The following is a 57,671-nucleotide window of genomic DNA, read 5'->3' on the forward strand; positions in this document are numbered from 1 at the left end:
CCGGACGATCGTCCGGGGCGGCACACGTGCGAGTTTCGGCGGCGTGGGTGTCAGGCGCCGCGGCGCTTGGCCTTGAGCAGGTCCAGGCGCTCCTTGAGCAGGTCCTCGAGTTCCTCGATGGAGCGACGCTCGAGCAGCATGTCCCAGTGGGTGCGCGGCGGCTTGACCTTCTTCGGCTCCGGTGCGGCGCCCTCGACGAGGGTGCCCTCGAGTCCGTTCTTGCAGATCCAGGTGCCGGGGATCTCCGCGTCGTCCGCGAACGGCACGTCGTATTCCTCGCCGTTGTCGCAGCGGTAGCGCGCGATTCGCCGCGGCGCCAGATCGTGGTCGCGGTCGGTTTCGTAGCTCACCGCCCCGAGTCGGCTGCCTCGCAGTACACGATCTGCCATGGTGGTGTCCTTCCTTGTGTGCTCCGCCCGGGTGACGATGCCGTGCGGCATCGACGCCGAGCTCGACGTCCACTGTGCTCAACGTCGGCGGAGCCGATTCCGTTCCCGCGGCCCACCGAGGAGCCGAAGGGCAAGTCTACCGACCCGCCGCACCGCCACGCGCACGGTGCCCGCACCGGCCGCGCATCCGCTGTTCCCACCGCCCCGCCGGGGGTGCGGGCGGGCAGTACAGTGACGCTCGTGACCGGACGTGACACGCGAGCGAGCACGTGCCTGTGGTGCGGGCGCCCGGTACCGGAGATCGGCACCGGCCGGCGACGCCGGTACTGCCGCCAGTCGTGCCGGCAGCGCGCCTACGAGCAGCGCAGCAGCGCCCGCCGCGCCGGGCTGCCCGAGGATTCCGTGGTGCTCACCGCCGCCGAGGTCGAGGCACTCGCCGACCGCGCCTTCCGGGTGCGCTGCGCCGCCGAGGACGTCGCCACCGCGGTCGCCGAGGGCGCCGCGGCCGACGAGCTGACCGCCCTGTGCGCGGAGCTGCTCGATCTGGCCCGCGACGCCGAACGACTGCGCTGACAGCACACCAGCCGACAGCAGCCGATCGGGGAGTAACGGGCCTCAGGCGAAGAAGCCGCCCATGGTGTAGATCACCTGGCAGAACGCGCCGTTGGCGTACTGCAGCGAGCCGAACAGGGCGCCGAGCACCGCGCCGGGACCGCTGTCGATCACCGTCGACTGCAGCCCGCCGCCGTTGTCGTCGAGGGTGGCGACCCCGGCCCGGATGTTCTCCATGTTGATCCACACGAACTTCAGGTCCGAGGCGGTCACCGGCGCGCCGGCGGTGGGTTCGACGAACACCTCGATCGAGCCGAACGGCACCTGACCGTGCGGGCCGGGATGCACCCAGGCGGTGGTCATCGCGAACGGCACGACACCGCCGCCGCAGCCCGGGCCGACGGTGGGCGCGGGCGCCGAGAACGGCTGCGGGATGTTCTTCGGTGGCGGCGCGAACGGATTCGCCGAGCCGGAGTCGGCGACGAGCCGTTCGAGCGCGGCGAGGGTCTCGGGGGAGTCGGCGACCTCCGCGCGCAACTGGTCGAGCGGCACCCCCGGCGGGGTGGTGTCGGCGGCGGCCTGGGCGGGGGCGGAGAGCAGGGCGGCGGCGAGCAGGGCGGTGACGAGCGGGGCGGATCGGCGACGCAACATCTCGGGCTCCTTCGAATCGGGTCGAGCAGGCGGGACGAGACGATCCGGTCGCGATCCGGTCACGCACCGGTCGCGGCACGGAGGCACGAAGGTGACGGCCGCTTCGAGAATAAGGACACCTATCCGGTTTCGGGGCGTTTCCGGCGAGCCCGATCCTGCTTCGACGCCGACCTCATTCGTCACTCCGGTCACGAACAGGGCATTCCTCCCGGCCGTCGGGAAAACGTTATCGAAACGCGACTGATCCCCTGCGGGGGAACGATTTCCGAGGTCACCCGTGGTTCCGTACCGGTCCTGCCGCGGCACGGGCACGGCCTGTGGGGCGCATCGGCCGGTGGGGGTGCGGTCGTCGCCGCAATCCGGTCGTACCGGTCGCACAGGTGGTCTAGCTTGTTGTGTGGTCCCGGTCACACGGGATCACACGATCGAACGGGGGTCCGATCGCGGCGCCGCACGCCCAGCGGCACCGGGGTCGGCCCCTGCACGCGATGTCGGGGGACACACGCCGATCACGGCCAACAACATCGCTTTCGGAGGGGACATGTCGCTGCGACACCGTCGTCCGCAGATACCGGCCGGCGCTTTCCCGTTGTCGTCCGCGCAACGGGCCATCTGGTTCGCGCAGCAGCTCGCACCCGAGGTACCCGTGTGCATCGCGCAGTATGTGGATCTGCGCGGCGCCCCGGACCTGGATCTGCTGCGTCGCTGCGGATATCGCGCCGGCGCCGAGTTCCAGTCCGCCTATCTGCGGGTCGTCGACGTCGACGGCGAACCCGTCCAGTACGTCGACCCCACCGTCGAGGACCGCAACGAGATCCGGCTGCTCGACTTCCGCGGCGCACCCGATCCGATGGCGGCGGCGCACGAGTGGATGACCGCCGACTACGCCACCCCGGTGGATCTGGCGAACGACCTGCTGGTGAACATGACGATCCTGCAGGTCGCCGACGACCGGTTCCTCTGGTACGCCCGCATCCACCACGTCGCCCTCGACGGATTCGCGGCGATGACCATGGTCAACCGCATCGCCGCGCTGTACACCGCGGCGATCGAAGGCCGCGAGGCGGAGCCGTCCAAGGCCGCCGACCTGCGCGCCCTGTACGACTGGGACCGCGACTACCGCACCTCCGAGCGCTACCGCACCGACCGCGACTACTGGATCGAGCGGGTCGCCGGACTCGAGGACGGCTCGACCCTCGCGCAACGCGACGCCCCCACCGCGGCGGTGTCGCTGCTGTCGAGCCACACCCTCCCCGACGAGCTCGTCGACGCGCTGACCGCAGTGGACGACGAGCCGGGACTGTCGTCGACGGCGGCGGTGATCGCGGCATTCGCGTGCTATCTGGCGCGGATGACCGGCCGCGACGACGTGATGATCAACCTGCCGGTCTTCGCCCGCACCACCGCGATGGCCCGCCGCTCCGGCGGCATGCTCGTCAACACCGCGCCGCTGCACATCTTCCTCGAACCGGGCGACACCCGCACCGATCTGGTGCGGCGGGTGCAGCTCGAACTCACCGGGGCGCTGCGGCACCAGCGGTTCAGCCTCGAGGACATCCGCCGCGAGACCGGCGCGGCCGGCGATCCGTATCGCTATGCCGGGCCGATGGTCAACGTCATGCTGTTCCGGCAGGAGATCGTGCTCGGCGCCATCCGCGGCGAATTCCACATCATGACCTCCGGTCCCGTCGAGGACCTGTTGGTCAACATCTATCAGAGCGGCGACCCGGCCCGGACCTTCCTCGACTTCCGCGGCAACCCCCACCGCTACGACGAGGACGAACTGCGCACCCACCACGACCGGTTCGTCGAACTGCTCGACGACTTCCTGCGCAGCGCCCCCGACCGCGCGGTCGCCGCGATCCATCCGGCCAGCGTGACCCTCGGCGAGCAGCGCCGCCGCGCCGCGGCCGCCGCCGGTTTCTGGCGCGAACGCCTCGCCGACGCCCCCGAACGACTCGAACTGCCCCGCCCGGTCACCGAACCCACCGACGACACGCCCATCGACGCCCAGGACCGCCTGGCGGTCACCGCCGCGGCGCTCGCCGCGCGCTTCGCCACCACCGAGGGGGGCGCCCCGGACACCACCGTCGCCGCGGTGCTGCACGCCGCCACGGCGGCGCTCACCGCCCGGCTGACCGGCCACGACGACGTCCTCGTCGGGGTGGCCCGCGACGGGCGGGTGCTGCCGCTGCGCGTCGTCGTGGACCCGGCCGAACCCTTCGCCGAGTTGGTGCGGCGCGTGCGCACCCTCGACGCGGACCTGTCCGCCCACACCGACGTCGACCCGGCCGTGCTCGCCGACCTCGGGCCCGCATGCCCGGTGGTGCTCGCCCTCGACGACCCGACCCCCGCCCCTGCGGAGGCGGTGCTGCGCGTGGCGATCGACACCACCGGCACCACCGTGCAGATCCGCACCGGCTACCGGCCCGAGCAGGTGGACGCGCACACCGCCACCACCACCGGCCGGCGACTCGGCCGCGCCCTGACCGCGGCGCTCACCGACCCGCACCTGCCCACGGGGGATCTGCCGTTCGTCGGCGGCGACGAGGTCACCGGGCTGGTCCCGGCGCACGGCGACCCGGCGCGCTCCGCGCAGACCCTGCCGGAGATCCTGTGCGCGGTCGCCGCGGTCGTGCCGGACACCGAGGCGGTGGTATGCGAGGACCGGCGCATGACCTACGGCGAACTCGACACCTGGTCCAACCGGCTCGCCCGCGTCCTCATCGACGCCGGGGCCGGACCGGAGACCTTCGTCGCCGTCGGCATCGCCCGCTCCCTCGAATCGGTGGCGGTGATCTGGGCGGTCGCCAAGTCCGGGGCCGCCTTCGTGCCCGTCGACCCGAAATATCCGGCCGAACGCATCGAGTACATGCTCACCGACTCCGGGGCGATCCTGGGCCTGACCACCGCCGCGCACCGCGACGAGCTGCCCGGCACGGTGCCCTGGCTCGTCCTCGACGATCCGGATCTCGACGCACGGATCGCGCAGGCCGGTGATGAGCCGGTCACCGACGACGACCGGCCGGGCACGCTGCTGTTCGACCATCCCGCCTACCTGATCTACACCTCCGGCTCCACCGGCCGCCCCAAGGGCGTGGTGGTGCCGCACCGCGGCCTGGCGAACCTGTCGGCGACCCTGCACACCCGCCTGGCCCCGCCCCCGGCGGCGCGGGTCTCGCATTTCTCCTCGCCGAGCTTCGACGCGTCGATCTTCGAGTACATGACCGCCTTCGGCATCGGCGCGACCCTGGTGGTGGTGCCCGCCCACATCTACGGCGGCGACGAACTGTCCGCGCTGCTGCGCCGCGAACGGGTCACCCACCTGTTCTCCACCCCGGCCGCGCTGGCGTCGGTGGACCCGACCGGCGTCGAGTGCGAGGCGGTCACCGTCGCGGGTGAGGCGTGCCCGCCGGAACTGGTGGCGCGCTGGGCACCGGGGCGGCGGATGTACAACGCGTACGGTCCCACCGAGACCACCATCGTCTGCAACATCACCGACATGCTGGTGCCGGGGGAGACCGTCACCATCGGCCATCCGGTGTGCGGCATCGACGAGCTGATCCTCGACGGTCGGCTGCACCCGGTGCCGGCCGGGGTCGCCGGGGAGCTGTACATCGCCGGCCCCGGCGTCACCCGCGGCTATCACGACCGGCCCGGCCTGACCGCGACCCGCTTCGTCGCCGACCCCTTCGGCCCGCCCGGCTCGCGCATGTACCGCACCGGCGATGTCACCCGCTGGCGTATCCGCGACCCGCACCATCCCGCCCGTTCGGTGACCGTCGAATATCTCGGCCGCTCCGACTTCCAGGTCAAGATCCGCGGCTTCCGCATCGAACTCGGCGAGATCGACGCCGCGCTGAGCGACCGCCCGGACGTCGCCTTCGCCGTCACCCTCGGCCGCGCCGCACCCTCCGGGGAGAAGATGCTCGTCTCCTATGTGCTGCCCGACGCCGGCTGCACCCTCGACCCGGAGCAGCTGGCCGCGGCGCTGGCGGCGCGGCTGCCCTCCCACATGGTGCCCGCCGCGATCATGGTGCTCGACGAGATCCCGCTGACCGCCGTCGGCAAACTCGACCGCAAGGCACTACCCGAACCGGTCTTCACCGGCGCCGGCGGGGCGGCGATGTCGCCCACCGAGACCGCGCTGGCCGCGATCTTCGCCGACCAGCTCGGTGTCGCCGAGGTCGGCGCCGACGACAGCTTCTTCGAGCTCGGCGGCAACTCGCTGGTCGCCACCCGGGTGATCTCGCGCATCAACGACGCCTTCGGCACCGATCTGGGGGTGCGGTCGCTGTTCGAGGCCCCCACCGTGCGGGCGCTCGCGGCGAACCTGCCCGCCGGTGACGACGTCGACCGGCCCGCCCCGGCGCCGGTGCTGCCGCGCCCGGACCGCATCCCGGTCTCCGCCGCCCAGCAACGCCTGTGGTTCGTCGACCAGCTCGACCCGTCCTCGGCCGCCTACAACATCCCGGTCGCGCTGCGACTGCGCGGCGCCCTCGACCAGGCGGCGCTGGTCGCCGCGACCCGCGATGTGCTCGACCGGCACGAGGCACTGCGCACCGTCTACCCGGCCACCCCGGCCGGGCCGATCCAGCAGGTGCTGCCCGTCGACGCGCTCGCCGTGGACCTGACCCCCACGGCCACCGACGATCTCGACGCGGACGTCGCGGCCGTGGTCGCGGCCGGTTTCGATGTCACCGTCGACCCGCCGCTGCGGATGCGACTGTTCCGTGTCGCCGACGACGAGCACGTGCTCGCCGTGGTGGTGCACCACATCGCCGCCGACGGGGCATCGCTGGCGCCGCTGTCGCGGGATCTGGTCACCGCCTACGCCACCCGCGCCGCCGGCACCGCCCCGGACTGGGCGCCGCTGCCGCTGCAGTACGCCGACTACACCCTGTGGTTCGCGGATCTGCTCGGCGACGTCGACGACCCGGCCTCCCGCGCCGCCCGGCAACTCGAGTACTGGCACGAGATCCTCACCGCCGCCCCCGATCTGCTGGCGTTGCCCACCGACCGGCCGCGCCCGCCGCAGCAGTCCTTCCGCGGCGCGAGCGTCGACGTCGAGATCGCCCCGGAGCTGTACGGGCGGATCCGGCAGCTCGCCCACGCCCACACCGCCACCGAGTTCATGGTCGTGCACGCCGCCCTGGCGGTGCTGCTGGCCCGGCTGTCCGGCGGCGACGACATCGTCGTCGGCACCCCCGTCGCCGGGCGCAGCCACCGCCACCTCGACGACCTGGTCGGCATGTTCGTCAACACCGTCGCGCTGCGCACCGCGGTGCCCGCCGAACTGTCCTTCGCCGAGTTCCTCACCGCGGTGCGCGACACCGACCTGGCGGCCTTCGCACACACCGACCTGCCGTTCGACCGGCTCGTCGACGCCGTGGTGCCGGCCCGCTCGGCGGCCTATTCGCCGCTGTTCCAGGTGATGCTCGCCTTCGCCGACACCACCGGCGCGCACCTGACGCTGCCCGGCCTGGACGTCGACATCGCCGAGATCGACACGCACACCACCAAGTTCGATCTGCACCTGCAGCTCGGTGCGGTCGCCGACGGCGACGGCCGCACCCACGCGCTGCGCGGCGCGTTGTCCTACGCCACCGACCTGTTCGACCCCGCCACCGCCGCCGCGATCGGGCAGCGCCTCGTGCGGCTGCTCGAGACGGTCACCGCCGATCCGGCGGTGCCGGTCGGCGACGTCGATCTGCTCACCGCCGACGAACGCCGCACCGTGCTCGACACGTGGAACGCCACCGCCGCCGACGCCGGTCCCGCCACCACCCTCGGGGCACTGTTCGCCGCGCAGGTCGCCGCGACCCCGCACGCCCCGGCCGTCACCGTCGACGGCCGCACCCTCGGCTACGCCGAATTCGACGCGGTCACCAACCGGCTCGCGCGGCGGCTGCTGCGCGCCGGCGCCGGACCGGACCGGGTGATCGCCCTCGCCGCACCACGGTCGCTGGATCTGCTCGTCGGCATGTACGCGATCGTCAAGAGCGGCGCCGCCTATCTGCCGCTCGACCCGGACCATCCCGCCGAGCGGCTGCGCTACGTCCTCGACACCGCCGCCCCGATCGCGGTGCTCACCACCAGTGACGTCGCCGACGCCCTGCCGGACACCGGCGCCGAGGTGCTGCGCATCGACCGGCTCGACCTCGACGACGAATCTCCGGCTGCCCTCACGGCGGCGGAGCGGCCGGAGCCGACCGGCGCGCATCTCGCCTACGTGATCTTCACCTCCGGCTCCACCGGCCGCCCCAAGGGCGTGGCGGTGCCGCACGCGGCGATCGTCAACCGGTTGCGCTGGATGCAGCACACCTATCCGCTGACCGCCGAGGACACGGTGGTGCAGAAGACCCCCGCCACCTTCGACGTGTCGGTGTGGGAATTCTTCTGGCCGCTGCAGGTCGGGGCGCGCCTCGCCGTCGCCGCCCCCGGCGGGCACCGCGATCCCGGTTATCTGCTGCGGCTGTTCGCCGAGGAGCAGGTCACCGTGGCGCATTTCGTGCCGTCGATGCTCGCGGTGTTCGTCGACGCCCTGCACGGCCGGGACCGGGATCCGCTCGCGTTGCGGCACGTGTTCGCGTCGGGGGAGGCGCTGCCCGCCGAGACCGCCGCCGCGCTGCGGGAGGCGCTGCCGCACACCGCCCTGCACAATCTGTACGGGCCCACCGAGGCCGCGGTGGACGTCACCGCCTGGACCACCACCGGCACCGACCACGGGTCGGTGCCGATCGGGCTGCCGGTGTGGAACACCCGCACCTACGTGCTCGACGCGCGGCTGCATCCGGTGCCCGCCGGCGCCGCCGGCGAGCTGTATCTGGCCGGCATCCAGCTCGCCCGCGGCTATCTCGACCGCCCGGGCCTGAGCGCCGACCGGTTCGTCGCCGACCCGTTCGGGGCGCCGGGGGAGCGGATGTACCGCACCGGGGATCTGGCCACCCGCCGCGCCGACGGTGCCCTGATGTACCTGGGGCGCACCGACTTCCAGGTCAAGATCCGTGGTCTGCGCATCGAGCTCGGCGAGATCGAGCAGGTGCTGCGCGCCCGCGACGAGATCGGGCAGGCGGTGGTGCTCGTCCACCACGGCGCCGACGACCGGCTCACCGGCTATCTCGTGCCCACCCCGGGGCGCAGCATCGACACCGCCGCGGTCACCGCCGATCTGGCCGCGCAGCTGCCGGACTACATGGTGCCCGCCGCCCTCGTCGTCCTCGACGCGCTGCCGGTCGGCCCCAACGGCAAACTCGACCGCACTGCGCTGCCCGCCCCGCCGGCCCCGACCGCCGCCGGTGGCTATCGGGCGCCGCGCACCCCCACCGAACAGCTCGTCGCCACCGTCTTCGCCGACCTGCTCGGCGTCGGCCGGGTCGGCGCCGACGATCACTTCCTCGACCTCGGGGGCACCTCCCTGCTCGCGATGCGCGCCGCCGCCCGGCTCGCCGCGGACACCGGCGGTGAGCTCGGCATCCGGGAGATCTTCGACCATCCGGTCGTCGCCGATCTCGCCGCGCACCTCGACCAGCCCGACCGCACCGGCGCCGGGCGCGGCGCCCCGGTGTGCGGGCCGCGCCCCGACCCGGTCCCGCTGTCCCCGGCGCAGCAGCGGATGTGGTTCATCAACCAGTTCGACACCACCTCCCCGGCCTACAACATCGCCGTCGCCCTGCGCCTGACCGGCCGGCTCGATCAGGCGGCGCTGCAGCACGCCATCGGCGACGTCGTCGCCCGGCACGAATCGCTGCGCACCCGCTATCCGCTCACCGATGACGGGCCCGTGCAGGTGGTGGTGCCCGCCGGCGCCGCCGTGCCGGATCTGGCGGTGCTCACCGTCGACGACGGCACCGACCTCGACAGCGAGCTCACCCCGATCCTCGCGGCCGGATTCGATGTGGCCACCGAGATCCCCATCCGCATCCGGGTGCTCGCCCTGGCCGAGGACGAGCACGTGCTCGTGCTCGTCGCCCACCACATCGCCGCCGACGGTTTCTCCATGGGGCCGCTGGCCCGCGACGTCATCGCCGCCTACAGCGCCCGCCACGCCGGGCAGGGCCCGCAGTGGACGCCGCTGCCGGTGCAGTACGTCGACTACACCCTGTGGCAGCACCGGGTGCTCGGCGACGACACCGACCCGACCTCGCTGGCTGCCGAACAGCTCCGGTTCTGGCGCGCAGCGCTCGCCGGCGCCCCGGAACTGCTCGAACTGCCGCTGGACCGGCCCCGCCCGGTGCAGCCGTCGCGGCGCGGCGCCTGCATCCCGTTCACCCTCGACGCCGCCGCGCACCGCCGGCTGCTCGACATCGCCCGCGCCCACGACGCGTCGGTGTTCATGCTGGTGCATGCCGCACTGACGGTGCTGCTGGCCCGCCTGTCGGGCAGCGACGACATCGTCGTCGGCACCCCCGTCGCCGGTCGCGGTCACCGCGCCCTCGACGACCTGGTCGGCATGTTCGTCAACACCGTGGTGCTGCGCGCCCGGGTCGACGACGACGAGCCGTTCACCGCGCTGCTCGACCGCATCCGCACCGGCGACCTGACCGCCTTCGGGCACACCGAGGTGCCGTTCGAGCGGCTCGTGGAGGTCCTCGACCCGCCCCGCTCGACCGCCTACACCCCGCTGTTCCAGGTGCTGCTCGAATTCCAGGACACCGAACGCCCCGAGATCGAACTACCCGATCTGTCGGTGCGGGTCCTCGATCTCGATCCGATGCTGGCGCTGTTCGACCTGCAGCTGTCGATCGCCGAGACCACCGACGCGGACGGCCCCGCCGGTATCCGCGCGTCGTTCACCTACGCCACCGACCTGTTCGATCCCGCCACCGTCGCCTCGTTCGCCGACCGGTTCGTGCGCATCGTCGAGGCGGTCACCGCCGTCCCCGACATCGCGGTCGGCAGCATCGACATCGTCACCGACCGGGAACTGGCCGATCTGACCCCGGCGCGGGGCCTGCCGCCGGTCTCCCCGCAACTGTGGCCGGAACTGCTCACCTCGATCGCCGCGATCCTGCCCGACGCGGTCGCCCTGCGCTTCGCCGACCGGCAGGTCACCTACGCCGAACTCGACGCCTGGTCCACCCGCGTGGCGCGGCTGCTCGTCGACGAGTACCGGATCGGCCCGGAAACGGTGGTCGCGCTGGCGTCGACCCGCTCGGTCGAATCGGTCGCGGTGGTGTGGGCGGTCACCAAGACCGGCGCGGCGTTCGTGCCCGTCGACCCCGCCTACCCGCCGGAGCGGGTGAGTTACATGCTCACCGACAGCGCCGCCGTCCTCGGCATCACCACCGCCGCGCACCGCGACGCGCTGCCCGTGCAGGTGCCGTGGCTGGTGCTCGACGACGACGCCGTCGCCGCCCGGATCGCCGCGACGAGCGACGCGCCGATCACCGACGCCGACCGCACCGCCGCGCTGCACTTCGATCACCCGGCCTACCTGATCTACACCTCCGGTTCCACCGGCCGCCCCAAGGGCGTGGTGGTCACCCACCGCGGCATGACCAACCTCAACGCCGAGGTGCGCAGCCACTTCACCATCACCCACCGGGCCCGCGTCTCGCACCTGGCGTCGCCGAGCTTCGACGCGTCGATCTTCGAGTTCACCAAGGCGTTCTGCGCCGGCGCCACCCTGGTGATCGTGCCGCCGGACGTCTACGGCGGCGACGAACTCGCCCGGCTGCTGCGCGAGGAGAAGGTCACCCACGCCTTCATCACCCCCACCGCGCTGGCGTCCCTCGACCCCACCGGACTCGACGACCTCGAGGTGCTCGTCGTCGCCGGTGAGGCCTGCCCACCGGAACTGGTGGCGCGCTGGGCGCCGGGACGGCGCATGTTCAACGGCTACGGTCCGTCCGAGGCCACCATCGAGACCAGCGTCAGCCCGCAGTTGCGGCCCGGGCACACCGTCACCATCGGCGGCCCCGCCGTCGGTTTCCACCAGACCGTCCTCGACGACCGGCTGCGGCCCGTCCCCGTCGGGGTGGCCGGCGAGCTGTACATCGCCGGGCCGGGCGTGGCCCGCGGCTACCATCGCCGCCCCGACCTGACCGCCGTCCGGTTCGTCGCCGACCCCTACGGCGCCCCCGGCGAACGCATGTACCGCACCGGTGATGTGGTGCGGTGGCGGCACGACGGCACCGTCGAATATCTCGGCCGCTCCGACTTCCAGGTCAAGGTGCGCGGCTTCCGCATCGAACTCGGCGAGATCGACGCCGCGCTCACCGCCCACGACGCGATCGCCTTCGCCCACACCATCGGGCACACCGCACCCAGCGGCGACACCGTGCTCGTGTCCTACGTGCTGCCCGATACCACCGACACCACCGCCGGGGAGATCGATCCGCGGGCGCTGCGCGCCTGGGCCGCGGCGCGGCTGCCCGGCCACATGGTGCCCGCCGCGGTGGTGGTGCTCGACGAGCTGCCGCTGACCCCGGTCGGCAAACTCGACCGCCGTGCCCTGCCGGTGCCGGACCTGACCCGGCTCGGCGGCGACTACCGCGCCCCGAGCACCGATCTCGAGGCCACCGTCGCCGAGATCGTCGCCGAGGTCCTCGGGCACCCGCAGGTCTCCGTCGACGACAACTTCTTCGATCTCGGCGGCAACTCCCTGATCGCCACCCGCGTCGTCGCCCGCCTCAACGCCGCGCTCGGCACCGACGCCGGGGTCCGCGCCCTGTTCGAGGCCCCCACGGTGCGGGCGCTCGCCGCACGGATCCTCGACGATCACGGCGGGCACGGGCGGGTGCCGCTGGTCGCCGCCGAACGGCCCGAACGGTTACCGCTGTCGCCGGCGCAGCAACGCATGTGGTTCGTCAACCAGTTCGACACCACCTCCGCCGCCTACAACATTCCCCTGGCGATCCGCCTGTCCGGCCGCCTCGACGTCGCGGCGCTCACCGCGGCGGTGCGCGACGTGCTCGACCGGCACGAGAGCCTGCGCACCTGGTATCCCGGCGACGACCAGGGTCCCCGCCAGGTCGTCGTCGACACCGACCGGGTGCTCGGCGCGCTGACCGCCCGGCCGGTCACCGCCGAGGAACTGCCCACCGAACTCGGCGAGTTCATCGGTGCCGGTTTCGACGTGGCCGCGGCCGTGCCGGTGCGGCTGCGGCTGTGGCGCCTGGACGAGCACGCCCATGTCCTGGCGGTGGTGGTGCATCACATCGCCGCGGACGGCTCGTCGATGGCGCCGCTGGCCCGCGACCTGATGCTCGCCTACACCGCCCGCACCGGCGGGACGGACCCGGACCGGGCACCGCTGCCGGTGCAGTACGCCGACTACGCCCTGTGGCAGCGCCGGCTGCTCGGCGACCCGGACGACCCGACCTCCCTCGCCGCCGCGCAGCTGCGCTTCTGGCGCGACACCCTCGCCGACGCCCCCGAACTGCTGCCGCTGCCCACCGACCGGCCGCGCCCCACCCAGCGCAGCTTCCACGGCGCCCTGCACCGCTTCACCGTGCCCGCCGACGTGCAGCGGCGCCTCGAGGCGCTGGCCGCCGAGCACGACACCACCGTGTTCATGGCCGTGCACGCGGCGTTCGCGGCGCTGCTGGCCCGCCTGACCGGCACATCCGACATCGTCATCGGCTCCCCGGTCGCCGGTCGCGGGCACCGCGCCCTCGACGACCTGGTCGGCATGTTCGTCAACACCGTGGTGCTGCGCACCCCCGTCGACGGGGCCCTGTCGTTCACCGACCACCTGCACCGCACCCGCGAGATCGACCTCGCCGCCTTCGGGCACACCGAGCTGCCCTTCGAGACCCTCGTCGACGTGCTGGCCCCGGCCCGCGAGACCGACCGGTCCCCGCTGTTCCAGGTGGTCCTCGAATACGGCAACACCGAGCAGGCCCATCTGGTGCTGCCCGAACTCGAGGTCGACGCCCTCGACCCGGAACTGCCCGTCGCCAAGTTCGACCTGCAACTGACCCTGCAGGACACCGACCCGGCCGGGGTGGGGGAGACCGGCGGGATGCCGGCGGCGTTCACCTATGCCACCGATCTGTTCGATCCCGACACCGTCGCCTCGTTCGCGCAGCGGCTGGTGCGGTTGCTCGACGCGGTCACCGCCGACCCGCACCGCCCCATCGGCGACGTCGATCTGCTCACCGAGGACGAACGTCCCACCGCCCCCGCTCCGTTGCGCCCGGCCGCAGAGACCCTGCTCGATCTGTACGCCCGCGGCGCCGGACTCGACCCGGCCGCGATCGCGGTCACCGCCCCCGACGGGTCGCTGCGCTACGACGCACTCACCGACCGGGTGCAGCGCCTGGCGCGGCTGCTCGTCGAGCACGACGCCGGACCGGACCGGCTCGTCGCGGTCGCGTTGCCGCGCGGCACCGACCTGATCGTCGCGCTGCTCGCCGTGCTGCACAGCGGCGCCGCCTATCTGCCCATCGACGTGGCGTTCCCGCCGGACCGGCTCGCGTACATGTTCGACGACGCGGCCCCGGTGTGCCTGCTCACCACCGCCGAACACGCCACCGCCCTGCCCCCGCACACCCCACCGGTCGTGGACCTGCACGACCCGGCGGTGCGCACCCGACTTTCCGAGATGCCCGGTGGCGGTGACGGATTGCCGCGCGTGCACCCGGATGCGGCGGCGTACGTCATCTACACCTCCGGGTCCACCGGCCGCCCCAAGGGCGTGATGGTGCCGCACCGCACCGTCGTCACCCTGCTCACCGACACCACCGAGATGTTCGGTGTCGACGCCTCCGATGTGTGGACGTTGTTCCACTCCTACGCCTTCGACTTCTCGGTGTGGGAACTGTGGGGCGCGCTCGCCCACGGTGGCCGGCTCGTCGTCGTCGACTACCACACCGCCCGCAACCCGCAGGAGTTCCTGGCGTTGCTGCGCCGCGAACGCGTCACCGTGCTCAACCAGACCCCGACGGCGTTCTACCAGCTCATCGACGCCGACCGCGCCGCCGGCACCGACCTGCCGGCGCTGCGCCGGGTGATCTTCGGCGGGGAAGCCCTCGACTTCGGGCAGCTCGACCGCTGGTACCGGCGCCACGACGACACCGCCCCGACGCTGGTGAACATGTACGGCATCACCGAGACCACCGTGCACGTCACCGCCCGCACCATCACCCGCGACCTCGCCGCCACCGCCGCGGCGAGCCTGATCGGCCAACCACTTCCGTCGCTGCGCCTGCACATCCTCGACAACCGGCTGCATCCGGTGCCCACCGGGGTGATCGGCGAACTGTACGTCTCCGGCGCCCAACTCTCCCGCGGCTATCTGCACCGCCCGGATCTGACCGCCACCCGGTTCGTCGCCGACCCGCACGGCGCCCCCGGCGACCGGCTCTACCGCACCGGGGACCTGGCGCGCCGCACCCGCGACGGCGAGATCGAATATCTCGGCCGCGCCGACTTCCAGGTGCAGCTGCGCGGATTCCGCATCGAACTCGGCGAGATCGAAGCGGCGCTGCTGCGCGCCCCCGGTGTCGGCCGCGCCGTGGTCGTCGTCCACACCGACGACGCCGCCGGCACCGGGCGTCTCGTCGGCTACGTGGTGCCCGAGACCGGCCACGATCTCGACGTCGACGTGGTGCTCGACCACGCCGCCGGGGAACTCGCCGCGTACATGCTGCCGTCCACCCTGGTGGTGCTCGACACGCTGCCGGTCACCGCGACCGGCAAACTCGACCGACGCGCGCTGCCCACCCCCGACTTCGCCGCCCGCACCACCGTCTCCCGCGCCCCGGCGCGCGGCCCCGAAACGGTGCTGGTGGAACTGTTCGCCCAGGTACTCGGCCTGCCGACGGTGGGGGTGGACGATTCGTTCTTCGCCCTCGGCGGCGATTCGATCATGTCCATCCAGCTGGTCTCCCGCGCCAAGGCCGCCGGCCTGGACCTGACCCCCCGCGAGGTGTTCGAACACAAGACCCCCGCCGCGCTCGCCGCCGTCGTCGGCACCACCACCCCCGCCGAGACCCTCGCCGAGCTGCCCGGCGGCGGGGTCGGGGACATGCCGCTACCGCCGATCGCGCACTGGATGCTCGACCGCGGCGGCAGCATCGGCCGCTACTCGCAGGCGGTGCTGCTGCGCCTGCCCACCGGACTGGACGCGACCACGCTGCGGGCGATCGTCACCGCCGTCCTCGACCGGCACGACATGCTGCGCGTGCAACTGCGTCCGGCGCCGGACGCCCCCGGCGGACACGTGCTGCACGTACCCGCCCCGGGCAGCGTCGACATCGACACCGTCGTCCACCGGGTGCCGGTCACCAGCGCCGCCGACAGCGACGACTTCTTCGCCCTGGCCGCCACCGAACTCGACGCCGCCGCCGACCGCCTCGACCCGCACCACGGGGCGGTGGTGCAACTGGTGTGGTTCGACGCCACCAGCGGCGCCGGCCGGTTGCTCATCGTCATCCACCATCTCGCCGTCGACGGAGTGTCCTGGCGCATCCTCGTCCCCGACCTGGCCGCCGCGTGGGCGTCCGCTACGACCGGCAGTGCTGCCCTCGCCGGCACCGCCGGCACCGGTGCGCTGCTGCCCCCGCACACCGGCACCAGCGTGCGCCGCTGGGCCCACGCCCTGCGCGACGCCGCCCCCGAGCGCCGTACCGAACTCGACTTCTGGCGCGGAGTGCTCGACGGACCGAACCCGCCGCTCGGGCACCGGACGTTCGATCCGGCGCGCGACACCAACGCCACCGTCACCACCGTCGCCACCGAACTGCCCATCTCGGTCACCGAGGCGCTGCTCACCGCCGTGCCCACCGCCTTCCACGGCGCCGTCGACCACGGGCTGCTCACCGCGCTCGCCCTGGCGGTGGCGGCGTGGCGCCGCGACCGCGGCCACGACCCGACCTCGCTGCTGCTCAACCTCGAAGGGCACGGCCGCGACAGCACCGCCGCCGCCGGCGCCGACCTGTCCGGCACCGTCGGCTGGTTCACCACCATCCACCCGCTGCGCCTGGACCTGACCGGCATCGACCTCGACGACGCGCTCGCCGCCGGCCCGGCCGCCGGTCGCGCCGTCAAGACCGTCAAGGAACACCTCGCTGCCGTCCCCGACCACGGCACCGGCTTCGGGCTGCTGCGCTATCTCGACCCCAACACCGCCGCCGACCTGGCGCACGCGCCGGCCCCGCAGGTCAGCTTCAACTATCTCGGCCGCCCCACCGCCGGGGTCACCGACACCGACACCCCCTGGCTGCCCATCGACGGCTTCCCGCGCGGTGGGGCGCAGAGCCCGGACATGCCCGCCGCCGCGGTGCTCGACATCAACGCCGTCACCGCCGACACCCCCACCGGTCCGGTGCTCAAGGTGCACTGGTCGTATCCGGCCGGGCTGCTCGACGACGCCGACGTCACCGCCCTCGCGCACCACTTCGCCACCGCCGCCACCGCGCTGACCCGGCACACCCGCAGCCCGCACGCCGGGGGCCTGACCCCCTCGGATCTGCCGCTGGTGCGACTGCACCAGGACGTCATCGAACGCCTCGAGCAGCGCTACGGGCGCCTGGACACCGTGTGGCCGACCGCGCCGCTGCAGACCGGTCTGCTCTTCCACGCCCTGCTCGCCGGGGACCGCCCCGACGCCTACATCGTGCAGCTCGTGCTCGACCTGCGCGGCGAGGTCGACGCGAGCCGGATGCGCCGCTCCCTGCAGCTGCTGCTCGACCGGCATCCGGCGCTGCGCGCGGCGTTCCCCGCCGCCGGGGACGGGCACGTGCAGGTCATCCCCACCCACGTGGAGGTGCCGTTCACCGTCGCCGACACCAGTGACGACCCCGACCCCGACGACGCCGCCGCGCAGCTGCTCGCCCTCGATCGGCGCACCCGCTTCGACACCGAGACCGCGCCGCTGCTGCGCGCGACCGTCGTGCACACCGGCCCGGGCCGGCACCTGCTGGCATTGACGAATCATCATCTGCTGCTCGACGGCTGGTCCACCCCGGTGCTGATCCGGGAACTGCTGATGCTCTACGCCACCGACGCGGACCAGCGGGCACTGCCGCCGGCACCGCACTACGGCAGCTACCTCACCTGGCTCGCCGACCGTGACCCGCAGGCCTCCCTCGACGCCTACCGCCGCGCCCTCGCGGGGGTGGACGAGCCGACCCTGCTCGCCCCGCAGCACCGGCCCGGCACCACCGCCGGGATCTCCGAGGACCTCGACCTGGACCTGGACACCGGCCTGTCGGTGCGGCTGCACGACACCGCCACCGCCCGCGGCGTCACCGTCAACACCCTGGTGCAGACCGCCTGGGGTGTGGTGCTCGGCGCGCTCACCGGCCGCACCGACGTGGTGTTCGGCGCGACCGTCTCCGGGCGGCCGCCGCAGATCCCCGGCATCGAGGCGATGGTCGGGTTATTCATCAACACCGTCCCGGTGCGCATCACCGTGCGGCCCGGCGACACCGTCGGCGGGCTCGTCGACCGGGTGCAGGCCGAACAGGTCGCGCTGCTCGATCACCACCATCTCGACCTGGGCACCCTCGACCGGCATCTCGGGGCCGCGGTGCGGTTCGACACCCTCACCGTCTTCGAGTCGTATCCGGTCGAACGCGCCGGCCTCGACCGCGACACCGACCTCGGTGGCATGCGGGTCGCCGACATCACCGGCCGCGACGCCGCGCACTACCCCCTGTCGGTGGTCGTGCACACCGACACCGCGGTGCACCTGCGCATGAAGTACCTGCCGGAGGTCTTCGACGGCGACGCCGTCACCGCGATCGCCGCACGCATCACCGCCGTGCTCGACGCCCTGACCGGCGACCCGGCCGCCCCGATCACCACGCTGCCGGCGCTCACCACCGCCGAGCAGGACGCGCTGCTGCCGGTGCACGGACCGGCCGGGGGCAGCGACATCGCCCTGCCGCACCTGCTGGCCGCGACCGCCGCCGCACACCCGGATCAGCCGGCGCTGCGCGACGGGGAACGGGTGCTGACCTACCGCGACCTCGACGAACGCTCCACCCGGCTGGCGCGGATGCTGCTGCGCCACGGCGCCGGCCCGGAAACCTTCATCGCCGTCGGCATCGCCCGCTCCGTCGAGTCGGTGACCGCGATGTGGGCGATCACCAAGACCGGCGCGGCGTTCGTGCCCGTCGACCCGCGCTATCCGACCGAACGCGTCGCGTTCATGCTCGACGACTGCGGCGCCACCGTCGGCCTGACCACCACCGCGCACCGCGACCAGCTCCCGGACACGGTGCCGTGGCTGCTGCTCGACGACCTCGACCGCGACGCCGCGGGGGAGAGCACCGCCACGATCGACGACACCGACCGCCCCGTCGCGCTGCGGCTCGATCACCCCGCCTACCTGATCTACACCTCCGGCTCGACCGGCCGCCCCAAGGGTGTGCTCACCACCCACCGCAGCCTGGAGAACTTCGCCCGCGATCAGCGCGGCCGCTTCCACGCCGGTCCCGGCGCGCGGGTCATGCACGTCTCGTCGCCGAGCTTCGACGCGTCGATCTTCGAATACCTCCTCGCGTTCGGGTCCGGCGCCGAGCTGGTGGTCGTGCCCCCGCACATCGTCGGCGGCGCCGAACTCGGCGCGCTGCTGCGCGAGCAGCGGGTCACCCACGGGTTCATCACCCCCGCCGCGCTCGCCTCCCTCGATCCGGCGGATCTGACCGCCTTCACCGATCTCGCGGTCGGGGGGGAGGCGTGGCCGGCCGATCTGCAGGCCACCTGGGCGCGCGGGCGGCGTCTCGTCGACGCCTACGGACCCACCGAAACGACCATCATGGCCGCGATCAGCGACCCCCTGGGGGTCGACGACCCACTCACGCTCGGTGGTCCGCTGCGCGGGGTGCACGCCGTCGTCCTCGACACCGCGCTGCGGCCGGTGCCGTTCGGCGCCGTCGGCGAGCTGTATCTGGCCGGCTGGGGCCTGGCCCGCGGCTATCACGCCCGGCCCGCGCTGACCGCCGCCCGGTTCGTCGCCGACCCCTACGGCGCCCCCGGCGAACGCATGTACCGCACCGGGGATCTGGTGCGCTGGGTCGGTGACCTCGACCGGCGGGATCTGCGCATCGACTATGTCGGGCGCAGCGACTTCCAGATCAAGATCCGCGGCTTCCGCGTCGAACTCGGCGAGATCGACGCCGTGCTCGCCGCCCACCCGGCCGTCGGATTCGCCGCCACCGTCGCGCACCGCGCGCCGAGCGGGGAGACGGTCCTCGTCGCCCACCTGCACCCGACGCCCGGCGCCGACATCGACCCGGTCGCGGTGAAAACCCATGTCGCCGAGCGTCTTCCGGCGCACATGGTGCCCACCGTGGTCAGTGTGCTCGACGAGATCCCGCTGACCCCGGTCGGCAAACTCGACCGCGCCGCCCTGCCGGCACCGGAGCTGACCGCCGGCGACCGCCCGGCACCCACCGACCCGCTCGAGTCGCTCGTCGCCGACGAACTCGCCGACGTGCTCGGCCTCGACCGGCTCGGCGTCGACGACAACTTCTTCGACCTCGGCGGCAACTCGCTGCTCGCCACCCGCGCCGTCGCCCGCCTCGGTGACCGGCTCGGCCGACCCGTACCGGTGCGCGCACTGTTCGAAGCTCCGACCGTGGCCGCGCTCGCCGCGCACCTCGCCGACCGACCCGCCCCCGAGAGCGAGGAACCCGCCGCCGGCACCGTCCTCGGCCCGGTCGCCGGCCCGCGCCCCGAGCACATCCCGCTCTCCCCGGCGCAGCAGCGACTGTGGTTCATCAACCAGTTCGACCCGACCTCCGCCGCCTACAACATCCCCCTGGCCATCCGATTGTCCGGGCACCTGTCCCCGGCCGCGCTCGGCGCCGCCCTGCACGATGTGCTGGCCCGGCACGAGAGCCTGCGCACCGTCTACCCGGCGTCGGCGGCCGGACCGCACCAGCGGATCCTCGCCGCCGCCGACGCCCCGCTGCCGCTGGACGTGGTGCCCGCCGGGGAGGACACCGTGCACACCGCCATCGCCGATTTCCTCGGCGCCGGCTTCGACGTCACCGTCGACATCCCGGTGCGGGCGCGGGTGTTCTCCTTCGGCCGTGACGACCATCTCGCCGTGCTGGTGGTGCATCACATCGCCGCCGACGGCGGTTCGACCGGTCCGCTCGCCCGCGACCTGATGATCGCCTACGCGGCCCGCAGCCGCGGGGAGACCCCGGCGTTCGGGCCGCTGCCGGTGCAGTACGCCGACTACACCCTGTGGCAGCTCGACCGGCTCGGTGACCCGGACGGCCCCGGCACCCTCGCCGCCGACCAGACCACCTACTGGCAGCAACGCCTCGCGGGGCTGCCGGAGGTGCTGCCGCTGCCCACCGACCGGCCCCGGCCGCCGCAGCAGTCCTTCCGCGGCGACATCACCCGTTTCACCGTCGACGCCGATCTGCTCGCCCGGCTGCAGCAACTCGCCGCCGCCCGGCACAGCACCGTGTTCATGACCGTGCACGCGGCGTTCGCGGTGCTGCTCGCGCGGCTGTCCGGCAGCGACGACATCGCCGTCGGCTCCCCGGTCGCCGGTCGCGGGCACCGTGCCCTCGACGATCTGGTGGGCATGTTCGTCAACACCGTCGTGCTGCGCACCGCGGTGCCCGCACACGCGTCGTTCACCGAGCTGCTCGCCGCCGTCACCGACAGCGACCTCGATGCCTTCGCACACGCGGATCTGCCCTTCGACCGGGTCGTCGACGCCCTCGCCCCGGCCCGCTCGACCGCGCACTCGCCGCTGTTCCAGGTCTCGATCGAATTCCACACCGCCGAGCTGCCCGCGGTGGAGCTGCCGCACCTGAGCGTGCAGGGCGTCGCCCTCGACCCGACGGTGTGCAACTTCGACCTCGAACTGCTCGTCGGGGAGAACACCGAGGGTGGTCTCGACGCCGCTTTCGTCTACGCCACCGACCTGTTCGACGCCGAGACGGTGCGGGGCTTCGCCGACCGGTTCGGCCGGCTGCTGCACGCGATCGCCGCCGACCCGCACCGCCCCGTCGGTGATCTCGACCTGCTCACCGCCGCCGAACACACCGCCCTGGTGCCCGCGATCGGACCCGAGGCCGAACCGGCGGTGCTGTGGCCGCAGCTGCTCGACACCGCTGTTGCCGCCGCCCCGGATGCCGTCGCGGTCGTCGACGGCGACCGAAAGGTCACCTACCGCGAGCTCGACGCCCGCGCGCACCGGCTCGCGCGGCACCTGCTCGACCGCGGCGCCGGACCCGAACAGGTCGTCGCCCTGGCGATCCCGCGCTCGCTCGAGTCGGTCACCGCGGTGTGGGCGACGGTGCGCAGCGGCGTGGCGTTCGTGCCGGTCGACCCCACCTATCCGGCCGACCGCATCGCCTTCATGCTCGACGACAGCGCTGCCCGCATCGGCATCACCGTCGCCGCGCACCGCGCTGCACTGCCCGACGAAGTGGACTGGCTCGTCCTCGACGACCTCGACCTCACCGAAGGGCCGGTCGCACCCGTCGACGACGCGAACCGGCCGACGGTGCTGCGCCCGGATCATCCGGCCTACCTGATCTACACCTCCGGCTCCACCGGCCGCCCCAAGGGCGTGGCGGTCACCCACCGCGGCCTGGCCTCCCTGGCCCGGGAGGAACGCGAGCGGCTGCAGGTCACCGCCGCGGCCCGGGTGTCGCATCTGGCGTCGCCGAGCTTCGACGCGTCGATCTTCGAGCAGATGATGGCGCTGTGCGCGGCGGCGACGCTGGTGGTCGTGCCGCCGCACGTCTACGGCGGCGACGAGCTCGCCGCGGTGCTGCGTGCGCAGCGGGTCAGCCACGCCTTCATCACCCCCACCGCGCTGGCCTCGCTGGATCCGGACACCGTCCCCGAGCTGCACACCCTGCTCGTCGCCGGCGAGGCACTGCCACCGGAGCTGGTGGCGCGCTGGGCGGCGTCGCGGCGGGTGATCGACGCCTACGGTCCCACCGAGGCGACGATCATGACCTCCCTCGGTGACCCGCTCACCGTCGGTGAGCCCGTCACCATCGGCACCCCCAGCCGCGGCTTCCGCGCGCTGGTCCTCGACGGACGGCTCCAGCCCGTGCCCGTCGGGGTGGCCGGGGAACTGTATGTCGCCGGGCCGGGTCTGGCCCGCGGCTACCACGACCGGCCCGCGCTGACCGCCGCCCGGTTCGTGCCCGACCCCACCGGTTCGGGGGAGCGGATGTACCGCACGGGGGATCTGGTGCGGTGGACCGCCGATCATCGCCTCGACTACGTCGGCCGCACCGACTTCCAGGTCAAGATCCGCGGCTTCCGCGTCGAACTCGGCGAGATCGACGCGGCACTGGCCGCGCACCCGCAGGTGGTCTTCGCCCACACCCTCGGCCACACCGCCCCGTCCGGTCAGGCGGTGCCGGTGTCCTACCTCCGCCTCGCCCCGGACGCCGATGTCACCGCCGCCGAGGTGAAAACCTTTGTCGCGCAGCATCTTCCGCCGCACATGGTGCCGGCGGTGATCACCGTGCTCGACGACATCCCGCTCACCCCGGCCGGCAAACTCGACCGCGCCGCGCTGCCCGCCCCCGTTTTCACCGCCCCGGCCGGGGACTACCGGGCACCGAGTACCGACCTCGACACGCTCGTCACCGACCTGTTCGCCGAGCATCTCGGTCTCGACCGGGTCGGGGTCGACGACGACTTCTTCGATCTCGGGGGCACCTCGCTGCTGGCCACCCGGCTGCTGCCGGCACTCGGGGAACGACTCGGGCGGCGGGTGCCGATCGCGTCGATCTTCACGCACCCGACCCCGGCGGAACTCGCCGCGCACCTGAGCAGCGGCGAGTCCGAGGCGAGCAGCGACATCGACGAGGCGTTCGGGGTGCTCGTGCCGCTGCGCCCCGGCACCGGCACCGCACTGTTCTGCATCCATCCCGCCGCGGGACTGGCCTGGCCGTACAGCACCCTCGCGCACCGGCTCGACGACGACCGGCCCGTCTACGGACTGCAGTTGCCGGCGCTGTCCGGTGGTCCGCGGCACGACACCATCACCGCGCTGGCCCGCCACTACGTGCGGGAGATCCGCCGGGTGCAGCCGCACGGCCCGTATCACCTGCTGGGCTGGTCGCTCGGCGGGGTGGTCGCGCACGCCGTCGCCGTGGAACTGCGCCGCGCCGGGGAGATCGTCGACACTCTCGCACTGCTCGACAGCCACCTGCTGGTCGGGGCGTCCCCGGCCGTCGGCACCCGCGACATGCTGCGCGATCTCGGTCTTCCCGTCGACGACGGTGAGCCGAGCTTCGAGCACGCCGCCGCGGTGCTCGACGAGGCGTTCGGCGGCGGCACCGGATTGACCGCCGCCCACCTCGAACGGTTGCACGCCGGCTCGACCGACACCGCCCGCGCCGCGCGGCGGCACGAACCGGACACCTTCGACGGGGACGCGTTGTTCTTCACCGCGGCCCGCTCGGAGGCCCCGGTTCCGGCGGTGGCGGCCTGGCACAACGTGATCGCCGGGGAGATCCACCAGTACCGGCTCGACTGCGACCACCACGAGATGGTGAGCGCCCGCGCGGTGGAGACGATCATCGCGGTGCTGTCGGCGCGGCTGACCGAGAGCGACGCGACACTGCGCCGGTGGGGGCGGATCGAAGTGCAGGCCGCCGGACGCAACGGGAACCGCCGCAACTGACCCACGTCATGCACGCAATGCATGATCCGAGATGCACATTATGAGTTGGATTAATTTTCGGGGGGGCGATTCACTGAGGGCATGACCAGCAGCCCTCCCACCGCCGACGTCGACCTGTTCGCCGACGACGTCCTCGTCGACCCCTACCCGACCTTCGCGCAACTGCGCGAACTCGGACCCGTGGTGTACCTGCCGCACCACGACGTCTACGCCCTGACCCGCTACGACGTCATCCGCGGCGCCCTCGCGGACACCGCGACGTTCTCCTCCCGCGCCATCGCCTTCAACCCCGCCGCCAACGACGCCCTCCAGGGCACCTCCCTGGCCTCGGACCCGCCCGTCCACACCGAGCTGCGCGCCACCCTCACCGAGAATCTCTCGCCGCGCGCGCTGCGCGGACTCAAGATCACCATCGAGACCAAGGCCGACACGCTCGTCGCCGACCTCGTCGCCACGGGCTCCTTCGAGGCGATCGACGCCCTCGCCCGCGCCTTCCCGCTCGAGGTCGTCGCCGACCTCATCGGCTTCACCGGCGAGGTACGCGCGAACATGCTGCGCTGGGGGCAGGCCGCCATGGAGGTCCTCGGCCCGATGAACCAGCGCACCGCCGAGAACTTCCCCATCGCCGGGGAGCTCTACGCGTGGTGCTCGCAGGTGCAGGCCGAGGATCTGACCCCCGGCTCGGTCGGGCGCGGCATCTTCGACGCCGAGGCGCGCGGCGCCATCCCCACCGGCAGCGCCGGGCACATCATCCACCAGTACCTCGGGGCCGGGGTGGACACCACCATCGCCTCGATCGGCAACCTGATCGCGCTGTTCGCGGCGTTCCCCGACCAGTTCGATCTCGTGCGCGCCGATCCGACGCTGGTGCCGTCCGCCTTCGCGGAGGTGCTGCGCTACTGGGCGCCGCTGCACGCCTGGGGCCGCGCGGTCACCCGCGACGTCGAGATCGACGGCTACCTGATCCCCGGCGGGTCGCAGGCGGCGGTGCTGCTCGGCTCCGGCAACCGCGACCCGCGGCACTACGACGACCCGGATGCCTTCCGGGTGGCCCGCAACCCGGTCGATCACCTGTCCTTCGGCTACGGCCCGCACGGCTGCGCCGGGCAGGGCCTGGCCCGCCTTGAGGCGCACGCGATCATCGCCGCCCTGGCCCGGCATGCGCGTCGCTTCGTCGCCGCCGAGCCGATCCGGGTGCCCAGCAACACCACCCGTTCCATCGACGCCCTCGAGATCCTGGAGGTTGTGCCCGCATGAAGATCACCCTCGACCGTCCCCGCTGCGAAGGCCACGGCCTGTGCGAGGAGGCTGCCCCCGAGTTGATGCACCTCGACGACGACGGCGAACTGATCCTCGATGTCACCGAGGTGTCCGCGGACAGCGCCGAGGCCGCCGCGGCCGGCGCCGCCGTGCGCGTGTGCCCCGTCGCGGCCCTGAGGCTGACATGAGCACCGCAGCCGACATGCCCACCGTCATGGAGCGGATCGTGGTGGTCGGCAACGGCATCGCCGGGCAGACCGCCTGCGACAGCCTGCGCGGCGCCGGGTTCACCGGGCAGCTGACCGTCGTCGGCGACGAACCGGTCCCCGCCTACTCGCGGCCCGCGCTGTCGAAGGCGCTGCTCACCGACGGCGGCTCCCACGAACTCGCCGCCCCCGCGCACGGCGCCACCGAACGCCTCGGCGTCGCCGCGGCCGGCCTGGACGTGCACGCACGGCTCGTGCACCTCGACGACGGCACCGCGCTGGAGTTCGACGGGCTCGTCATCGCCACCGGTGCGCGGCCCCGGCCGCTGGGGGAGGCGCTGGTGCTGCGCACCCTCGACGACGCCCTCGCCCTGCGCGAGCGGCTCGCCGGGCGGCCCTCGGTGGCGGTGGTCGGCGCCGGTCCGCTCGGCATGGAGGTCGCCTCCGCCGCCGTGCAGGCCGGCTGCGAGGTCACCGTCGTCGCCGACACCACCCCGATGCGCCCGCAGTTCGGGCCGTATCTGTCCGACCTGTTCACCACCGCCGCCACCGCCGCGGGGGTCGAACTCGTCTACGGCACCGCCACCGGCTTCGCCGCCGGGACGATCACCCTCGACGACGGCAGCCGCGTCACCGCGGAGCTGGTCGTCGCCGCGATCGGCGACATCCCGAACGTCGAGTGGCTGCGCGAGTCCGGGGTGCTCACCGACGGCAGGTTGGTCGCCGACTCGCGTGGACGGGTCGCGCCGGGCATCGTCGCCGCCGGCGACGTCGCGCATGTACCGATCCGTGGAGTGGTGCGGCGGATCCCGTTGTGGAACAGCGCGATCGAACAGGCCCGCATCGCCGCAACGGCCGTGCTGCTCGGCGACGCCGCACCCGAGTTCAATGCCGATCCGTATTTCTGGACCGAGCAGTTCGGACTGCATCTCAAGGCGGTCGGCCACCTGCCCGTCGACGGGGAGCCCACCGTCCTGACCGGAGAGGATCCGCGCGACGCGGCGTTGCTGCACTGGCGGCATCCGGACGGCGCGGGGGTGGCGGTGGCGATCAACCACCGCATCCCCATCCCGCGGCTGCGGCGCGCCGCGGCCACCGGGGAACTGCCGACCCCCGCGAAGGCGGCTCGGTAGGTTCGTGGGGGTGACCCGCCCTTCGGAGCCTCCGGCCGATCCCGACCTCGCGCGGCTGGCCGCGGTGAACCTCAACCTGCTGGTGCCGCTGCTGGCGGTGCTCGAGGAACGTTCGGTGACCCGCGCCGCCGCGCGGGTCGGGATGACGCAACCGGCGATGAGTCATGCGCTGGGCCGGATGCGCCGGTTGCTCGATGACGAGTTGGTGGTGCGGCAGGGGAGCGGGCTGATGCTCACCCCGCGCGCCGTCGAGCTGATCGCGCCGCTGCGGGAGGTGCTGCGGCAGACCGCGCGGGTGGTGAACTTCCCCGGTTTCGACCCGGCCCGCGACACGCGCACCATCACCCTGGCGATGACCACCAGCACCGCCTTCGTGGTCGGGGCGGAGCTGATGCGCGCGATCGGCGAGCGGGCCCCGCACGCGTCGGTGCGCCTCCGCACCTTCGTCGAGCCGCAGCCGGCGGACTTCACCGACGACGGGGTGGACGTGGTGCTCGTATCGGAGGCGTTCGCCGCGCCCTATCCGCGCGAGCGGCTCTACGAGAACCGGTGGGTGGTCGTCGCCCACCCCGACACCGCTCCCGACGCCGGGGCGCTGGAGTTGCTCGAATCGGTGCCGCACACCGCCTACGACGCGCGGCACCGCATCACCCCCTATGCGGCGCTGGATGCGGCCGGGGTGCCCTATCGGATCGGCGGTCTGGTCTCGGATTTCTTGATGGTGCCGCAGTTGGTGGCGCGTGCCGGTGGGGTCGCGATCCACACCTGGCGGGTCGCGGCACAGATGCGCCGTCAGTTGCCGCTACGGATCGAGGAGTTCCCGTTGCCGGTGCCGCCGTTGGGGATCGACATGGTGTGGAATCCGCGCCTGGCCGACACCGCGTTCATCTCCTGGTTGCGGGCGATCCTCGTCGAGGCCACCAGCGGCGCGAACCTCGGCGAGTGACCGCGCCCGCCGTTCAGTCGTTCTGCGCGTCGAGCAGGTGGCACCACGAGTCGGTGAGTTCGTCGAGGCAGATCTCGCGCGGGGTGCGCCAGCCGACCGAGAAGTAGCGGCGCGACATGTGTTCGAGCTGCCCGAAGGCCAGCACGCAGCGGATGCGGCGGCGCTCCGGGTCGAGTCGATCGGCCCGGTCGAGACCGGCGGTCATATCGGTGACCGCGCCTTCGAACCATTGCTCGGTCGTCGCCGCGACGTCCGGTTCGTGGGCCGCCTGGTAGGAGGCGGTCATGTACGGCTTCATCTCGTCCCACTGGGTGAGTTTGCGGTCGAGCCACTGCCGGATCAGGGTGCGTGAGCCGGAGGCGACGACCTCGGTCAGCGACGGGTCGTCGGCGGCGGTGAGGATCGAGTCGACCTTCGTCAGCAGCGCGCTCATCACGTCGGCCTTCGACGAGAAGTGCAGGTAAAAGGTGGTTCTCGTGGAACCGGCGGCGGTGGCGATGTCGTCGATGGTGGTCGCGGCGTAGCCCTTGGTGCCGAACAGGTCGAGCGCCTTGGTGAGGAACAGCTCGTAGGTCATCTGCTTCTGGGCGGCACGGAGCGACATGGCGGAAATCCTATCCTCGACGCAGCAGTTACCGGCGAGTACAGTCACACATCGTTCAGCAATTTCACTTGACAGTCTGTAATCCGAATCCGTACTGTGACTGTCACCACGTCGCGTTCCCGGCGACGTCGACGAAAGGAAAGTGCCGATGACAGGCGCCGCGCCCCGCACCGTCCACACCGTCCTCGGCCCCGTCCCCGCCGACGACCTCGGTGTCGTCGCGGTCCACGAGGCCCTGCTGTCGGTGCTGCCCGGCGCCGAGCACGCCTACGACATCGACTTCGACCGCGCCGAGATCTTCGCGACGCTGCTCGCCAAACTCCGCGCCTTCCGCGCCGCCGGCGGCGGCACCGTCGTCGACGCCACCGGCATGTTCCACGGCCGCGACGTGCCGATGTACGAGAACCTCTCCCGCGCGGCGGGGGTGCACATCGTCGCCTCCACCGGCCTGGGCCCGGAGACCCTGCTCGGCGGCTACTTCCTGACCCCGCAGACCAACCCGCCCACCCCGTGGCCCGCGGACAAGTTCGCCGACCTGTTCACGAAGGAGATCACCGAGGGCATGGTCGTGCCGCGCGTCGAACGCCGCAGCCCCGCCGGCCTGGTCGCCACCGCCGCGAATCCCGACGGCATGACCGCCACCGAGGAGAGCCTGTTCCGCGGCGCCGCCCGCGCCGCCCGCGACACCGGGGTCGCGGCGATCCTGCGCTACGGCGCCGACGCCCTCGCCGACCTCGATGTCGCGCTCGGCGAGGAACTGCCCGCCGACCGCCTCGTCGTCGCCGGCCTGGACCGCCGCGACGCCGTCGCCGCCGGCGCGCCGGAGAAGATTGCCCGTCGCGGCGCCTACCTCGCACTCGACCACGTCGGGACCGACGACGAGACCCACATCTCCGACGCCGAGCGCGTGGCCCTGGTCCGCGATCTCGTCGACGCCGGTCTCGGACACCGGATCCTGCTGTCGTCGAGCGCTACCGGCGTCGCCAAGGGGCATCCGGCGAACGATCTGCCCTACGAGACGGTGCTCACCGGTTTCGTGCCGCAGCTGACCGCCGCCGGTCTCACCGACGACGTCGTGCAGCAGATCCTCCTCGCCAACCCGCAGGACCTGCTGGCCGCGCGCTGAGCCGCCGCCGACCACCCATCACCGAGAAGTCTTCGTCCCGAAGGGGAATTGCTGTGTCGAGAGTCAACACCGTCCTGGGCCCGATCGCGCCCGAGGAACTGGGCATCGTCGCCGTCCACGAGCACATCGGATACGGCATGCCCGGCTCCGAGCTGGACACCCGCTGGTGGAAGAGCCCCGAGGTCCGCTACGAGGAGACCGTCCCGAAGCTGCGCAAGTTCCACGAGTACGGCGGCGGCACCTTCGTCGACGTCACCGGCATCTGCAACGGCCGCGACATCGACTACTACAAGTCCCTCTCGGCGAAGACCGGTGTGCACATCGTCGCCTGCACCGGTTTCGTCGGCGGCGACACCGCCCTGCCGTTCTTCGAACGCGCCTCCGTCGACTACCTGATGCGCCAGTTCGTGCACGAGATCACCGTCGGCATCGGCGACACCGGCAGCCGCGCCGGCGTCATCAAGGTCGGGGTCTCCCGCGGCGGGAAGATGACCGAACTCGACAAGCGCATCTACCGCGCCGCCGCCCGCGCCGCACTCGCCACCGGCGTACCGATCCTCACCCACCTCGCGATCGACGCCGAGAACGCCATCGCCATCTTCACCGAGGAGGGCCTGCCGCTGCACCGGGTGCTGTTCGGGCACGCCGACGACGGCGTCAACGCCGACAAGACCCGCGACACCTGGATCGCGCAGCAGGGCGGCCGGGTCGGCTTCGACACCTTCGGCTACGAAACCGAACTCGAGGACCCGCCGTTCTGGGCCCGCCCCCGCAAAGAGCGCCTCGCCCACTTCCTGCGCTTCCTGAACGCCGGCCACCTCGATCAGGCCCTGGCCGGCGTCGACGCCAACTGCAGCCCACTCGGCTGGCCGGGCGTCAAGGGACACACCGTGAACTACCTGTTCGAGGACCTCATCCCGGACCTGCGCGAGGCCGGACTCGACGAGGCCACCATCACCAAGCTGTTCGTCGAGAACCCCGCCGACTTCCTCACCATCGCGCAACCCTGACCCGAATCTCCCGGCGCACCCCCGCGCCCTCCGAAAGAGACACTCACATGCAGACCTCGGATCCGACCAACCTCACCATCGCCGTCGTCGGCGCGGGCTATGCCGGTGCGGCCGCCGCCCGGGCCCTGTCGTTGCTCGGCGCGAACGTCACCGTTTACGAACAGGCCCCCGAGATCCGCGAGGTCGGCGCCGGCATCGGCCTGCGCCCGTCGAGCATGGCCCGCTTCCGCGAGTGGGGCATCTTCGACGACATCGCGAAGGTCAGCTCCCCGAGCGACTACTTCGAGATCCTCACCGCCACGGGCGAGCCGATCATGAAGGACACCTGGCCGGCGCACGGCGACCAGAAACACACCCACCTGATCCACCGCGGCGACTTCATCGACACCCTCATCGCCTCCCTGCCCGACGGCATGGTCAAACTCGGCCACCGGCTCGAGCGCATCGAGGACCACGGCGACCGCAGCACCCTGACCTTCACCAACGGAACCCGCGTCGACGCCGATCTGGTCATCGGCGCCGACGGCATCAAGTCCGTGGTCCGTGAGCAGCTGTTCTCCGACGCCGAACCGGTATTCTCCGGCGAACGTGCCTACCGCGCCGTCATCGACATCACCGACGCGCACGGCATGGTCACCGACGACAACCTGCGCATGTACATCGGCAAGGGCACCAAGGTGTACCTGCTGCCGCTGCGCCACCGCGGCCAGGTGTCCTTCGACATCACCGCCCTGTGCCCGGACCCCGACTGGGCGCCGCAGGTGAGCAAGGACGACATGCTCGCCACCGTCGCCGGGTTCGATCAGCGCATCGTCGACATCACCGCCGGCCTCGACATGGACATCGTCAACATCCGCGGTGTCTACGACATCGACCCGATCGAGCGCTGGCACAGCAACTCGGTGGTGCTCATCGGCGACGCCGCCCACTCGATGCTGCACCACCAGGGCCAGGGCGCGAACTCGGCGATCCTCGACGCCGGGGTGCTCGCCGACTGCCTGCGCGACACCGACACCGTCGCCGCGGCGCTCGCCGCTTTCCAGGCGCAGCGCAAGCCGGTCACCGACGAACTGCAGCGCATCTCCCGCCAGGGCTGGACCGAGGACGAGGTCCAGGACGTCTTCCCGGGCCAGAAGCCCGCCGCGCAGCAGCCCGCCCAGTAGATCCCCACCCCACCCGTTCATCGCCCGAAGGAGACGACCGGCCATGCCGTTGCACCCCGAGATCGCCCGGATCCTCGCCGACCTGCCCGCCCCGCCGCCCGGACCGCTCGATCCGGCCGCGATGCGCGCCGGGGAGCAGGCGCAGGTTCCGCCCCTCGAGGAGCGACTGTCCCTGCACGAGGTCCGCGACGCGATCGCGGCGACCCCGGCAGGGGAGGTGCCGGTGCGGATCTACACCCCGACCGACGCCGACACCTGTGGCCTGGTCGTCTACTTCCACGGCGGCGCGTTCTTCCTCGGTAGCCTCGACACCCACGACCACGTCGCCCGGCACCTGGCGAAGGCCACCGGCTGCACGGTCGTGTCCGTCGGCTACCGCCGCGCCCCCGAAGCGCAGTTCCCCGCCGGTCTCGACGACTGCTACGGCGTCGTGCGCTGGGCCGCCGAGCATGGCGACGAACTCGGTTGGGACGGAAAGATTCTCGCGGTCGCGGGGGACAGCTCCGGCGCCAACTTCGTCGCCGCCGTCACCGGCCTCGCCCACGACGACGGGTTCGACCGCATCACCCACCAGGTGCTGTACTACCCGTCCCTCGACCTCGACTTCGACGAAGACCGCTACCCGTCGATGCGGGAGAACGCCGTCGGCTACGGCCTCGAAACCGCCGGGCTGAAGCCGTTCAACGCCTTCTACCTCGACAGCGGAGCCGACCCCGCCGACCCGCGCGTCTCACCGATCAAGCGCCAGAACCTGTCGGGGCTGCCGGCGGCGCTGGTCGTCACCGCCGAGTTCGACCCGATGCGCGACGAAGGCGAACTCTATGCCCGGCGGCTCGAGGAAGCCGGGGTGCCGGTGACACTGCGCCGCTACGCCGGCGCCAACCACGGCTTCGTACAGAACTTCTCGTGGATCCCCGAATACGCGCAGGTCTTCGACGAGACCGCCACCTTCCTGCAGGGCACCGCGCATGAGTGAGGCACCGATCCACCCGATCGTCTCCCCATGGGGACGCTTCGGGCTCTACACCTTCTTCATCGACGCCGAACAGCCCGCGATCGTCGACACCGGCATCGCGTCGTCCCCGGTTGAGGGCATGGCCCCCGCCCTCGACAAGCTCGGCCGGCGACTCGAGGACGTGCGGTGGATCCTGCTCACCCACGGGCACATCGACCACATCGGCGGCGCCCACGCCCTGTGGGAGGCCACCGGCCGCCGAGCCCAGGTCGTCATCCACGAGGCCGACGCCCCGCTGCTGCGCTCGCGGCAGGCCCACGTCGACGACTACCTCACCGGCCGCGGCCGGTACCTGAACGACCCCGACGGGGCCGCGAAGGTCACCGCCGCCACCGAGGCCGTCATCTCCGGGGAGATGGAACCGACCATGCTCGTGCGCGGCGGCGAAACCCTCTCCCTCGGCGGGGGAGTCGAGATCTCCGTGCACTCGATCCCCGGGCACACCCCGGGATCGGTCGCCTACGTCGTCGAAGGCCGGAACAGCGTGTTCGTCGGCGACGCCGTCCAGGTGCACGGCGCCGCCAACGGCTTCCCCGGCTACACCGACCCCGACGCCTACCGCGACAGCCTCGCCTACCTGCGCGAGACGATCCGCCCCGAGAAGCTCTATCTCGGGCATCCCTACCGCCGCGCCGACGGCACCCCCTACGGCGTCGAACTCGACCGCGACCAGGCCGCCGAAGCCCTTCGGGAGAGCGTCGACATCGAAGGGGGAGTGCGCGGCGCCGCGCACCGCTGCCTGTGCCACGGACTGCTCGACACCGACTCGGCGTACTCGCCGTTCGCCCCGGTCGCCGACGACCTCGGTTACACCGGCGATCCCACCCTCGAGCCGTCCCCGTTCTTCACCACACTGCACGGCTACCGCACCCAGTTCTCGCACCAGCACTGATCACGAAGAGGAGTCGTAGGTTCTCATGGCCGAGTTCGAAACGTTCGACGCAGGCGGACAGACCATCCACATCCGCAAGCACCTGCGGGTCCCCATGCGCGACGGCGTCGAGTTGGCCGCCGACGCCTACCACGGCGTCGACGACAAGCCCCGCCCCGCCCTCGTCGCACTGAGCCCCTACGGCAAGGAACTGCAAGCCCTCGCCCTGACCACCCCGCCGCAGCGCCGCCCCAGCCCCATGTGGGACGGCTGCATCGAGGCCGGCGACATCGCCCGCGTCGTCGCCGAGGACTACGTCCACGTCATCGGCGACATCCGCGGCTCCGGCGACTCCGACGGCGAGCACATCGGCAACTACAACGCCGGCGGGGTCTCCCTCGGGCAGGACGCCTACGACTTCATCGAATGGGTCGCCGCGCAGCCGTGGTGCGACGGCAACGTCGGCATGATCGGCATCTCCTATTTCGGGTCCATGCAGGTCCTCGCCGCCGCCGAACGACCCCCGCACCTGAAGGCCATCTTCGTCTCCGGCGGCCACTACGACTTCTACGAGACCACCTACCACGGCGGCATCATGTGGTTCATGCCCCGCGCCGCCCGCGAGGGCCGCGGCGGTGACTCCGGCTGGGCGTTCACCGACCGGGTCAAGTCCCGCATGCTCGAGACCTACACCCCCGACGAGATCCGGGCGCGGGTCGCCCAGCGCCTCGCCGACCCGGATGTCGCGGCCTGGCCGAATCTCGTGCACGTGCTCAACTACCCGAAGCACCACGAAGCGTGGTTCGACATCATCACCAACGAACTCGACGGCGAGTGGTACGAGGAACGCAACCCGATCAATCTCGCCCGGAACATCGACATCCCCGTCTACCTGCAGATCGACCAGGGCCGCGGCTGGACGATGGACGGCACCATCGAACTGTTCCACGCCCTGCAAGGGCCGAAGAAGCTCGACATCGGCCCCTACCCGCCCATGCAGTCGCGGCCCTTCATCGAAGAGCACGACACGATGTTCCGCTGGTACGACTACTGGATCAAGGGCATCGACAACGGCATCATGGACGAACCCGCCGTGAACGTCTTCGTCGAAGGCTCCCGCCGGCGCGTCACCGCCGACCAGTGGCCGCCGAAGGACGTCGAGCACCGGGCGCTGTATCTGCGGCCGCGCGGCAAGCTGTCCACCGAACCCGAACCGATGGGCGCGCAGTACGCCGCCCCGGACGGCTTCTACCAGGCCCCGCTCACGGTCACCGACAAGGTCGAGATCCTGCGCTGGGAAACCCCGGTGTTCGCCGAACCCACCGAGATGATCGGCACCGGCGCCGCCCACATCTTCGCCGAAATCGACCAACCCGACACCAACTTCATCCTCCGCATGTGGGACTACGCCCCGAACGGCAAACGGCAGCTGATCACCACCGGCTACCTCAAGGCCTCCCACCGCGAGCTCGACGAACGCACCACCGAGGGCGACCCCTACCACCCACACACCCGCGCCGTGCCCGTCGAACCCGGCACCATCGAGGAATACGTGCTGCGGCTGTATCCGTTCGCCAACACCTTCATGCCGGGCCACAAGCTCGTCGTGGAACTGTCGAACAACGAACCGCTCGCCGACGAACACAACGCACTGCTGCCGCCGGACGCCTTCCACCTGCCCGTCGGCCGCCCGGTGACCCACAAGATCTACCGGGACGCCGCGCACCCCTCGCGGCTGGTGCTGCCGTTCACCGCGAGCGCGGCGAACTGACCTCGTCGTCCCGAGTTCACCGGGCTCGGTCTCAGCCGAGCCCGGTGAGCGCCCCCGGCGCCCACCCCGGCCAGCGCACCGCACCCACCGGCACCCCACCCGCGAACCGCGCCACCACCGCCGGGGTCCCGGACGCCGTGTCGTACACCGACGCCTGATCGGCGCGGCCGATCGCCTCGGCTACCAGCGGCCACAACCGTCGATAGCGCGCCCGGATCTTGTCCTCGGGCACCGCATGCCCACCGGAGGCCACCCGGTGCTGCACACGCAGCACCGACATCGTCTCGGGCACCAGCATCACGTGCAGCACCACCGTGAACCCCGCCTCGTGCGCGCGGTCGATCAACTCCAGCTTCGACGGATGCGAGAACACCGTCTCCGCGATGAACGACCGGCCCTGCCGCAACAGCCGGTCCCGCGCCGCCGCGGCGAGTTGCGCCGCCTCATAGGACATCTCCTCGGCACGATCGGGCCACCGCTGCCGCGCGATCACATCCGCGTTGACGAACACACTGCGCGGCAGCAGGGGAGCGAGGGACAACTCGACGAACGTCGACTTGCCGGACCCGTTGGGACCGACGATCAGATCCAGACGCCTCATGCGTCGTCGAGCACCCGGCGACTACCGTCGGGACGCTGCTCGACCAACCGGCCCTCGTCGTCGAGCACCACCGTGGTGACCCCACGCGCAGCGAGGATCTCGACGTAGTCGGTGCGGGCCAGCCCGTCCGCCAGGCGCGCATCGATCTCCGCGTCGAACAAGCGGCCCTCGGCGGCGGTGAGTTCGCTCAGCTCCCGCGTCCCGGCCAGCGCCTCGTGCACCCGGTGCAGGGAGGCGGTCTCGTGGGCGGTCATCGCGCGGCCGATGCGGGCCCAGTATTCGAGTTGCTGGCGTCCGGTGCGATTCTGGCGGCCGCCCTCGGCGATGGCGCTGTCGACGAGTTCGGCGTCGAAGCGGGTGACCTTGTCGGTGGACGACGTCATGACGGCCTCCTGATGTTGCAGTCTGCTACAAGCGTAGCTGTCTGCAACACGACGTGCACCCCCGAACAATTCCCTCAACACCGGTTCGTGACCTCCCGGTCCGCACCACCACCCGGATCGACACCCGATCGAACCCGAGCCGACGCCGAGGAACCGGCCACGCGACCTACCGTGAGCGAGTACTCCCATCGCCAGGAGGTGCGTGATGACCACGGAGATACAAGAACCCGACCAAGCACGACTCGAACAGACCCTCGGACAACTCGTCGTCGACATGGGCGCGGCCATGAACGGCGCCCTGGTCCTGATCGGTGTCGATCTGGGCCTGTGGCGAGCCCTCGACGAATCCGGCCCGACCACCAGCGAACAACTCGCGGCCCGCACCGGCCTCCGCGAACGCTATCTACGCGAATGGCTCTCCGCACAGGTAGCAAGCGGATATCTGACCTACGAGCCGGACAACGACACCTTCACACTGTCCCCGGAACACGCCATGGCACTCGCCCGCGAGGACAGCCCGGTCTACCTCGCCGGCGGCCTCCACCTGATCAGTTCGGTCTACAAGGACCGGCTGCGCATCACCGAACGCATCCGCAACGGAGAGGGTTTCGGCTGGCACGAACACGATCCCGAACTGTTCGTCGGCACCGAACAGTTCTTCCGCCCCGGCTACCGCGCCAACCTCGTCGACGTGTGGCTGCCCACCCTCGACGGGGTCGTCGACAAACTGCGTGCCGGCGCCACCGTCGCCGACATCGGCTGCGGCCACGGCGTCTCCACAACCCTGCTCGCGCAAGCATTCCCGCAGTCCACCATCCGCGGCTTCGACTACCACGACGGGTCCATCGCACGAGCCCGCGAACTGGCCGCGGAGGAGGGTGTCGACAACGCCACCTTCGAGGTCGCTTCGGCCGTGGATTTCCCCGGATCCGACTACGACCTGATCTGCTATTTCGACTGCCTGCACGACATGGGCGATCCCGTCGGCGCACTGCGGTACGCGCGCGGCGCGCTCGCCGACGACGGCACGGTGATGCTCGTCGAACCGTTCGCCCGCGACAGCCTGTCCGAGAACCTCAATCCGGTCGGCCGGATGTACTACGCCGCGTCGACGGTGTTGTGCACCCCGTCGTCGCTCGACCAGCCGGTCGCACTCGGGCTCGGCGCGCAGGCCGGGGAGCGGCGGCTCGCGGACGTCGCCGCCGAAGCCGGCTTCGGCACCTTCCGGCGCGCCACCGAAACTCCCTTCAATCTCGTCCTCGAAGCACGCCCCTGAGTCACTCGTCGGCACACCGGATCGGACCCATCGGCGACCCCGGCGGCGCCGATGGGCCACGATCGGAGGATGGACCGCGTCACCCGACTCTCGCTCGCACTCGACCGTCAGGAGGGGCGGTGCCTGTGGTGCGGACGGGAGTTCGGGCGGTTGATCACCCCGACCACCGATCATCTGGTGCCGCGGCTGAAGGGCGGGCCGAGCATCACCGCCAACGAGGTCGCCGCGTGCCGACGTTGCAACGCCGACCGCGGACACGTCGCGCCGGTCGAATGGCTCGACCGGTGCCGGCAGCGCGACGGCTGGACGCCCGACGAGAAGCTGCTGACGCGACTGCTCGAGGAACTCGCCGACGAACTCGTCCGGGTCGGTGGCCATCGTCGTGCCCGGGACTATCTGTCCGCACAGTTGCGGCGGTTGCGGCGACCGTCGTGACACCGGTGAACCGAGTTCCCGTGCACCGCAATCAATACGTCACAGTGACGTTTTAGGGCCGGTCGCCCGGAGGGGAGAAGGGGAGTCCACGCCATCGACCCGACGGAACGCGACCCGCAGAAGAGTCAGGACGACCGCGATACCCCGGGGATCGAACGGGACGATGGTGATCACGAAGACCACCCAGAAGCGCAGGAGCCGTAATTGCGTCACCGTCGACCTCCCGGATCGCGTCGTCACTACCGCGCCGATGGAATCGGCGCAGATTCACGTTCACCGCAGGACCGCGGAGCCCATATGGAAACGTCACTGTGACGTTTTGACGGCGGTTGAGCGGACGAGCAGGGGACGAGGGCGGCAGGCCCGGAAGGTCACCTCGGGCGCCCGAAGCGGCAGACGGGCGCGAGGCGGCAGCCTCGGGCGGACCACAGGCCGTGGATCGGGTCGGCGCGGGCCGGCCACGGCAGATGCATGGCAGTTCGGATGCCGGGAGCGAGTCGGTGCGGGATTGTTCGCATGCCGCGGGATGCAAGGGAACAACTCGCGATAGACGACATGTCGCACAATGCGAGGCAGTGCACGCAACGACGCCGCAGAGACAAGAATCCGGACGCCCGTCGGAACCTCGGATTATCAGCGCGGAACCCCAGGTCGCGGTGTGTATCGAATTGCCGATAATCTACATTATGTTAACTAGAGTGAAATCGGACCTCCTCCGGCTAGGTGCGGCAAGGGCGTTCGAGACATTCGGAGCTCCCTGGTTCGACCCGGATCGATGCGATGGGTCCCACCTGTCACCCGGCCTCCGACCCGAGGCCGGCTCGCCTCCGGACCGAACCCCGCCGCCGTAACCCGCCGGCGCCCGTACCGGATCGAGCCGCCGATCCGCTCGACGCGCGTTCGGCTGCTCATGCATCGGTGCCATGCTGCAGCGACGCGCACACTGCAACGACTCACGGTTCGCCGATGCGGCGTTGCGACAGCACCGTGTCGTCGTCGCGTGCATGTTGTGCGCACTGGATCGCGCGGACGATGCGCATGCTGGTGGTGTGAGATCATCCCGTCCCCCGGGGTGCCGCGACCACCGATCACCCCTTCTCGCCTCTTCCACATTTGATGGATAATCACCGTTATCCATGAATCATGTTGGTAATCAACAAATTTCACGTACACAGAAGTGAACGGTTCCATTGTGCCCCGCGCATGTCCCCTGCACAGCCGATCCGGTCCCGATCTCCTCGAACCTCGAGGGCGAGCCCGATCTCCGCACCGCATCCCCACGACACCAGCGGATGCCTTCCACCCGACTATCTGCCCTTGGGACGGCACAATTCGGGGTCCTTCTCCCCTGCCCGCCCGTCTCGTCAGCCGTGATGGCGCCGGTACGCGGCCACCGCTCCCGGATGCAGCGGGACATCGGCGGTGACGATCAGCGATTGCCGGTCGAGGAACTGGCTGCCGGTGGCCTGGGCCGGCACGAGTTCGGAGGCGTGGTCGACGAGCAGATCGACCAGCGCAGCGGCGGCCTCGTCCGACACCGAGGCGCCGGCGAGCAGCAGATTGCCCAAGCCGATGGTGGCGACGGCGTCCGGCTGCCCGTACGTGCCGGGCTGGATGAGGACCGGTTCGTAACGCGGACCGAATCGCGCCCGCAGCGGTTCGAGGAGCACGGACAGATCGATCAGCCGCAGCGGCACACCCACGTTCGCGAACGACGGGGTGGGAACACCGCCCGCCCACAGGACGGCGTCGATCTCGCCGTCCACCAGCGCGCGACCGGCGTCGGCCATCGACAGGTGCACGCGGGTGACGGTTCCCGGCTCGGCGAGCCCGGCGACGTCGAGGATGCGTTCGCCGGTGAATTCGGCACCCGATCCGGGAGCGCCGAGGCTGATCCGTGCGCCCCGAAGCTGGGCGATCTCACGGATCGGCGAGTCTGCGCGCACGGCCAACTGCATGTAATTCTCGTAGACCCGCCCGATCGCCGTGAACTGCGCGCCCTCGTCGTGGGCACGCACCGCGACGTCGGTGAGGGTCAGCGCCAGCTCCGCGTCCCCTGCCGTCAGCGCGGCGAGATTGGTGACCGATCCCGGGGTGCGTTCCGGCACGACCGCGATGGGAAGACCCGCCCGGTCGGCGGCGGCGGCGGTGAGTTCCGCGAACCCCCAGAAGAACCCGCCCTCCTCCCCTGCCGCCAGGATCAGTTCCTCACGCTCACCGGTGCGCGTGCAGCCGGCGACGGCTCCGCCCACCGCCAGCAACGCGACGGACCGCAGGAGATCACGGCGGGTGATCATGATGCCTCCGCGCGGGAGTCGGCGGGCAGTGTCAGGGTGACGGCGAGTCCGTGCGGAACGGCTGCGGCGAGGTCGAGGGTGCCGCCGCCGCTCTCGACGAGCGCGACTGCGATGGACAGCCCGAGGCCGGTGCCGGGCCCGTCGGCTCCGGACCCGCGGAAGAACCGGGAGGTGAGGGCGCCGAGCTCGTCAGGTGCGACTCCAGCGCCGTCGTCCTCGACGCGGATCCGGATCATCCCGCCGTGGTGTCGGGTGGTGATGCGGACCCCGGTGGCCGCGCGGGCGTACTTGCTCGCGTTGCTGAGCAGCACGTCGAGCACCTGGGCGAGGTGGTCGGCGGAGAAGCAGGCGTGCAGGCGCTGTTCGGATGGTTCGTCCACGGTGACGGTCATGCCGGTCTCGGCCAGGGCATCGGACCAGGCGTCCACACGGTCGGCGACGACGACACCGACATCGCACCCGTCGTGCCCTTCGGTGTCCGTGGTGTCGATGGGTGATTCTGCGGTGGCGAGGGCGAGCAGACCGTCGAGGATGCCGCCGAGCCGGTCGACTTCGACGGCCGTCCGCCGGTAGGTCTCCGCGCCGGCGGCGGCGACGTGCGGTTCGAGGGAGTCGAGCCGGATGTGCAGGGCGGCGAGCGGGTTCCGGAGTTGGTGCGCGGTGTCGGCGATGAGTTGCTTCTGGGCGCGGGTGGACGTGCGGACGGCCTCGGACATGGTGTCGAAGGCCTGTGTGAGTTCCCGTGCCTCCGGTGGACCGTGATACCGGACCGAGACGGTGGCGTCGCCGGTCCGTGAGCGTGGATACAGCGCCGGGACGCTGTCGGTGAGCGCCGCGACCCGCGCGGTGAGCGCGGTGAGCGGGCGGACCGTCCACCGCGACAGGGCGATCGCGAGGATCGTGACGAGCGCAAGGGCCGCTGCCGCCCCGGTGACGATGAGCAGCCACGAGGTGCGGATGTCGTGGCGGGCGGCGTCGGTGGACACGTCGACGACGACGGCTCCTTCGACCTGGGCGCCGGTGCCCACCGGCACGGCGAGCAGGACCCGCTGCGGGGACCACGGGGTCAGCGGACCGCCTATGCCCTGTTTCTGGTTGCGCAGACCGGCGGTGATCGCCTCCGGCACACCGGGGTCGGTCGGGGTCAGGTCCGCACTCGCGCGGGGTGCGCCGCGCGCGTCGACGATCAGCACGCCTTCGTCGTAGAGCCGGTGGTAGCGGGTCACCTCCTCGTCGAGCAGGGCGGTGCTGCCGGGGGCGCGCATCTGGACGGCGAGGGTGGCGAAGTGGTGGGCGTCGGCTTCCCGGTTCGCTCCCAGGACGGCGGTGCGGCCGGCGCTGGTGGCGAGGGCGAGCGGTACGGCGAAGGCGACGACGGCGACGGTCGCGAAGACGAGCAGCACCGCCAGGACTCGCCGGCGCATGTCAGCTGCCCCACCGGTAGCCGTAGCCGCGGATGGTGGAGATGAGTCCGGGGCGGGCGAGTTTCGCGCGCAGCCCGGTCATGTGCACGTCGAGCGACCGGGAGATCGCCACGTAGGCGTCGCCCCACACGGCGTCCATGAGTTGTTGGCGGCTGACCGCGGCGCCGGGTCGGGCGACGAGGACGGCGAGCAGGTCGAATTCCTTCGGGGTGAGGGTGACCGGTTCGCCGCCCACCTCGACTTCGCGGGCGTCGAGGTCGACGACCACGTCGCCGGCCCGGACGATGCGGGAGGCCTCGGACAGCGCGCGGCGCCGTTGGGTGACGACGTCCACGCGGGCGAGCAGTTCGGCCAGGCGGGCCGGTTTGACGAGGTAGTCGTCGGCACCGCCGCGCAGGCCGCGCACCACCGAGCGTTCGTCGCCGCGCGCGGTGAGGATCACGACGGGGACGTCGCTGACGGCCCGCAGTTGCCGGAGCACCTGCAGGCCGTCGGCGTCGGGCAGGCCGAGGTCGAGGATGACGACGTCGAGGTCTCGGTGGCCGAGGAGCAGGTCGGCGCCGCGCCGCATGCGGATCGGCCGGTGGCCGTGGGAGGTGAGGGCTTCGACGAGGGCGTCGCCGACTCCGTCGTCGTCCTCGACCACCGCGATCTGCACGTGGTTGCCTTTCGGTCAGTGTCGTGAGGTGGCCAGGTCGGCGTGCTCGTCGGGGGTGTCGGTGTGGGTGCTCGTGCGGTCCAGGGGTGAGCCGTCGGAGGTCTCCCGCATGAAGAAGTACACGACGAGCGAGATGGCGATGCAGCCGGTCACGTAGTAGAAGAATAGCGATTCGTGGCCGGCGCGCTTGAGGGCGAGCGCGACGGTTTCGACGGTACCGCCGAAGATCGCGAGGGTCAGCGCGTAGGGCAGGCCGACGCCGAGCGCGCGGACCTTGGTGGGGAACAGTTCGGTCTTCACGATGGCGTTGACCGAGGTGTAGCCGGTGACGACGGTCAGGCCGAGCATCATCAACCCGAACGCGATCAGCGGGTTCGTGGTGTTGCCGAGCACGGTCATCAGCGGGATGGTGAGCACGGTGCCGCCGACCCCGAAGAAGATGAGCAGTTTGCGCCGGCCGATGCGGTCCGACAGGGCACCACCGATGGGCTGCAGGACGATGAACACCAGCAGGGCAGCGAAGTTGATCCAGGCGACGGTGTCCTTGGAGATGCCGGAGGTGTTGATCATGTATTTCTGCATGTAGGTGGTGTAGGTGTAGAACGCCACGCAGCCGCCGAGGGTCAGCGCGCACACCAGCAGGCATTCGCGGGGGTACTGCAGCAGCATCCGGATGCCGCCCTGCTCGGGCTTGCCCTCCGGGAGGTCGGCGGCGCTCTTGGCCGCGACTTCCTCGGTGAACGCTTCGGATTCGTCCATGGTGCGGCGCAGCCACATCACGGCGACGGCGGCGACGGCGCCGATGACGAACGGGATGCGCCAGCCCCACGCCTGCATGGCCTCGGCGGAGAGGGTGAGCTGCAGGACGATCTGGACGCCGAGGGCGATGAGCTGGCCGGCGACGAGGGTGACGTACTGGAAGCTCGAGTAGAACCCGCGGCGTCCGGGTGAGGCGACTTCGGCGAGATAGGTGGCGCTGGTGGCGTATTCACCACCGACGGACAGTCCCTGCATCATGCGGGCGAGGACGAGAAGAAGAGGTGCGGCGAGTCCGATGGTCGCGTAGGCGGGGGTGACGGCGACGATGAGGGAGCCGACGGCCATGACGGTGACCGACAGGGTCAGCGCCGAGCGCCGTCCGTGCCGGTCGGCGTAGCGGCCCATGATCCAGCCGCCGATCGGTCGCATGAGGAATCCCACGGCGAAGATCGCTGCGGTGGACAGCAGTTGGGCGGTGGGGTCGCCTTCGGGGAAGAATTCTTTCGCGAAGTACACGCTGAACGCGGCGTAGACGTACCAGTCGTACCACTCGATCAGGTTGCCGACCGAGCCTTTCAACACGTTGCCGATGACTCGGCGTTCGCCCGTCGAGGTGGTGCTCACCCGGGACTCCTTTCGCTGCGTGGATCTGTGCGCTCCCCACAGTGGTTCGGGTCACAGCGGTTGCGGAAGGGTCTGTGGCGGTTCCTAACACTCCCTTAGGAATGTGGTCGGGACGGGCGGGATCGGCGTGGCGCGCGGGGTGCCGCTCCCCCGTTGTGCGGGTCGGAGGTTCTACGGTGGTCGGCGTGACGATCCCCGCATCGAGTTATCTGTTCCAGGCCCGGACGTTCGTGAGCGGCTCGCGTAAGTGGCGGTTCGAGGCGGCGTTGGCGACCGCCCGGGTCTGCGAGCGGTTCGAGCGGCCGTATCCGAAGTCGGTGCGGACGCTGGCACACACCGCGTACGACATGTTGCGGATGGATGCGCCGGAGGTCGCTGCCGAGTTCGGGCCGCCGTCGTTCTGACCCCGGCTGCTCACGCGATCCGGGTGCTCGGTGCCTCCGATGGCCGGTACTGTGCAGCACAACCCGATCACGATGTCTGCGGGGCGAGGAGGGGGCCGATGAACCCTGCGATATGGCTGACACCCGGCCAGTTGGCGGACCGTTCCGGGGTGGCGGTCTCGGCGCTGCACTACTACGAGTCGCGTGGTCTGATCACCAGTCGCCGCACCTCGGGCAATCAGCGGCGTTATCGTCGCGACACGCTGCGCAAGGTCGCGTTCATCAAGGTCGCGCAGGGCGTCGGGGTGTCGCTGGACGAGATCAAGGAGGCGTTCGATTCGTTGCCGGACAGTCGTGTGCCGACGACGGAGGACTGGGCGCGGTTGTCGCGGGCGTGGCACGACCGGCTGACCCGCCGCATCGAGGATCTCACCGCGTTGCGGGACAGTTTCACCGAGTGCATCGGCTGCGGGTGTCTGAGTTTGGCGTCGTGTCCGCTCGCGAATCCCGGGGATGTGCTCGGGCAGCAGGGTCCGGGTCCGCGTCGGCTACCGGTGCACGACGATCCGCCGGTGGAGTCGGTGCCGCGCGCGGAGTGGTCCGGTTGAGGTCACGACTCGTCGAGCCGGCGGTCAGGTGCGCGCCGCTTCGATCTGCTGCACGAACCGGGCGGTGGCGTCGGCGACGTCGCGGGGATGGGAACGCGGCGACCAGTGCCCGGCGTCGAGCGGGTGGATGCGCAGGTCGGTGACCCAGCGGGAGGTGTCCTCGTAGCTCACGGGGCGTACCGCACGGTCGCGCAGGTTCTGGATCAGCTGGACCGGGACGTCCGTGCGCCGCTCGCGGGGTCGGGCGAGCCGCGCACGGATGTTCGCCCGGTACAGGGACAGTCCGTGCACCATGTCGTCGGCGAGGGTCGGGGCGACCGGTGCGATCGCAGCAGGGTCGGTGCGGTCGAAGAAGCCGACGAAGGCCGGCCAGTGGCGGGCGAGCCTGCCGCGCAGCACCGGATTCGGCAGACCGGGGATCTGGAAGGCGAGGGTGTAGGCGGAGGCGAGAGCCTGTTCGGCGGGGCCGAGTGGGCGCATCCGACGCAGACGACGGCGCATCCACAGGCCGAGATGGTCGAGATTGGGGCCGGAGATCGAGGTGTAGGAGGCGATGCGATCGCCGGCGTCGGGTTCGCACACCGCTTCCCAGCACAGCACCGCGCCCCAGTCGTGGCCGAGCAGGTGGACCGGTTCGTTCGGGGCGAGGGCGTCGATGACGGCGTGCAGGTCGGCGGCGAGGTGATCGAGCCGGTAGTGCGCCACCTCGGGAGGGACGGTGGAGGCGCCGGCGCCGCGGTTGTCGTAGCGCAGGATGCGGAAGTCGTCGGCGAGCAGGGGCGCGACGCGGTCCCACAGGGCGTGGGTGTCGGGCCAGCCGTGGACGAGGACGAGGGTCGGGCCGTGCGGGTTGCCTTCCTCGGCGACGTGGAGTCGGACGGGCCCGTTGGTGACGGTGTGGGTGGTCATGGTTGTCCTGGCGTCTCGGGGGCCGGTGGGTGGTCGCCGGGGGGTCGGGTGAACAGCGTGCGGCGCCGCAGGCTGCTGGCGATGGCGAAGAGGGATTCGGAGACGGAGGTGGGCCGGCCGTGGCGGCGCTGGACGAGGTGTCCGAGTGCGGACAGCAGTCCGGCGCCGAGGGGGACGGCGAGGACGAACAGGATCCGATGTCGCAGTGGGCTGCCGCGCAGCATCGACATGGGAGGCCTCCTTCGATACCGGCCACTGTATTTGTGACCAACGGTAACACTATTTCTGGTGATGGGAACCACTCCTGATGTTTCGCGACGGTCCCGCGCGTGCATCCCTCCCGAAGGCGACAAGGGACGGGGCAGCGCATGAGAGTTCTCGTGATCGGCGCCTCCGGCTATGTCGGCAGCCGGGTCGTCCCCACCTTCCTCGCTACCGGCTGCACCGTGCGCGCCGCCGCCCGGAACCCGAAGGCCTTGCGACGCTTCTGGTGGCACGACCGGGTCGAGACCGCGCGGGTGGACGTCACCGACGCGCACACTCTCCCACCGGCGCTCGACGATGTCGACGTCGTGGTCTATCTCGTGCACGGGATGCGCTCGGCGCACTTCCGCGACCTCGACCTGGCGGCGGCCCGCACCGTGCGGCGCGCGGTCGATGCCTCGCAGGTGACGCGCGTCGTCTACGTCTCCGGCTTTGTCCCCGAGTGTGCGCCGGACGAGCTGTCCGAGCATCTGCTCTCGCGCTGGGAGGTCGAGCGGGAACTGTCCCGATCGCGCCGCACGGTGATCACGCTGCGGGCCGGGATGGTGCTCGGCTCGGGGTCGACGAGCTTCGAGGTGCTCGGCCAGCTCGGTGGGCGTCTGCCCGTCACCGTGGTGCCCGATTGGATGGAGTCGCGGGTCGAGCCGATCGCGGTCGTCGACCTGGTCGCCGCGGTGCTCGGGGCGGCCGTCGCGGACACTCCCACGGACTCGTTCGATGTGGGCTGCGGACAGTCGCTGCGCTATCCCGAGTTGCTCCGCCGCTACGGGCAGATCACCGGCATGCCGCGCGCTCAGGTCACCGTCGCCGGATTGCCGGGCGCGGTGATCGGCCGGCTCGGCTCGTGGTTGACGGAGGTGCCGTCGGGAACCGTGGCGGCGTTGATGGAGAGCCTGCGGCACGACATGACGGCCCGCGATCGTCGGTGGGTCGGCCGCCTGGTCCCGGCCACCCATCGGCCGTTGGGGATCGTACCGGCGTTGCAGCGCGCGGTGCTGCCCGCCGATGCGAGTGTGCCGTGCGCGGAACGGGATCCGATGGGTGCGCTACCCGGAGACCCGGAGTGGGCGGTCGCCGCCGCGGAGGCGCGCCGGTTCTCGGCGCACGGGATCCCGCCGCGACGCCGACCGTAGAGGGTGGACGGGACGCCGTACTCGTCGACGGCGGCGTCCCGTTCTCGGGGTGCGCTGGGTCTAGTCGACCGGGCCGAGCGCGGGAGCGGTCACGAAGTTCAGCGCGTCGTGGCCGGCGAGGTGGTTGTCGATGATGCGCTCGATGGCCTGCCGCCATTCCTCCCGCACGGTCCCGGCGTCGTCGCCGGCGTCGAGTCTCTGCAGGATGTTGTGCTGCGCAACGTGATAGGCCATGGGCGTGTCGATGTCGAAGGTCGGTAGTGCCATGGCCTTGCACCATACGTCCGAACCACCCGAGGCCCCAACCCCCCGGTTCCGGCGGTGTACACCGGCGCGAACCGAACCCTCACCCGAGTCATACCATCGGATCATCGATTATCCGATGGTATGGTCCGGGGATGGCATCGGTTGACGTCGAGTCCGGCTGGCCCGCGGTCACCTACGAACAGCACCCGTGGGTGAGCAGCGATGCCTACGGCTCGCGGCGCGAGAAGCGCCTGACCACCGGCCCCTACCGCGCCGCGGTCCCCCCACTCATCGCCCACCGTCCGGTCCCGCTCGACGGCGAACTGCAGGCCCTCACCGAGGAAGCCGCGACGGAACTGACCCGTTTCGACGTCGAGGTCGGGCACATCACCGCCCCGTTCGCCTCCATCCTGCTGCGCACCGAGAGCGCGTCGAGCTCGGAGATCGAGAACCTCTCCAGCGGGGCGCGGCAGATCGCGCTCGCCGAACTCGGCGAACACGCCTCCCGCAACGCCCGCCTGATCGTCGGCAACGTGCGGGCGATGCGCGCGGCGCTCGAGCTGTCCGACGCGATCGACGCCGCCGCGATCCTGCGGATGCACCACGCGCTGCTCGAGCACGACGATCCGGCGATCGCCGGCCGGTGGCGCACCCAGCAGGTGTGGATCGGCGGGGGCAGTCTGGGCCCGCACACCGCGCAGTTCGTGCCCCCGCACCACGAGCGGGTGCCCGAGCTGATCGACGACCTGGTGGTCTTCGCCAACCGGGTGGATCTGCCGGTGGTCGCGCAGATCGCGGTCGCGCACGCGCAGTTCGAGACCATCCACCCGTTCCCGGACGGCAACGGCCGGGTGGGCCGCGCGCTGATCCAGGCGATGCTGCGCGGCGGGCAACTCACCCGCAGTGTCGCCGTGCCGGTCTCCGCAGGCCTGCTGCACAACACCGGGCAGTACTTCGATGCGCTCGGCGCCTACCGCGCCGGGGATCTCGGGCCGATCGTGCACTCGATCGTCGATGCGTCGTTCGCGGCGGTCGCCAACGGCCGCACCCTCGTCGCCGATCTCGAGGCGGTGCGCGAGCTGTGGCGGTCCCGGGTGACGGCGCGGCGCGATTCGGCGGTGCACCGGCTCGTGGACGTGCTGCTACGCCAGCCGGTGATCGACAACCGCTCGGCCGCGGCGGCCTTGTCGGTGACCGGCGCCAACGCGCAGATCGCCATCGACCGGTTGGTGGATGCGGGGATCCTGACGCAGATCACCGAGGGGCGCCGCAATCGCATCTGGCAGGCCAAGGACGTGGTGCGGGTGCTCGACGAGTTCGCCGCGCGCGCCAAACGCCGCCGCGGCTGACCCCCCTCGGTATCGATCGACCCGGCGACGGTCGGTTCGGGGTCGATCAGCCCGGGATGTCGCGCGGGTCGTGACCGTAGGTGTTGCGTTCGCCGATCGTCCCGTCGAGGTTGTGGACGAGGTGTTCGACCTTGCGGCGGCGCGCCTCGTCGCGGCCGGCGGCGACGGCCTCCTCGCGGGTGGCGTAGGTGCCGAGCAGGTCGCTCGAGCCCTCGATGCGGTTGTGCCAGGATCCGTCCTGGCGGAACGTTTCGACATCGCCTGCGGGCATGGGGCTCCTCTCCACGAACGGTCGGTTGTCCACCGCGTACCCGGCATCGGTCTCCCCAAATCCGGATGTGGTCTCTGCTGTCCCGTCGGCCCCTGCTGTCACACTGGACTCGCACATCTGTACGAGCGGATCTTCACGGGAGGGGCATCGTGGCGGGCAGCGCGACCGAGCCGGGATTGTCGGACTGGATCGGGTCGTATCTCGAGACCTTGCAGACCGCGAAACGGTCCCCGCACACCATCAAGGCCTACCGGCTCGACCTGCACGCGGTGCGCGCGCATCTCGCCGCGACCTGCGCGGTGCCGGAGGACGCGTTGACACTCGGGGATGTGACGGTGCGCGGGTTGCGGTCGGCGTTCGCGGCGTTCGCCGCCGAACGGCAACCGGCGTCGGTGCGCCGCGCCTGGTCGGTGTGGAACAACTTCTGCAACTTCCTCGTCTCCGAAGGGGTGTCGGAAGGCAACCCGATGGCCTCGATCGCGCAGCCGAAAAAGCCGCAACACACCCCGAAGGCGTTCTCCCCCACAGCGATCAATCAACTCGTCGACACCATCACCGTGGAGGCACAACGCCCGGCGGAGTCGGCGCGGGACTGGCCGCAACGCGATCTGGCGCTCATCGCGACGCTGCTGCTCACCGGGATCCGCTCGGACGAGTTGATCCGGCTCGATGTGGGCAGCATCCTCGGCGGCCGCGAGGCCCCGGTGCTGCGGGTGCTCGGCAAGGGCGCGATCGAACGGGAGATCCCCCTCGAGGACAGCTGGACGGCGATCGTCGCCGCCTATCTCGAGGAACGCTACGCCCGCTTCCCTGCCGCGCGGCGCCGCGCCCGCGACTGCGACGAGTTGCCCGTGTGGGAGCGGCACGACCCGACCGACCCGCTGTTCGTCGGCGCGGACGGCAAGCGCATCACCCGCGGCACCCTCCAGTACCGGGTGCGCCGTATCTACCGGCGCGCCGGGATCGAATCGGAACGCAAACGCGGGGCGCTCGCCCACGCCCTGCGGCACACCTTCGCCACGAGCCTGGCCGACAGCGGCGCGACGATGGTCGAGTTGCAGCAGCTGCTCGGACACCGTTCGTTGCAGACGGTGCAGGTGTACACCTCGGCGACGAACGACGCGGTGCGGCACGCGGCGCGGCACAACCCGGTGTACGGGCTGCTCGGGCCGGGCCGCGAGGCGGACGGCGACAGGCCGGTCTAGGACGGAGGGGCGGCTCGCCGGTTGGGCTGTGGGCAAACGTGGTAACTGCAAGACTGGAGAACGATCCATCCGGCAACGTGAAGGAGCATCCATGAGTGTCGAGCAGACCGAACCCCGCCGTCATCGAGTGGTCGTGATCGGATCCGGTTTCGGTGGGCTGTTCGGGACCCAGGCCCTGGCTCGTGCCGATGTGGACGTCACGGTCGTGGCGCGCACCACCCATCACTTGTTCCAGCCGTTGCTGTACCAGGTGGCCACGGGCATCCTGTCGGTCGGCGACATCGCCCCGGCGACCCGCATGGTGCTGCGCAAACAGAAGAACGCGCAGGTGCTGCTCGGGGACGTCGAGAAGATCGACCTGGAGAATCGGACGGTGACCTCCCGGTTCCTCGAGCGCTACACCACCACCGAATTCGACAGTCTCATCGTCGCCGCGGGCGCCGGCCAGTCCTATTTCGGCAACGACCAGTTCGCCGAGTACGCGCCGGGCATGAAGACCATCGACGACGCCCTCGAGCTGCGCGGCCGGATCCTCGGGGCGTTCGAGCAGGCCGAACTGTCCCACGATCACGAGGAACGCGCCCGGCTGCTGACCTTCGTGGTGGTCGGCGCCGGCCCGACCGGGGTGGAACTGGCCGGGCAGATCGCCGAGCTGTCGCGCCGCACCCTCAAGGGCACCTTCCGCAACATCGATCCGACCGAGGCGCGGGTGGTGCTGCTCGACGGCGCCTCCGACGTGCTGCCGGTCTACGGCGGCAAACTCAGCCGCAAGGCCCGCAACACCCTCGAACGGCTCGGGGTGGAGATCCAGCTCGGTGCGATGGTCACCGACGTCGACGCCGACGGTCTCGTCGTCAAGGAGAAGGACGGTTCGCAGCGGCGCATCGAGTCGCAGTGCAAGGTGTGGTCGGCGGGCGTGTCGGCCAGTCCGCTCGGCAAGCAGCTCGCCGAACAGTCCGGGGCGCAGGTCGATCGGGCGGGCCGGGTGGAGGTGCTGCCGGATCTGACGTTGCCGGGGCATCCGAACGTGTTCGTCATCGGCGACATGATGTCGCTGAACAAGCTGCCCGGTCTGGCGCAGGTGGCGATGCAGGGCGGCAAGTACGCGGCCCGGCAGATCATCGCCTCCCTCGACGGCGCCGACCCGGGCCATCGGGAACCGTTCAAGTATTTCGACAAGGGCAGCATGGCGACGATCTCGCGGTTCAGTGCGGTCGCGAAGGTCGGCAAACTCGAGATCAGCGGGTTCCTCGGCTGGGTGGCGTGGTTGTTCATCCACCTGCTGTATCTGGTGGGGTTCTCGTCGAAGCTGTCGACGCTGCTGTCGTGGGCGCAGGCGTTCTTCTCCACCGGCCGCAACGAGATGGCGGCGACCGAGCAGCAGGTGTTCGCGCGGATCGCGCTCGAGCACATGCGCGCGGACGAACCCGGCGGCGACTCGGCGAACGGCGCGGCCTCGGCGAAGGACGGGGACCGTTCCGCACAGGCGCCGGCCGGGCAGGGCCGCGGCGGGACGCAGGCCGCGGGCTGACCGTCGGTGCTCCGGCCGGGTGTGGTGTCCCGGCCGGAGCCGCCCGGCTGCAGGGTCAGTGCCCGATGCGGTCCGCGTCGGTGATGTTCGCCAGGCGCACCTGTCCCTGCGCGACGAGGCGGTCCTGTTCGTCGACGATCTCCACCCGCCACAGCTGCTGGGTGCGGCCGCGGTGCACCGGGGTGCCGGTCGCGGTGAGGACCCCTTCGCGGGTCGCGCGGAGGAAGTCGGTGTTGTTGTTGACCCCGACGACGTTGCCCTTGTCCCCCAGCCAGGTGGCCCCGGCGATGCTGGCGACGGTTTCGATGACCGCGCAGTAGACGCCGCCGTGCACGATGCCGTAGGGCTGATGCTGCGCCGGGGTGACCGTCCAGCGGGCTCGCACGAGATCGGGTGCGACCTCGGTGAACTCGAGACCGAGCGCCGTGCCGAATCCGCGGTCGTTGAGGGTCGTCACCGCCCGGGGGTCGCGCAGCAGTTCCGGATCGTGGGTGGGCTGGTCGCTCATGCGCATTCCTGTTCGTGCCGGGAGTGGATCGGCCACCGGAGCGGGTGGCCGTCGAACGATGGTAGGACATGGTGGTTTATGGACGGTCGGGTCGGAGCTCGTGGAGGACTCCGCGGCCCGCATGTTGTATGAGCGCTCCCGGCCGTGTCCTGACCACAGCGTTGATCTTTCCCACAGACGGACCAGGGTTGCCGCGCTTCCGCCGCGGCGATCTGGCGCGCTAAGAGGCGATCGCCCGGCTGACCACCCCGCCATGGCATCCCTTCCAGGCACGGCGCTCGACGAGATCATCGACGTCGGCGGTGAAATGCACGAGTCGGTTCTCCCAGCCGTGGGGCAGCACCACCGTGGTCCTTGTGGATGTCTTCGGCACAGACCCCGTGCAGATCGTGGAATGCGGAATCCTCTTGACGAAGACGTCCAGGACACTGAGCTTGTTCTGAAGATCGGTCCGGCTGTGAAGGCGCTACGCGGTTATATGCCCACCTCACGGGACACCGATGCCTCGGCGGGCAGCACGGAACCGTCGTAACTGGCCAGGATGGACTGCGAGCCGAAGACCACTATGTACGGCTCTTCGAGGTATGCACACGCGGTCCTGATCGCGCGGGCGAATTGTTCGCGGTTCACGCAGCACGATGTCGCAGGTCATCGAGCACCTCGAGACGCTCGGACTCGGCCATCAACACGGTCAGCGGTGACAGATTCCGTATCTCACGTCCCACCTCGTCATCGGAGAGCGCCCCGTGCCGGATCAGGTCGAGATCACCGGTTCGCAGCAGGTGGTCCCACCGCTCGACGTGCTCGAGCAGGGACTTCCCGCAGACCTGCTCACGGATCCTGTCCAAGCTCCGGCGAACCTGGTCGGTGTCCACCGGCAGATGCTCACGCTCGATCTTGTCCAGGACCGCAGTCCGCATGAGTTGTTGGCGGATGACCCTTCGCGGTACGACAGACATCTCAACTCCCCTCATGCTCAGCATCACAGTGCGTTGACCTGCCGCTTGACCGCTTTCAGCGTAAATGGTGCGGCCGGCAACGGCTGGAGCAGCGAGAGGAGCTTTGATGACCTCCTTACGGCGTCGGCTCACCATCGAACACCGAGGAGCCGGAGACCTTTCCCGCTACGGTCACGGTCGTCGGAAATGCGGAGCAAACCGACCCACAGACCGGACAGTGCATCATCGCCGCCGTCCCGATCGCACCGAACGACACGGTGTTGATACACGGCGAGAGCGCGGCCGCCTCGGCACGTTCTGTGCTGGAAGTCGACACCGTCGAACGCAACGCCGACGGTACGGGAGTGTGTACCTACGTAGCGCACTTCGACGCGGTTCCCGCGAATCAACGCCACTACACAATTACCGTCAGTAGCTCGGCGCCTTATGCCCGAACCTTCGAGTCGCCTGCTTTCCATGCGGGCGAGATCGAAGACGGAGCGACGTTCTATCTGCAAGAGTTCCCGCCCGGCACCGACCCCTCGGGCATCGGTGACGGCATGAGTTGGTCGGAGCTCCTGTCCGCAGCACCTGACGGCGCTCGCTGAAATTGGATCTGGCGCACTTCCCTGAGCCTCGTCACACCCGGCGCAGCGTGAAGGCCTGCCTCTTCAGGGCTCTCGGCGAGGCTGCGCCAATGATGGGTGAGTACGAAGACCAGTTCGCCGTGGAACAACGGCAGGTAGTGGCGGGCGAACCCGACTTCGGCGCCACAGGTCAGGGCAGGTGACCCACCCCCCGGGTGTCTCGAAGTGGTCGAGAGGTGCACCGCGGGTTGTAGCGGCTCAGCGCCTACGGGATGGGACGTTCGCCTTTGTCGATCCGCTGTTTGCGCAGGAAGTACTCGTCTTCCGAGATCTCCGCTAGAGCGGGCACGACAGGGCCGGCCCGCCCGCCGTCGATGGTGTGGGGGCAGTAGCCGACGGCAAAGCTTGCAGGCTCATTCTCGAGACCGACCCAGTCCACCAGGATGTGCTGGATCGCAGGACTGGTGATCCGGCCCGGATGGCCGTGGAACAGCATCGGAGGCCCCGTCTCGGGGTTGAGGATGTCGCGGTCGGTGTCGGGGCCGCGATAGGCCACCGGCACACCCTGGCGTACGCGCGTCGTCGCGATCGCCTCGTCCTCTCCCATGTCGTCAGTATCTCCTCCGACAACCATGTACTGCATCATCGGGAGATGACTTCCCGAGGCGTCGTCCGATTCTGGAACAGTGAGGACGGGTGGGGCGTCATCGACTGCGAACAGACCCCCGGGGGTTGCTGGGCGCACTTCAGCGAGGTCGAGGTCGAAGGCTTCAGAAAACTCACCCCTGGCCAACAAGTCGCCTTCGAGTGGCAGAAAACGAGCAGTCTGGTAGAGGGCTTCGCGTTGTGGCGGTGCGCGTGCACCCGGTCGAGGGCGAGTGACGATCGTCGCCTCACATGTGGGAAGCGGGTTCGCCCAAGCGCAGGTGACCGTCGCGGGTTACTGCCCGTACGGGCGCGGCGGGAGCGGGTTGATCTCGTCGCTGTCCCAGGTGACCTTCCGGAGCTTGCTGGTGTCGATGACCTCCAGATCGGGGTGCGCGGCCAAGGCCCGGGCGCAGTCGGTGGACGAGCCGATGTAGGTCGACATCAGGTCGATGTCGGTGGCGACGAACCATGCCCGGTCCTGCGGCCACCACAGGTTCGGACCACACCCTCCGAGAGTGCGCACCGCATCACGCACCGTGCCGTGCACCAGAAAGTTGTCCCGGTGCGGGAGGCGGACCCGCGGTCCGGGAAAGGGAAGATGCAGGGCCTGGCCGGCGCCGCCTTCCCAGAACCCGAACCAGCACTCGTCCGGGGTGCTGGTGTGCTCGACGAGAACCTCGGCAAGGGCCGCGAACTGCTCTTCCGGCATATCACCTTCGTCGGGTTCCTGGTCCCACACGAGGTCGCGGCCGTCCCCGACCCCATTGTGGATACCGGCCTGCAGCAGCGAACCCCATTCGACGGTCTGGTGGATCACCCCGCCGGTATGGGCGGCGACCTCGGCCCAGCGCACCCGAACCTGCTCCCCGCTGTCGGGGTCGATCCGGGCGGCAGGATGCAGCACCCGTGAATACAGCGTGTAGATCGGGGGCACCAGCGATCCGACGGTGTACTCGAAGCGCGGCAGCGCCTCAGCGATCCAGTCGCCGCCGGTGGTGTCGTCGAGCACGTCATCGACCCGCCACACCAGCGACTGCGAGTTCGGGTCGACATGCCGATCCACCTGCTGCCGGTCAGCAGGATTCGAGGCGCTGTGCTCACTCACGTATCCGACCCTGCCACACCGCGGTCGTGCCGGGCGCCCGTCTACGGCCGGGATTCGCTCTGGCGGAAGAGATGCAGCGGGCCGTGTTCGAGGCATATTCCCGAACGCGGATCACCCAATCGGGTCGCGTCCAGATGACATGACTCGGTGCGCTGACGTGCAAAGCTCGACTCATGAACGGCGATGACACGTCACCGGCGCCGCGGCAGCCGTTGGTGTTGCGTGATCCGATCGGCCGCCCGGCACGCCCACCGGGGCTGATCGTGGCAGGGGCGTCGGTGCTGTTGTGCACCGGAATCGTGTTCGCCCTACTGGATTGGTGGCCGGCCCACGGGCACACCGTCGATGCCTTCACCAATTCGATGGTCGTCCTGGTCTTCGGGGTGTTGTTGGTCATCGTCGGCCTGGTGTGGGCGATCAAGTCCGCATACGTGATCGGGCGGGACCGGCGGTGGTCGTGGTGGATCGCGGCCGCTCCGATCGTCGTGGTCGCCGCGACCGTAGCCGCTGCGGTGATTCCGTCACCGTCGTTCGAGTCCTCACGCAGCGACTTCGACCTCGCCGCCCGGACGGCCTTGTCCTCCCCGGATCCGGCCGTGTTCGATATACCGGTCGGGCCCTACACGATGTCCCGGATCGAACGACGCAACAACGGTGCGGTGTACTTCTACGACGCCGACCAGAGCTTCCTGACCACCTCCGGCGGCTGGATCTACTCACCGGCCGGACCTCCGCCGGACCGTTCGGGAATCGATCGGATCGAGTCGACTCACCTCGACGGCCCGTGGTACGAGTTCACGGCGGTATGGCGCGAATGAACCGGACTCGCACACGCCTGCCGGGGCCGGCACATGGTTCGTCGACATCGAAGCCGACTGTGGAAGGCGCTCGGCAGTTCCGGAAAGGGTGCTGGTGATCGATCCGGACCTATGAGCTGCGCTCGAACTCGTACCAGGGACCTCCGAGATGCTCGATCGACCCGACATGCCGCTGGCCGTCCAGGTAGCCCTCCGGTGAGTAGATCCACCCGTGAGTGGTTCCGAACGAATCGTCGGACTCGATGAAGTAGACGGCCCCACCGAGTTGTTCGACACGCGAGATGTCGAGTCCACCGACCTCCACACCACTTCTGACGCCGTCGGGTTCGGTAAGGATCTCACGCGCGATCGCCTCGAGTTGGGGCCGGGCTTCGTCGAACCCCGGGCGGGGAAACAACACCACGACAAGCAGGGCGCCCAGGACGACCACCGGCGCCGCAGCAGTCCACCAGGACCAGGATCGGGTACCTCGAAGGGAGGACCACACACGAAAAGCCCACACCAGACCGGCTACACCGAGTAGCAGAAGCGCGGGTATCGCGATGAAAATCTGGTGATCGTAATCCAGAGCGCCCCCGACCGCCGGCCACCCGTAGTACATGCCGAGCAGCACGCTCAGGGACAGGATCGTTGCGAGGAGCAGACACACCTCGACCGCGACAGTTCTCACTCCTGCACTACGAGCTGTGGGCCGGGCCTGCGCTTTCGCGTCCTTCATTGCATCACCGTACCGAGCCGGTCCGGATGTGCAGCGTAGGCATGATGGGGTAATGACGACGCTGCGGATCGTTGTTCCCGAGGACTTGATCATGGACGGGATAGTCGGCATCCCTCGCATCGGGGACCGCGTCGACTACACGCTGCAGTTCCACGAAGCACGGCCGTGGATCCATCCGGAGATGTCGAACGAGGTCGTGGCACGGGTCGAGCCGTTGAACGACGGCCGGTGTTCGGCGGACCGGGTCGACCCCGACGGCCGGATCCGTGCCGGTTCCTACTCGATGCTGCTGCACGGTGACCGCTGGTGCGCGTACTTCGTGTCGAGCCGTCTCTACGAGGGCACAGCACAGTGTGCCGGGTGGTTCGAGGCCGACTGGCCGGGAGTGCTTCCGGCCGAGGCACAGGTCACCGGCACGGTGGCCCGATGCCGGTTGATCACCCGCGTGAGCGTTCCCGATGCCGACGGCCGACACACCCAGGGATGGACCGACACGCTCGGACCCGTACCGGACGGGCACACCGGCCTTCGGCTCGGGTTGGTACCTGCCACCCCTGTTCCTGCTGATCCACGGGGATGGCACAGCCCGATGATCCCGCCCCGGGACGGTCCGTGGACCCGCGAGGCCGGCGTCCTGGTGGACCTGGACGTAGGGCTGCCCCTCTGACGAAGCTCTCGGCAGCTAGGTCCCAGGCGATCACCTCTGACACCGCGTGT

42 protein-coding genes and 1 pseudogene are annotated in these 57,671 nt (G+C 70.8%); 24 read left to right on the top strand and 19 right to left on the bottom strand.

What is annotated here, in order from left to right; translation table 11 throughout:
• Positions 1-50: 50 nt before the first annotated feature.
• On the bottom strand, positions 51-389 hold the full coding sequence (locus ACNJ7K_RS15465; protein WP_026061850.1) for an RNA polymerase-binding protein RbpA: 339 nt from the start codon (positions 387-389) through the stop codon (positions 51-53).
• 231 nt (positions 390-620) lie between these two features.
• Between ACNJ7K_RS15465 and ACNJ7K_RS15470 the strand changes: the two genes are divergently transcribed.
• On the top strand, positions 621-962 hold the full coding sequence (locus ACNJ7K_RS15470) for a hypothetical protein (protein WP_060653046.1): 342 nt from the start codon (positions 621-623) through the stop codon (positions 960-962).
• Between the two features lie 42 nt (positions 963-1,004).
• On the opposite strand, the gene ACNJ7K_RS15475 is transcribed toward ACNJ7K_RS15470, so the two are convergent.
• The gene (locus ACNJ7K_RS15475) at positions 1,005-1,592 is read right to left on the bottom strand and encodes a hypothetical protein (RefSeq protein ID WP_487041872.1); all 588 of its coding nucleotides are present in this window, start codon (positions 1,590-1,592) and stop codon (positions 1,005-1,007) included.
• A gap of 541 nt (positions 1,593-2,133) precedes the next feature.
• Here ACNJ7K_RS15475 and ACNJ7K_RS15480 point away from each other — a divergent pair.
• From ACNJ7K_RS15480 to ACNJ7K_RS15500, 5 genes are all read left to right on the top strand, one after another.
• Positions 2,134-24,171 carry a non-ribosomal peptide synthase/polyketide synthase gene (locus tag ACNJ7K_RS15480; RefSeq protein WP_487041873.1) on the top strand — a complete coding sequence of 7,346 codons (22,038 nt, stop codon included), beginning with the start codon at positions 2,134-2,136 and terminating at the stop codon, positions 24,169-24,171.
• Between the two features lie 81 nt (positions 24,172-24,252).
• Positions 24,253-25,428, top strand: a complete 1,176-nt coding sequence (locus ACNJ7K_RS15485) for a cytochrome P450 (protein WP_230791771.1) — start codon at positions 24,253-24,255, stop codon at positions 25,426-25,428.
• Positions 25,425-25,619, top strand: a complete 195-nt coding sequence (locus ACNJ7K_RS15490; RefSeq protein WP_120282875.1) for a ferredoxin — start codon at positions 25,425-25,427, stop codon at positions 25,617-25,619. The genes ACNJ7K_RS15485 and ACNJ7K_RS15490 overlap by 4 nt, the downstream gene beginning before the upstream one ends.
• Positions 25,616-26,770: an NAD(P)/FAD-dependent oxidoreductase gene (locus ACNJ7K_RS15495; RefSeq protein ID WP_230791769.1), complete on the top strand. Its 1,155-nt coding sequence runs from the start codon at positions 25,616-25,618 to the stop codon at positions 26,768-26,770. Before ACNJ7K_RS15490 ends, ACNJ7K_RS15495 begins: the two co-directional genes overlap by 4 nt.
• A 10-nt stretch (positions 26,771-26,780) precedes the next feature.
• The gene (locus tag ACNJ7K_RS15500; RefSeq protein ID WP_487041874.1) at positions 26,781-27,716 is read left to right on the top strand and encodes a LysR family transcriptional regulator; all 936 of its coding nucleotides are present in this window, start codon (positions 26,781-26,783) and stop codon (positions 27,714-27,716) included.
• A gap of 13 nt (positions 27,717-27,729) precedes the next feature.
• Here the strand turns inward: ACNJ7K_RS15500 and ACNJ7K_RS15505 are convergent, their stop codons facing one another.
• Positions 27,730-28,320, bottom strand: coding sequence for a TetR/AcrR family transcriptional regulator (locus ACNJ7K_RS15505; protein ID WP_487041875.1), 591 nt, complete (start codon positions 28,318-28,320; stop codon positions 27,730-27,732).
• 148 nt (positions 28,321-28,468) lie between these two features.
• Between ACNJ7K_RS15505 and ACNJ7K_RS15510 the strand changes: the two genes are divergently transcribed.
• From ACNJ7K_RS15510 to ACNJ7K_RS15535, 6 genes are read left to right on the top strand one after another with little or no spacing between them, the layout of a single operon-like run.
• A complete protein-coding gene (locus ACNJ7K_RS15510; protein ID WP_120282882.1) occupies positions 28,469-29,446 on the top strand; it encodes a phosphotriesterase family protein in 978 nt (325 codons plus the stop codon).
• A gap of 53 nt (positions 29,447-29,499) precedes the next feature.
• Positions 29,500-30,456 (top strand): phosphotriesterase family protein, encoded by a 957-nt coding sequence (locus ACNJ7K_RS15515; protein WP_120282884.1) that lies wholly within the window; start codon positions 29,500-29,502, stop codon positions 30,454-30,456.
• Between the two features lie 47 nt (positions 30,457-30,503).
• Positions 30,504-31,619 (top strand): FAD-dependent monooxygenase, encoded by a 1,116-nt coding sequence (locus tag ACNJ7K_RS15520; RefSeq protein WP_159418172.1) that lies wholly within the window; start codon positions 30,504-30,506, stop codon positions 31,617-31,619.
• A gap of 43 nt (positions 31,620-31,662) precedes the next feature.
• Entirely contained in the window at positions 31,663-32,595 is a 933-nt protein-coding gene (locus ACNJ7K_RS15525) for an alpha/beta hydrolase (RefSeq protein WP_487041876.1), read from the top strand.
• Positions 32,588-33,526, top strand: a complete 939-nt coding sequence (locus ACNJ7K_RS15530) for an MBL fold metallo-hydrolase (RefSeq protein WP_487041877.1) — start codon at positions 32,588-32,590, stop codon at positions 33,524-33,526. The genes ACNJ7K_RS15525 and ACNJ7K_RS15530 overlap by 8 nt, the downstream gene beginning before the upstream one ends.
• A gap of 25 nt (positions 33,527-33,551) precedes the next feature.
• Positions 33,552-35,276 carry a CocE/NonD family hydrolase gene (locus tag ACNJ7K_RS15535; RefSeq protein ID WP_120282892.1) on the top strand — a complete coding sequence of 575 codons (1,725 nt, stop codon included), beginning with the start codon at positions 33,552-33,554 and terminating at the stop codon, positions 35,274-35,276.
• A gap of 31 nt (positions 35,277-35,307) precedes the next feature.
• On the opposite strand, the gene ACNJ7K_RS15540 is transcribed toward ACNJ7K_RS15535, so the two are convergent.
• Positions 35,308-35,877 carry an ATPase gene (locus ACNJ7K_RS15540; RefSeq protein WP_487041878.1) on the bottom strand — a complete coding sequence of 190 codons (570 nt, stop codon included), beginning with the start codon at positions 35,875-35,877 and terminating at the stop codon, positions 35,308-35,310.
• Positions 35,874-36,260, bottom strand: a complete 387-nt coding sequence (locus ACNJ7K_RS15545) for a TA system antitoxin ParD family protein (protein ID WP_120282896.1) — start codon at positions 36,258-36,260, stop codon at positions 35,874-35,876. The genes ACNJ7K_RS15540 and ACNJ7K_RS15545 overlap by 4 nt, the downstream gene beginning before the upstream one ends.
• Positions 36,261-36,465: 205 nt before the next feature.
• Between ACNJ7K_RS15545 and ACNJ7K_RS15550 the strand changes: the two genes are divergently transcribed.
• Positions 36,466-37,536, top strand: a complete 1,071-nt coding sequence (locus tag ACNJ7K_RS15550; protein ID WP_159418168.1) for a class I SAM-dependent methyltransferase — start codon at positions 36,466-36,468, stop codon at positions 37,534-37,536.
• Positions 37,537-37,605: 69 nt separating this feature from the next.
• Entirely contained in the window at positions 37,606-37,971 is a 366-nt protein-coding gene (locus ACNJ7K_RS15555) for an HNH endonuclease (RefSeq protein WP_120282900.1), read from the top strand.
• Positions 37,972-39,335: 1,364 nt separating this feature from the next.
• On the opposite strand, the gene ACNJ7K_RS15560 is transcribed toward ACNJ7K_RS15555, so the two are convergent.
• From ACNJ7K_RS15560 to ACNJ7K_RS15575, 4 genes are read right to left on the bottom strand one after another with little or no spacing between them, the layout of a single operon-like run.
• A complete protein-coding gene (locus ACNJ7K_RS15560) occupies positions 39,336-40,268 on the bottom strand; it encodes a TAXI family TRAP transporter solute-binding subunit (protein ID WP_487041879.1) in 933 nt (310 codons plus the stop codon).
• Entirely contained in the window at positions 40,265-41,692 is a 1,428-nt protein-coding gene (locus tag ACNJ7K_RS15565; protein ID WP_487041880.1) for a sensor histidine kinase, read from the bottom strand. The genes ACNJ7K_RS15560 and ACNJ7K_RS15565 overlap by 4 nt, the downstream gene beginning before the upstream one ends.
• 1 nt (position 41,693) lies before the next feature.
• Positions 41,694-42,350 carry a response regulator transcription factor gene (locus ACNJ7K_RS15570; RefSeq protein ID WP_268653753.1) on the bottom strand — a complete coding sequence of 219 codons (657 nt, stop codon included), beginning with the start codon at positions 42,348-42,350 and terminating at the stop codon, positions 41,694-41,696.
• Between the two features lie 15 nt (positions 42,351-42,365).
• A complete protein-coding gene (locus tag ACNJ7K_RS15575) occupies positions 42,366-43,733 on the bottom strand; it encodes an MFS transporter (protein ID WP_487041881.1) in 1,368 nt (455 codons plus the stop codon).
• 185 nt (positions 43,734-43,918) lie between these two features.
• On the opposite strand from ACNJ7K_RS15575, the gene ACNJ7K_RS15580 reads away from it, so the two are divergent.
• A complete protein-coding gene (locus tag ACNJ7K_RS15580; protein ID WP_231912079.1) occupies positions 43,919-44,137 on the top strand; it encodes a hypothetical protein in 219 nt (72 codons plus the stop codon).
• A 98-nt stretch (positions 44,138-44,235) separates the two neighbouring features.
• The gene (soxR, locus tag ACNJ7K_RS15585) at positions 44,236-44,724 is read left to right on the top strand and encodes a redox-sensitive transcriptional activator SoxR (RefSeq protein WP_159418163.1); all 489 of its coding nucleotides are present in this window, start codon (positions 44,236-44,238) and stop codon (positions 44,722-44,724) included.
• A 24-nt stretch (positions 44,725-44,748) separates the two neighbouring features.
• Here the strand turns inward: soxR and ACNJ7K_RS15590 are convergent, their stop codons facing one another.
• Together ACNJ7K_RS15590 and ACNJ7K_RS15595 are read right to left on the bottom strand one after the other, a co-directional pair.
• Positions 44,749-45,633, bottom strand: a complete 885-nt coding sequence (locus ACNJ7K_RS15590) for an alpha/beta fold hydrolase (RefSeq protein ID WP_487041882.1) — start codon at positions 45,631-45,633, stop codon at positions 44,749-44,751.
• Entirely contained in the window at positions 45,630-45,863 is a 234-nt protein-coding gene (locus tag ACNJ7K_RS15595) for a hypothetical protein (RefSeq protein WP_016696411.1), read from the bottom strand. The genes ACNJ7K_RS15590 and ACNJ7K_RS15595 overlap by 4 nt, the downstream gene beginning before the upstream one ends.
• A gap of 138 nt (positions 45,864-46,001) precedes the next feature.
• Between ACNJ7K_RS15595 and ACNJ7K_RS15600 the strand changes: the two genes are divergently transcribed.
• Complete coding sequence (locus ACNJ7K_RS15600) at positions 46,002-47,030, top strand: NAD(P)H-binding protein (RefSeq protein ID WP_487041883.1); 1,029 nt, start codon at positions 46,002-46,004, stop codon at positions 47,028-47,030.
• Positions 47,031-47,090: 60 nt separating this feature from the next.
• Here ACNJ7K_RS15600 and ACNJ7K_RS15605 read toward each other — a convergent pair whose 3' ends face one another.
• Positions 47,091-47,297: a hypothetical protein gene (locus tag ACNJ7K_RS15605; RefSeq protein ID WP_487041884.1), complete on the bottom strand. Its 207-nt coding sequence runs from the start codon at positions 47,295-47,297 to the stop codon at positions 47,091-47,093.
• A 131-nt stretch (positions 47,298-47,428) separates the two neighbouring features.
• Between ACNJ7K_RS15605 and ACNJ7K_RS15610 the strand changes: the two genes are divergently transcribed.
• Entirely contained in the window at positions 47,429-48,625 is a 1,197-nt protein-coding gene (locus ACNJ7K_RS15610) for a Fic family protein (RefSeq protein ID WP_487041885.1), read from the top strand.
• Between the two features lie 46 nt (positions 48,626-48,671).
• Here ACNJ7K_RS15610 and ACNJ7K_RS15615 read toward each other — a convergent pair whose 3' ends face one another.
• Positions 48,672-48,896 (bottom strand): DUF2188 domain-containing protein, encoded by a 225-nt coding sequence (locus tag ACNJ7K_RS15615; protein WP_487041886.1) that lies wholly within the window; start codon positions 48,894-48,896, stop codon positions 48,672-48,674.
• 149 nt (positions 48,897-49,045) lie between these two features.
• Here ACNJ7K_RS15615 and ACNJ7K_RS15620 point away from each other — a divergent pair, with 149 nt between their 5' ends.
• The gene (locus tag ACNJ7K_RS15620) at positions 49,046-50,101 is read left to right on the top strand and encodes a tyrosine-type recombinase/integrase (protein ID WP_487041887.1); all 1,056 of its coding nucleotides are present in this window, start codon (positions 49,046-49,048) and stop codon (positions 50,099-50,101) included.
• Positions 50,102-50,192: 91 nt separating this feature from the next.
• Entirely contained in the window at positions 50,193-51,632 is a 1,440-nt protein-coding gene (locus ACNJ7K_RS15625; protein WP_159418158.1) for an NAD(P)/FAD-dependent oxidoreductase, read from the top strand.
• Positions 51,633-51,687: 55 nt separating this feature from the next.
• Here ACNJ7K_RS15625 and ACNJ7K_RS15630 read toward each other — a convergent pair whose 3' ends face one another.
• The 3 genes from ACNJ7K_RS15630 to ACNJ7K_RS15640 all read right to left on the bottom strand — a co-directional run bounded on the left by ACNJ7K_RS15630 (position 51,688) and on the right by ACNJ7K_RS15640 (position 53,099).
• A complete protein-coding gene (locus ACNJ7K_RS15630; RefSeq protein ID WP_487041888.1) occupies positions 51,688-52,140 on the bottom strand; it encodes a PaaI family thioesterase in 453 nt (150 codons plus the stop codon).
• 220 nt (positions 52,141-52,360) lie between these two features.
• Complete coding sequence (locus ACNJ7K_RS15635) at positions 52,361-52,486, bottom strand: hypothetical protein (protein ID WP_487041889.1); 126 nt, start codon at positions 52,484-52,486, stop codon at positions 52,361-52,363.
• A 280-nt stretch (positions 52,487-52,766) separates the two neighbouring features.
• A complete protein-coding gene (locus ACNJ7K_RS15640) occupies positions 52,767-53,099 on the bottom strand; it encodes a hypothetical protein (RefSeq protein ID WP_487041890.1) in 333 nt (110 codons plus the stop codon).
• 299 nt (positions 53,100-53,398) lie between these two features.
• Between ACNJ7K_RS15640 and ACNJ7K_RS15645 the strand changes: the two genes are divergently transcribed.
• The gene (locus ACNJ7K_RS15645) at positions 53,399-53,686 is read left to right on the top strand and encodes a hypothetical protein (RefSeq protein ID WP_487041891.1); all 288 of its coding nucleotides are present in this window, start codon (positions 53,399-53,401) and stop codon (positions 53,684-53,686) included.
• A 244-nt stretch (positions 53,687-53,930) separates the two neighbouring features.
• Here ACNJ7K_RS15645 and ACNJ7K_RS15650 read toward each other — a convergent pair whose 3' ends face one another.
• The gene (locus ACNJ7K_RS15650; protein ID WP_487041892.1) at positions 53,931-54,272 is read right to left on the bottom strand and encodes a hypothetical protein; all 342 of its coding nucleotides are present in this window, start codon (positions 54,270-54,272) and stop codon (positions 53,931-53,933) included.
• Between the two features lie 45 nt (positions 54,273-54,317).
• Here ACNJ7K_RS15650 and ACNJ7K_RS15655 point away from each other — a divergent pair.
• Positions 54,318-54,470, top strand: a pseudogene (locus ACNJ7K_RS15655) (cold-shock protein); the annotation flags it as partial.
• A 135-nt stretch (positions 54,471-54,605) separates the two neighbouring features.
• Here ACNJ7K_RS15655 and ACNJ7K_RS15660 read toward each other — a convergent pair.
• Entirely contained in the window at positions 54,606-55,418 is an 813-nt protein-coding gene (locus ACNJ7K_RS15660) for a hypothetical protein (protein ID WP_487041899.1), read from the bottom strand.
• A 173-nt stretch (positions 55,419-55,591) separates the two neighbouring features.
• On the opposite strand from ACNJ7K_RS15660, the gene ACNJ7K_RS15665 reads away from it, so the two are divergent.
• Positions 55,592-56,236, top strand: coding sequence for a DUF1109 domain-containing protein (locus ACNJ7K_RS15665; protein ID WP_241386882.1), 645 nt, complete (start codon positions 55,592-55,594; stop codon positions 56,234-56,236).
• A 109-nt stretch (positions 56,237-56,345) separates the two neighbouring features.
• Here the strand turns inward: ACNJ7K_RS15665 and ACNJ7K_RS15670 are convergent, their stop codons facing one another.
• Positions 56,346-56,954 (bottom strand): DUF1109 domain-containing protein, encoded by a 609-nt coding sequence (locus ACNJ7K_RS15670; RefSeq protein WP_487041893.1) that lies wholly within the window; start codon positions 56,952-56,954, stop codon positions 56,346-56,348.
• Between the two features lie 52 nt (positions 56,955-57,006).
• Here ACNJ7K_RS15670 and ACNJ7K_RS15675 point away from each other — a divergent pair, with 52 nt between their 5' ends.
• On the top strand, positions 57,007-57,621 hold the full coding sequence (locus ACNJ7K_RS15675) for a hypothetical protein (RefSeq protein WP_241386884.1): 615 nt from the start codon (positions 57,007-57,009) through the stop codon (positions 57,619-57,621).
• Positions 57,622-57,671 lie beyond the last annotated feature (50 nt).

Origin of the sequence: Rhodococcus shunpengi, assembly GCF_048381395.1 — a bacterium.
In the GTDB taxonomy this organism is placed as follows: Bacteria; Actinomycetota; Actinomycetes; order Mycobacteriales; family Mycobacteriaceae; genus Rhodococcus.

Coding starts and splice junctions, on each gene's coding strand:
- ACNJ7K_RS15465 (WP_026061850.1), bottom strand. CDS start 389: ATGGCAGATCGTGTACTGCGAGGCAGCCGACTCGGGGCGGTGAGCTAC.
- ACNJ7K_RS15475 (WP_487041872.1), bottom strand. CDS start 1,592: ATGTTGCGTCGCCGATCCGCCCCGCTCGTCACCGCCCTGCTCGCCGCC.
- ACNJ7K_RS15480 (WP_487041873.1), top strand. CDS start 2,134: ATGTCGCTGCGACACCGTCGTCCGCAGATACCGGCCGGCGCTTTCCCG.
- ACNJ7K_RS15485 (WP_230791771.1), top strand. CDS start 24,253: ATGACCAGCAGCCCTCCCACCGCCGACGTCGACCTGTTCGCCGACGAC.
- ACNJ7K_RS15490 (WP_120282875.1), top strand. CDS start 25,425: ATGAAGATCACCCTCGACCGTCCCCGCTGCGAAGGCCACGGCCTGTGC.
- ACNJ7K_RS15495 (WP_230791769.1), top strand. CDS start 25,616: ATGAGCACCGCAGCCGACATGCCCACCGTCATGGAGCGGATCGTGGTG.
- ACNJ7K_RS15505 (WP_487041875.1), bottom strand. CDS start 28,320: ATGTCGCTCCGTGCCGCCCAGAAGCAGATGACCTACGAGCTGTTCCTC.
- ACNJ7K_RS15510 (WP_120282882.1), top strand. CDS start 28,469: ATGACAGGCGCCGCGCCCCGCACCGTCCACACCGTCCTCGGCCCCGTC.
- ACNJ7K_RS15520 (WP_159418172.1), top strand. CDS start 30,504: ATGCAGACCTCGGATCCGACCAACCTCACCATCGCCGTCGTCGGCGCG.
- ACNJ7K_RS15525 (WP_487041876.1), top strand. CDS start 31,663: ATGCCGTTGCACCCCGAGATCGCCCGGATCCTCGCCGACCTGCCCGCC.
- ACNJ7K_RS15530 (WP_487041877.1), top strand. CDS start 32,588: ATGAGTGAGGCACCGATCCACCCGATCGTCTCCCCATGGGGACGCTTC.
- ACNJ7K_RS15535 (WP_120282892.1), top strand. CDS start 33,552: ATGGCCGAGTTCGAAACGTTCGACGCAGGCGGACAGACCATCCACATC.
- ACNJ7K_RS15540 (WP_487041878.1), bottom strand. CDS start 35,877: ATGAGGCGTCTGGATCTGATCGTCGGTCCCAACGGGTCCGGCAAGTCG.
- ACNJ7K_RS15545 (WP_120282896.1), bottom strand. CDS start 36,260: ATGACGTCGTCCACCGACAAGGTCACCCGCTTCGACGCCGAACTCGTC.
- ACNJ7K_RS15550 (WP_159418168.1), top strand. CDS start 36,466: ATGACCACGGAGATACAAGAACCCGACCAAGCACGACTCGAACAGACC.
- ACNJ7K_RS15555 (WP_120282900.1), top strand. CDS start 37,606: ATGGACCGCGTCACCCGACTCTCGCTCGCACTCGACCGTCAGGAGGGG.
- ACNJ7K_RS15560 (WP_487041879.1), bottom strand. CDS start 40,268: ATGATCACCCGCCGTGATCTCCTGCGGTCCGTCGCGTTGCTGGCGGTG.
- ACNJ7K_RS15565 (WP_487041880.1), bottom strand. CDS start 41,692: ATGCGCCGGCGAGTCCTGGCGGTGCTGCTCGTCTTCGCGACCGTCGCC.
- soxR (WP_159418163.1), top strand. CDS start 44,236: ATGAACCCTGCGATATGGCTGACACCCGGCCAGTTGGCGGACCGTTCC.
- ACNJ7K_RS15590 (WP_487041882.1), bottom strand. CDS start 45,633: ATGACCACCCACACCGTCACCAACGGGCCCGTCCGACTCCACGTCGCC.
- ACNJ7K_RS15595 (WP_016696411.1), bottom strand. CDS start 45,863: ATGTCGATGCTGCGCGGCAGCCCACTGCGACATCGGATCCTGTTCGTC.
- ACNJ7K_RS15600 (WP_487041883.1), top strand. CDS start 46,002: ATGAGAGTTCTCGTGATCGGCGCCTCCGGCTATGTCGGCAGCCGGGTC.
- ACNJ7K_RS15605 (WP_487041884.1), bottom strand. CDS start 47,297: ATGGCACTACCGACCTTCGACATCGACACGCCCATGGCCTATCACGTT.
- ACNJ7K_RS15610 (WP_487041885.1), top strand. CDS start 47,429: ATGGCATCGGTTGACGTCGAGTCCGGCTGGCCCGCGGTCACCTACGAA.
- ACNJ7K_RS15615 (WP_487041886.1), bottom strand. CDS start 48,896: ATGCCCGCAGGCGATGTCGAAACGTTCCGCCAGGACGGATCCTGGCAC.
- ACNJ7K_RS15625 (WP_159418158.1), top strand. CDS start 50,193: ATGAGTGTCGAGCAGACCGAACCCCGCCGTCATCGAGTGGTCGTGATC.
- ACNJ7K_RS15630 (WP_487041888.1), bottom strand. CDS start 52,140: ATGAGCGACCAGCCCACCCACGATCCGGAACTGCTGCGCGACCCCCGG.
- ACNJ7K_RS15640 (WP_487041890.1), bottom strand. CDS start 53,099: ATGTCTGTCGTACCGCGAAGGGTCATCCGCCAACAACTCATGCGGACT.
- ACNJ7K_RS15650 (WP_487041892.1), bottom strand. CDS start 54,272: ATGGGAGAGGACGAGGCGATCGCGACGACGCGCGTACGCCAGGGTGTG.
- ACNJ7K_RS15665 (WP_241386882.1), top strand. CDS start 55,592: ATGAACGGCGATGACACGTCACCGGCGCCGCGGCAGCCGTTGGTGTTG.
- ACNJ7K_RS15670 (WP_487041893.1), bottom strand. CDS start 56,954: ATGAAGGACGCGAAAGCGCAGGCCCGGCCCACAGCTCGTAGTGCAGGA.
- ACNJ7K_RS15675 (WP_241386884.1), top strand. CDS start 57,007: ATGACGACGCTGCGGATCGTTGTTCCCGAGGACTTGATCATGGACGGG.